At 61.1% G+C, this 41,984-nt stretch carries 45 protein-coding genes and 1 pseudogene (1 of these 46 running past the window's edge); 19 read left to right on the top strand and 27 right to left on the bottom strand.

What is annotated here, in order from left to right:
- Nucleotides 1–188: 188 nt before the first annotated feature.
- Complete coding sequence (locus ADU59_RS30240; RefSeq protein WP_139093159.1) at nucleotides 189–650, bottom strand: cupin domain-containing protein; 462 nt, start codon at nucleotides 648–650, stop codon at nucleotides 189–191.
- Here ADU59_RS30240 and ADU59_RS08865 point away from each other — a divergent pair.
- Nucleotides 568–1,062: pseudogene (locus tag ADU59_RS08865) on the top strand (EamA family transporter); the annotation flags it as partial. The gene ADU59_RS30240 and the pseudogene ADU59_RS08865 sit on opposite strands and share 83 nt — an antisense overlap.
- Before the next feature lie 262 nt (nucleotides 1,063–1,324).
- A complete protein-coding gene (locus ADU59_RS08860; protein ID WP_068953699.1) occupies nucleotides 1,325–2,095 on the top strand; it encodes a carbon-nitrogen hydrolase family protein in 771 nt (256 codons plus the stop codon).
- 104 nt (nucleotides 2,096–2,199) lie between these two features.
- Here the strand turns inward: ADU59_RS08860 and ADU59_RS08855 are convergent, their stop codons facing one another.
- From ADU59_RS08855 to tpiA, 5 genes are all read right to left on the bottom strand, one after another.
- On the bottom strand, nucleotides 2,200–2,877 hold the full coding sequence (locus ADU59_RS08855; RefSeq protein ID WP_068953697.1) for a class I SAM-dependent methyltransferase: 678 nt from the start codon (nucleotides 2,875–2,877) through the stop codon (nucleotides 2,200–2,202).
- 78 nt (nucleotides 2,878–2,955) lie between these two features.
- Nucleotides 2,956–4,170 (bottom strand): multidrug effflux MFS transporter, encoded by a 1,215-nt coding sequence (locus tag ADU59_RS08850; protein WP_068953695.1) that lies wholly within the window; start codon nucleotides 4,168–4,170, stop codon nucleotides 2,956–2,958.
- Between the two features lie 211 nt (nucleotides 4,171–4,381).
- Nucleotides 4,382–6,010, bottom strand: a complete 1,629-nt coding sequence (locus ADU59_RS08845; RefSeq protein WP_068953767.1) for a CTP synthase — start codon at nucleotides 6,008–6,010, stop codon at nucleotides 4,382–4,384.
- Between the two features lie 154 nt (nucleotides 6,011–6,164).
- A complete protein-coding gene (gene secG / locus ADU59_RS08840) occupies nucleotides 6,165–6,653 on the bottom strand; it encodes a preprotein translocase subunit SecG (protein WP_068953693.1) in 489 nt (162 codons plus the stop codon).
- Nucleotides 6,654–6,934: 281 nt separating this feature from the next.
- Nucleotides 6,935–7,705, bottom strand: a complete 771-nt coding sequence (tpiA, locus tag ADU59_RS08835; protein WP_068953691.1) for a triose-phosphate isomerase — start codon at nucleotides 7,703–7,705, stop codon at nucleotides 6,935–6,937.
- 168 nt (nucleotides 7,706–7,873) lie between these two features.
- On the opposite strand from tpiA, the gene ADU59_RS08830 reads away from it, so the two are divergent.
- The 3 genes from ADU59_RS08830 (at nucleotide 7,874) to ADU59_RS08820 (ending at nucleotide 9,867) form a co-directional block, all read left to right on the top strand.
- Nucleotides 7,874–8,440, top strand: a complete 567-nt coding sequence (locus tag ADU59_RS08830) for a cytochrome b (RefSeq protein ID WP_068953766.1) — start codon at nucleotides 7,874–7,876, stop codon at nucleotides 8,438–8,440.
- A 63-nt stretch (nucleotides 8,441–8,503) separates the two neighbouring features.
- Complete coding sequence (locus ADU59_RS08825) at nucleotides 8,504–9,097, top strand: YceI family protein (RefSeq protein WP_068953689.1); 594 nt, start codon at nucleotides 8,504–8,506, stop codon at nucleotides 9,095–9,097.
- 221 nt (nucleotides 9,098–9,318) lie between these two features.
- A complete protein-coding gene (locus tag ADU59_RS08820) occupies nucleotides 9,319–9,867 on the top strand; it encodes an OmpA family protein (RefSeq protein ID WP_158515707.1) in 549 nt (182 codons plus the stop codon).
- A gap of 87 nt (nucleotides 9,868–9,954) precedes the next feature.
- On the opposite strand, the gene ADU59_RS08815 is transcribed toward ADU59_RS08820, so the two are convergent.
- The 6 genes from ADU59_RS08815 to ADU59_RS08790 form a co-directional block, all read right to left on the bottom strand.
- The gene (locus ADU59_RS08815) at nucleotides 9,955–11,406 is read right to left on the bottom strand and encodes an aspartate aminotransferase family protein (RefSeq protein WP_193427071.1); all 1,452 of its coding nucleotides are present in this window, start codon (nucleotides 11,404–11,406) and stop codon (nucleotides 9,955–9,957) included.
- 17 nt (nucleotides 11,407–11,423) lie between these two features.
- A complete protein-coding gene (locus tag ADU59_RS08810) occupies nucleotides 11,424–12,434 on the bottom strand; it encodes an NAD-dependent epimerase/dehydratase family protein (protein WP_068953683.1) in 1,011 nt (336 codons plus the stop codon).
- Nucleotides 12,431–12,871, bottom strand: coding sequence for an EamA family transporter (locus ADU59_RS08805; RefSeq protein WP_068953681.1), 441 nt, complete (start codon nucleotides 12,869–12,871; stop codon nucleotides 12,431–12,433). The genes ADU59_RS08810 and ADU59_RS08805 overlap by 4 nt, the downstream gene beginning before the upstream one ends.
- Nucleotides 12,872–12,965: 94 nt before the next feature.
- Nucleotides 12,966–14,288 carry an FAD-binding oxidoreductase gene (locus ADU59_RS08800; RefSeq protein WP_068953678.1) on the bottom strand — a complete coding sequence of 441 codons (1,323 nt, stop codon included), beginning with the start codon at nucleotides 14,286–14,288 and terminating at the stop codon, nucleotides 12,966–12,968.
- The gene (locus ADU59_RS08795; protein ID WP_068953676.1) at nucleotides 14,288–15,727 is read right to left on the bottom strand and encodes a UbiA family prenyltransferase; all 1,440 of its coding nucleotides are present in this window, start codon (nucleotides 15,725–15,727) and stop codon (nucleotides 14,288–14,290) included. Before ADU59_RS08795 ends, ADU59_RS08800 begins: the two co-directional genes overlap by 1 nt.
- A 126-nt stretch (nucleotides 15,728–15,853) precedes the next feature.
- Nucleotides 15,854–16,738 (bottom strand): alpha/beta hydrolase, encoded by an 885-nt coding sequence (locus tag ADU59_RS08790; RefSeq protein WP_068953674.1) that lies wholly within the window; start codon nucleotides 16,736–16,738, stop codon nucleotides 15,854–15,856.
- Nucleotides 16,739–16,990: 252 nt separating this feature from the next.
- On the opposite strand from ADU59_RS08790, the gene parE reads away from it, so the two are divergent.
- On the top strand, nucleotides 16,991–19,066 hold the full coding sequence (parE, locus tag ADU59_RS08785) for a DNA topoisomerase IV subunit B (protein ID WP_068953672.1): 2,076 nt from the start codon (nucleotides 16,991–16,993) through the stop codon (nucleotides 19,064–19,066).
- Nucleotides 19,067–19,168: 102 nt separating this feature from the next.
- Here parE and ADU59_RS08780 read toward each other — a convergent pair whose 3' ends face one another.
- A complete protein-coding gene (locus tag ADU59_RS08780; RefSeq protein WP_068953670.1) occupies nucleotides 19,169–19,675 on the bottom strand; it encodes a GNAT family N-acetyltransferase in 507 nt (168 codons plus the stop codon).
- 207 nt (nucleotides 19,676–19,882) lie between these two features.
- On the opposite strand from ADU59_RS08780, the gene ADU59_RS08775 reads away from it, so the two are divergent.
- Nucleotides 19,883–20,329, top strand: a complete 447-nt coding sequence (locus ADU59_RS08775) for a hypothetical protein (RefSeq protein ID WP_068953667.1) — start codon at nucleotides 19,883–19,885, stop codon at nucleotides 20,327–20,329.
- Between the two features lie 4 nt (nucleotides 20,330–20,333).
- Here ADU59_RS08775 and ADU59_RS08770 read toward each other — a convergent pair whose 3' ends face one another.
- Entirely contained in the window at nucleotides 20,334–21,356 is a 1,023-nt protein-coding gene (locus ADU59_RS08770) for an SDR family oxidoreductase (protein WP_068953665.1), read from the bottom strand.
- An 86-nt stretch (nucleotides 21,357–21,442) separates the two neighbouring features.
- On the opposite strand from ADU59_RS08770, the gene ADU59_RS08765 reads away from it, so the two are divergent.
- Nucleotides 21,443–22,018, top strand: a complete 576-nt coding sequence (locus tag ADU59_RS08765) for a TetR/AcrR family transcriptional regulator (protein ID WP_068953663.1) — start codon at nucleotides 21,443–21,445, stop codon at nucleotides 22,016–22,018.
- 4 nt (nucleotides 22,019–22,022) lie between these two features.
- Here the strand turns inward: ADU59_RS08765 and ADU59_RS08760 are convergent, their stop codons facing one another.
- Nucleotides 22,023–23,162, bottom strand: coding sequence for a DUF2336 domain-containing protein (locus ADU59_RS08760; RefSeq protein ID WP_068953661.1), 1,140 nt, complete (start codon nucleotides 23,160–23,162; stop codon nucleotides 22,023–22,025).
- Nucleotides 23,163–23,300: 138 nt separating this feature from the next.
- Here ADU59_RS08760 and ADU59_RS08755 point away from each other — a divergent pair, with 138 nt between their 5' ends.
- Entirely contained in the window at nucleotides 23,301–23,954 is a 654-nt protein-coding gene (locus tag ADU59_RS08755; RefSeq protein ID WP_158515706.1) for an aldolase/citrate lyase family protein, read from the top strand.
- 13 nt (nucleotides 23,955–23,967) lie between these two features.
- On the opposite strand, the gene ADU59_RS08750 is transcribed toward ADU59_RS08755, so the two are convergent.
- Complete coding sequence (locus ADU59_RS08750) at nucleotides 23,968–24,570, bottom strand: flavin reductase family protein (RefSeq protein ID WP_068953657.1); 603 nt, start codon at nucleotides 24,568–24,570, stop codon at nucleotides 23,968–23,970.
- The gene (locus tag ADU59_RS08745; RefSeq protein WP_068953655.1) at nucleotides 24,570–25,154 is read right to left on the bottom strand and encodes a nitroreductase family protein; all 585 of its coding nucleotides are present in this window, start codon (nucleotides 25,152–25,154) and stop codon (nucleotides 24,570–24,572) included. Before ADU59_RS08745 ends, ADU59_RS08750 begins: the two co-directional genes overlap by 1 nt.
- Before the next feature lie 126 nt (nucleotides 25,155–25,280).
- Between ADU59_RS08745 and ADU59_RS08740 the strand changes: the two genes are divergently transcribed.
- Complete coding sequence (locus ADU59_RS08740) at nucleotides 25,281–26,288, top strand: hypothetical protein (protein WP_068953653.1); 1,008 nt, start codon at nucleotides 25,281–25,283, stop codon at nucleotides 26,286–26,288.
- 60 nt (nucleotides 26,289–26,348) lie between these two features.
- Here the strand turns inward: ADU59_RS08740 and thrS are convergent, their stop codons facing one another.
- The 4 genes from thrS to ADU59_RS08720 all read right to left on the bottom strand — a co-directional run bounded on the left by thrS (nucleotide 26,349) and on the right by ADU59_RS08720 (nucleotide 29,832).
- Nucleotides 26,349–28,337 (bottom strand): threonine--tRNA ligase, encoded by a 1,989-nt coding sequence (gene thrS / locus ADU59_RS08735; RefSeq protein WP_068953651.1) that lies wholly within the window; start codon nucleotides 28,335–28,337, stop codon nucleotides 26,349–26,351.
- A gap of 118 nt (nucleotides 28,338–28,455) precedes the next feature.
- The gene (locus tag ADU59_RS08730) at nucleotides 28,456–28,995 is read right to left on the bottom strand and encodes a DUF1697 domain-containing protein (RefSeq protein WP_068953649.1); all 540 of its coding nucleotides are present in this window, start codon (nucleotides 28,993–28,995) and stop codon (nucleotides 28,456–28,458) included.
- Nucleotides 28,992–29,381, bottom strand: a complete 390-nt coding sequence (yidD, locus tag ADU59_RS08725; protein WP_068953645.1) for a membrane protein insertion efficiency factor YidD — start codon at nucleotides 29,379–29,381, stop codon at nucleotides 28,992–28,994. Before yidD ends, ADU59_RS08730 begins: the two co-directional genes overlap by 4 nt.
- A gap of 1 nt (nucleotide 29,382) precedes the next feature.
- Nucleotides 29,383–29,832, bottom strand: a complete 450-nt coding sequence (locus tag ADU59_RS08720) for an iron-sulfur cluster assembly scaffold protein (RefSeq protein ID WP_068953643.1) — start codon at nucleotides 29,830–29,832, stop codon at nucleotides 29,383–29,385.
- 341 nt (nucleotides 29,833–30,173) lie between these two features.
- On the opposite strand from ADU59_RS08720, the gene folE reads away from it, so the two are divergent.
- The 3 genes from folE (at nucleotide 30,174) to ADU59_RS08705 (ending at nucleotide 32,453) form a co-directional block, all read left to right on the top strand.
- Nucleotides 30,174–30,791 carry a GTP cyclohydrolase I FolE gene (gene folE / locus ADU59_RS08715; RefSeq protein ID WP_068953641.1) on the top strand — a complete coding sequence of 206 codons (618 nt, stop codon included), beginning with the start codon at nucleotides 30,174–30,176 and terminating at the stop codon, nucleotides 30,789–30,791.
- A gap of 24 nt (nucleotides 30,792–30,815) precedes the next feature.
- Nucleotides 30,816–31,268 (top strand): phosphoribosyl-AMP cyclohydrolase, encoded by a 453-nt coding sequence (hisI, locus tag ADU59_RS08710; protein ID WP_068953639.1) that lies wholly within the window; start codon nucleotides 30,816–30,818, stop codon nucleotides 31,266–31,268.
- A gap of 210 nt (nucleotides 31,269–31,478) precedes the next feature.
- The gene (locus ADU59_RS08705) at nucleotides 31,479–32,453 is read left to right on the top strand and encodes a patatin-like phospholipase family protein (RefSeq protein ID WP_068953638.1); all 975 of its coding nucleotides are present in this window, start codon (nucleotides 31,479–31,481) and stop codon (nucleotides 32,451–32,453) included.
- Nucleotides 32,454–32,519: 66 nt separating this feature from the next.
- Here ADU59_RS08705 and ADU59_RS08700 read toward each other — a convergent pair whose 3' ends face one another.
- Both ADU59_RS08700 and ADU59_RS08695 read right to left on the bottom strand, forming a co-directional pair.
- Nucleotides 32,520–32,948 carry a CBS domain-containing protein gene (locus ADU59_RS08700; protein WP_068953636.1) on the bottom strand — a complete coding sequence of 143 codons (429 nt, stop codon included), beginning with the start codon at nucleotides 32,946–32,948 and terminating at the stop codon, nucleotides 32,520–32,522.
- Nucleotides 32,949–33,183: 235 nt separating this feature from the next.
- Nucleotides 33,184–33,918 (bottom strand): rhomboid family intramembrane serine protease, encoded by a 735-nt coding sequence (locus tag ADU59_RS08695; protein ID WP_068953634.1) that lies wholly within the window; start codon nucleotides 33,916–33,918, stop codon nucleotides 33,184–33,186.
- Nucleotides 33,919–34,334: 416 nt separating this feature from the next.
- Between ADU59_RS08695 and ADU59_RS08690 the strand changes: the two genes are divergently transcribed.
- Nucleotides 34,335–34,964 (top strand): PAS domain-containing protein, encoded by a 630-nt coding sequence (locus tag ADU59_RS08690; RefSeq protein WP_083198172.1) that lies wholly within the window; start codon nucleotides 34,335–34,337, stop codon nucleotides 34,962–34,964.
- 89 nt (nucleotides 34,965–35,053) lie between these two features.
- Entirely contained in the window at nucleotides 35,054–35,662 is a 609-nt protein-coding gene (locus ADU59_RS08685) for a PilZ domain-containing protein (protein ID WP_068953632.1), read from the top strand.
- A gap of 30 nt (nucleotides 35,663–35,692) precedes the next feature.
- Here ADU59_RS08685 and ADU59_RS08680 read toward each other — a convergent pair whose 3' ends face one another.
- Complete coding sequence (locus ADU59_RS08680; protein WP_068953630.1) at nucleotides 35,693–36,079, bottom strand: ester cyclase; 387 nt, start codon at nucleotides 36,077–36,079, stop codon at nucleotides 35,693–35,695.
- A gap of 630 nt (nucleotides 36,080–36,709) precedes the next feature.
- Here ADU59_RS08680 and ADU59_RS08675 point away from each other — a divergent pair.
- Nucleotides 36,710–37,321, top strand: coding sequence for a transglutaminase-like cysteine peptidase (locus tag ADU59_RS08675; RefSeq protein ID WP_068953628.1), 612 nt, complete (start codon nucleotides 36,710–36,712; stop codon nucleotides 37,319–37,321).
- A 164-nt stretch (nucleotides 37,322–37,485) separates the two neighbouring features.
- On the opposite strand, the gene ADU59_RS08670 is transcribed toward ADU59_RS08675, so the two are convergent.
- Nucleotides 37,486–37,809, bottom strand: a complete 324-nt coding sequence (locus tag ADU59_RS08670) for a DUF6949 family protein (protein WP_068953626.1) — start codon at nucleotides 37,807–37,809, stop codon at nucleotides 37,486–37,488.
- Between the two features lie 140 nt (nucleotides 37,810–37,949).
- On the opposite strand from ADU59_RS08670, the gene ADU59_RS08665 reads away from it, so the two are divergent.
- The 3 genes from ADU59_RS08665 (at nucleotide 37,950) to ADU59_RS08655 (ending at nucleotide 40,718) form a co-directional block, all read left to right on the top strand.
- The gene (locus ADU59_RS08665; protein ID WP_068953624.1) at nucleotides 37,950–38,684 is read left to right on the top strand and encodes a hypothetical protein; all 735 of its coding nucleotides are present in this window, start codon (nucleotides 37,950–37,952) and stop codon (nucleotides 38,682–38,684) included.
- A gap of 295 nt (nucleotides 38,685–38,979) precedes the next feature.
- Complete coding sequence (locus ADU59_RS08660) at nucleotides 38,980–40,368, top strand: D-alanyl-D-alanine carboxypeptidase (protein WP_244506374.1); 1,389 nt, start codon at nucleotides 38,980–38,982, stop codon at nucleotides 40,366–40,368.
- A gap of 83 nt (nucleotides 40,369–40,451) precedes the next feature.
- Nucleotides 40,452–40,718, top strand: a complete 267-nt coding sequence (locus ADU59_RS08655) for a hypothetical protein (protein WP_083198171.1) — start codon at nucleotides 40,452–40,454, stop codon at nucleotides 40,716–40,718.
- Nucleotides 40,719–40,786: 68 nt separating this feature from the next.
- On the opposite strand, the gene ADU59_RS08650 is transcribed toward ADU59_RS08655, so the two are convergent.
- Entirely contained in the window at nucleotides 40,787–41,224 is a 438-nt protein-coding gene (locus ADU59_RS08650; protein WP_068953616.1) for a DUF1489 family protein, read from the bottom strand.
- Between the two features lie 74 nt (nucleotides 41,225–41,298).
- A protein-coding gene (locus ADU59_RS08645) for an L-serine ammonia-lyase (protein ID WP_068953614.1) crosses the window boundary here: on the bottom strand, nucleotides 41,299–41,984 show its final stretch. The gene runs 715 nt beyond the window's last position; the window shows 686 of its 1,401 coding nt (coding positions 716–1,401); its start codon lies beyond the right edge, outside the window; the stop codon is at nucleotides 41,299–41,301.

Genomic DNA, 41,984 nt, shown 5'->3' with positions numbered 1-41,984 from the left:
GCTTAACGTGGAGCGCCAGCCCTGCCTCGCCGCAAACGTCTTGCGGTGTATCCGTGACAGAACGTTGCCATCATGACACAGGATGGAAACGCGGGGATCAGCGGGGATGATTTTTTGGGGGAGAAACATGACAACGCCTCTGCCGCGGCACAGATCGATCGGCCCTCTCCGGCTCGATAGCCCGGAGACTAACGAGCGCTTTCTATCGCAACCAGGATGACTGCGGTTGCAGAGAGCGCCTCATAGGAATGCGGGCCATCCGCCGGATAGCGATAATAGTCCCCGGGACTGATCTCCTCGGTCGCGCTTGCCGGCCCCAAGCGAACCGATCCGCTGATGACGACGACATGCTCGACGGTCCCCCTGGAATGGGGTTCCGCATCGCGTACCGATCCCCGCCGGAGGACAATACGATAAAGATCGCGCCGGCAGCCGGGAGGGCATTTGCTGAGAAGGACGGTGGAAAAGTCGGAGCTGTCGGAATTGAGCTTCACCCCCTCGTCAGCCCTGATCAACTGGCTATGAGACGACGCGCCTTCGAACAGAAAACTGAATGGAATTTCGAGTGCCGAAGCCAGCGCCCATAGGGTAAAGCTTTCGTCCGCAAAACTGGCCGGGGTGGCGCTGGGGGTGGCTGGCGCCGCGATCATGATCGGCCCGGGCCTGCTCTCCAACCTCGGCGGCCCTGCATGGGCCAAATTCGCGGTCATCGGAGCAGCCATCTCCTACGCTTTTGCCGTTGTATACGCGAAGCGATTCAAAGACATCAGCCCAACGGTTGTCGCCACCGGCCAACTGACCGGCGCAACGGTTCTCATGCTGCCGATCGTCCTTGCTCTCTACAATCCTGCGAATATTGTCACAGCCAGCGTCCCTGTCTGGATGGCCGTTCTTGCCCTTGCCGTCTTCACCACGGCTTTCGCTTTCATCTTGTATTTCAATCTGATCGCCTCGGCCGGCGCAACGAACGCATCGCTCGTCACATTGCTGGTCCCGGTCAGCGCCAGTCTGATCATCATCGACGGAAGGCTTTTCCTCCGCCGGTTTTCAAAAGCCCCCTGAGTTTTGCGGCAGGCTCCATCCGAAACGAATTGTCTGAACCGATATAATCCTCAACAGCTTCCGGCAGAAGCAGCATTTGGAAGCGATCAATTCCTGATGAATGTACCTTGGAAAATCCCATCACGGGCGTTCAATCCATGGACACCAACGGATATCCAAGCCTCGATTCCCTGGAAATACACCGAGAATACGTGTTGGTTTTTCACTGGCGACCGGCAGGCATCTCATGTAACCCGGAGTCTCGATTCAATGAGGATATGCCATGCGTGTGGGATTTGTTGAGTGGCCGGAAAACCTGATTGCCGACAGCGAACAGTGGGTTCAATTGGCCGACGATCTCTCCAAGGTCAAACTCGACATACTGGTCACGAATGAGCTGCCTTTCGGTCCCTGGATTGCATCGGTTCCGGATTTTGACCCTGAAGCGGCAGAGTTCAGTCTTGCGTGCCATCGGGCGGGGCTGGAGGCGCTCAAAGGGCTCAATATTCCGGCAATCATCTCTTCCCGGCCCGTTTGGGAGGGACAGCGGCTTGCAAATGAGGCTTTCAGCCTGGAAGGCGGAAGAGTCAAACATCTCCACACAAAACAGTATTTTCCCGCCGAGCCGGGCTGGCATGAGTCGAACTGGTACGCGACCCAATCGCGTGACTTCGAGCCGGCCGTGGTTGCCGGTGTATCCGTCGGGGTTCTGCTGTGCACGGAAGTGATGTTCAACGAACATGCACGCCATTACCGCAAACAAGGCGCCGAATTGATCGTTGTCCCCAGAGCCACGGGAATCCCAGTGCATGATTTCCTGACCGCCGGTGCGATGGCGGCGATTGTTTCGGGCTGCTATGTCGTCAGTCCCAACCGCGTGGGAGAAGGACCAAACGGGCCGACGTTTGGAGGGAAAGGGTTCGCGTGCGGACCCAATGGAGAATTGATCGGCATGACGTCTCCGGAAAACCCGCTTGTCGTGATCGATCTTGATATTGCTTCTGTCAAAGAGCATCAGAAAGGCTATCCCTGCTACGTCACGGAACGCATCTGATCATCAGCGGTTTCGATAGAGCTTCGGACGCTCCACGGGCGATTTTTGCGGCGGATTTTTCGCCTGCCCCATAGCCGACACATACATGCCCTCGCGGCACGGACCTATCCGGCATAAGCGACCCAGCCCTTGATGCTCAACCCTGCATAAAACAGGCTGGCATCGGAAAATCCTGCATCGGCGAGCATGGCCATCTCTTCCTCCGGCGACAGGATCGTAAGCCGGCTACCGATCGCCTGACGGGCGCTTTCCGCATGGGCAGGGTCCGTTCCATTCGAGAGGCCGTAGGCGACATGGCGGGCGATCCATATCGACCGCTCGGGCTCCGTCTGCGGGAAGCTGAGATGGACCAGGATGAGGGGCGCACCGGCCTTCAGGCGGCGCCGGATCTGCTTCAGGGTTTCGAGGCGGTGGTCATAAGGGATGAAATGGAAGGTCAGAATGGCCGTGGCCGCATCGAAAGGCCCTTCCGGGGCATCGCCGATATAACCCTCGTGGAACCGCATGCGCGCGGCGTGCGCACCCGCCACCTGTTTGGCCAGCCGAAGCATATCGGCCGATGGATCGACGCCATCGAACGACCATCCCGGATGCGCCTCTGCAAGCGCCTTGAGTTCCTGTCCGCCCCCTGCCCCCAGGATCAGCACCCGGCCATCCGGCGGGGTGCGCTCCGCCAGCAACAGCGACACCATGCGGTGAAGGCTGGCATATCCCGGAACCTGCCGTGGCGGCCCCTCCGCGTAAGAACCGGCGGCATCTGCGTCAAAGGCGGGTGGTTTCATGCGGCATGTCCTGCAAACGATGATTTCGACTCATGTAACATATAAAGTTACATGAGTCCAATATCAAGGCAGGCAGGCCTATCGCGCTGCTTCGACCGGCGAGGCGTCGGCCCGCACTGCCAGTTCCGCCAGAATGAGCGAACTGATGCCCGCGACACAGAAGCCCGCCGCCAAATTCATGGCCGTACCGTCATAGAAACTGCCGATTGCGATCGCAAACAGGGTGGCAACGAGGCTCGATCCCGACGCGATCAGCGATGCGCCCAGCCCCGCCACCTGGCCGAGAGAGCGCATCGCCATGGCATTGAGATTGCCGAACAGCACGCCGATGGCAAAGAAGGCCGAGAACATGAACACCATCAGAGCGGCAAGAGGCAGGCGGCCGCCCCAGAAGATGGAGGCGAGCAGCATCAGAAAACCGACCGATGCCAATCCGATGAAGCCGGCCCGTGCCATGGCATCCATCCCGAACCGCTGCACCAGCTTTGCATTGAGAAAGGAGGCAAGCCCTATCCCTGTGGCCAGGACGGCGAAATAGAAGGGGAAGGTTTCCCTGATCCCATAGGCGTCAAAGAACAGATCGGCGGCCGTGCTGAGATAGAGGAGCTGCGCGCCGAAGACGATCCCGGTCGCGATGATCAGCAATGTCACACGGCGTTTCGACAGGATGCGCCGGCCGTTCTGGAGCAGCAGTTTCGGCCGGAAGGAGATGCGTTTATCGGCCGGCAATGTTTCCGGTTGCCGCAGCATCAGCCAAAGGCCCAGCAGCACCGCCAGGACAAGATAGATGCCGAAGACGCTGCGCCAGCCGGCAACGGAAATCACGCCCTGCGCCAGGGCCGGAGCCAGCATCGGCACGAGAATGAAGAGCGTGAACATGAAGGACATGACACGCGCCATCGCATCACCCTCGAACTGGTCGCGAATCATGGCGCGCGTCGCGATCTTCGGACCGGAGACGCCGACGCCCTGAAGGAACCGGCCAAGGATGACCATTTCGAGCGATCCAGCCAGCATGGCAATGACGGTCCCTATCGCATAGACGCCAAGGCCGAGGACCAGCGCTTTCTTGCGCCCCATCGCATCGGACAACGGCCCGAGGAGCAGTTCGCCGAACGCCATGCCGAAAATGAACAGCGATATGATGTGCTGCGTGGAGAGCGGCGGTGCTGCGCCGACCTCCTCCCCGATCTGGCGCAATCCCGGCAGGAGCGCGTCGATGCTGACGGAGGTCAGCGAGGTCAGAAGGGCATAGAGGGCAATGCGTTCGCGAAAACTGATGGAAGATGTCATGGACTATGTGCACCGAAAAGGATTGGCCTCGACCTCTACCAGTTTTCCCGCAACGGTCTCGTCATTTTGACACGCAACTGCCAAAATTCGCGACAGGCGTCTCCATCATAAAAATCGCCCGCAAAAGCCTGGCTTCTGCGGGCGATTTCTTTTGTGATGATCAATGGTCGGCAGACAGGACGGGACCGGATGGCACCGGCCCTCCCATTCTTCAGACCAGCCGGCTCTGCTCGAGCGCCGCTTCGATGAAGCTGGCGAACAGCGGATGCGGGTCGAGCGGGCGGCTTTTCAGTTCGGGGTGATACTGGACGCCGATGAACCACGGGTGATCCGGGTATTCGACCGTTTCCGGCAGGACGCCATCCGGCGACATGCCGGAGAAATCCAGGCCGCAGGCTTCCAGGCGGTCCTTGTAGTCGACATTCACCTCGTAGCGATGGCGATGGCGCTCGGAAATCTCCGTCGAGCCGTAGATGTCGGCGATCTTGGTGCCCTTCTTGAGGCTTGCCTTGTAGGCGCCGAGACGCATGGTGCCGCCGAGGTCGCCGGAGGCTGCCCGTTTTTCCAGCGCATTGCCCTTGACCCATTCGGTCATCAGGCCGACGACCGGTTCCTCGGTCTTGCCGAATTCGGTGGACGACGCCTTCTCGATGCCGGCCAGATTGCGGGCCGCTTCGACCACCGCCATCTGCATGCCGAAGCAGATGCCGAAATAGGGCACCTTGCGCTCGCGGGCAAACCGGACCGCCTGAATCTTGCCTTCCGATCCGCGCTCGCCAAAGCCGCCGGGAACGAGAATGCCGTGGACCTTCTCAAGATAGGGTGCCGGATCTTCCTGTTCGAAGACTTCCGATTCGATCCACTCGAGCTTGACCTTGATGCGGTTGGCGATGCCGCCGTGGTACAGCGCCTCGATCAGCGACTTGTAGGCATCCTTGAGGCCGGTATACTTGCCGACGATGGCGATGGTCACCTCGCCTTCCGGCGTGCGGATGCGGTTGGCGACTTCTTCCCAGTTGCCGATGCGCGGCTTCGGGGCCGGCTCGATGCCGAAGGCGGCCAGAACCTCGTTGTCGAGGCCTTCCTTGTGATAGGCGATCGGCACGTCATAGATCGAGGCTACATCCAGCGCCTGGATGACGGCGGACGGACGGACGTTGCAGAACAGCGACAGCTTGCGGCGTTCGGCTTCCGGGATTTCCCGATCGGCGCGCACCAGCAGAATATCGGGGTGAATGCCGAGCGCCTGCAGTTCCTTGACCGAATGCTGGGTCGGCTTGGTCTTCAGTTCGCCGGCAGCTGCGATGTAAGGCATCAGCGTCAGGTGAAGATAAACAGCGGTGCCGCGCGGCAGATCGTTCTTCAGCTGGCGGATCGCCTCCATGAACGGCATGGCCTCGATATCGCCGACGGTGCCGCCGATCTCGCAGATGACGAAGTCGTAGTCGTCATTGCCTTCGGTGACGAAATTCTTGATCTCGTTGGTGACGTGCGGAATGACCTGAACGGTGGCGCCGAGATAATCGCCGCGGCGTTCCTTGTCGATGATGTTCTTGTAGATGCGGCCGGTGGTGATGTTGTCGGTCTTGGTCGCCGAGCGGCCGGTAAAGCGCTCGTAGTGGCCGAGATCGAGGTCCGTCTCCGCGCCGTCGTCGGTCACGAACACTTCGCCGTGCTGCGTCGGGCTCATGGTGCCCGGATCGACGTTCAGATAGGGGTCGAGTTTGCGAAGCCGCACCCGGTAGCCCCGGGCCTGCAGCAATGCTCCGAGAGCAGCCGCGGCGATCCCTTTTCCAAGGGAAGAAACCACGCCGCCAGTGATGAATACATATCGCGCCATGGGCTTCACCGGATACCGTTTCAAAAATGATTCCGCCACCGAAAAATTCATCTTCCAGAATTTTTTCGTTCAAAAGGTTCAGGCAGCCGGAATTCAAACAAAAGAAAACCGGCGGAAGACTGGCTTCCGCCGGCGATTATATCTGTACGTGACCTTACTGGCCGCTTGGAACGTCCGAGCCGGATGTGGCCGGCTTCGTCTCGGTCGTGGCCGGCGTCTGTGTCGCAGGGGTCTCGGTCTGCGTGGCAGGCGTCTGGGTGGCCGGAGCCGTTGCCGGCGTCTGTGTGTTGGCGCCGGACTGCGCCGGTGTCTGGGCAGGCGTTTCGCCAGCAGGCGGCGTCGTGCCGCCGCCGAGCGAATCAAGCACACCCTTGCCGTTGTTGGTCGTGCCGGGGATGCGGTCGAGAACGTCGGTCGCACTCGGCTGGTAGCGGGCCAGAATGCCCATGCCAAGCGCCAGAACGAAGAACAGGGCCGCAAGGATCGCCGTGGTGCGGGTCAGTGCATTGGCCGTGCCGCGCGCGGACATGAAGCCCGAACCGCCGCCAATGCCGAGGCCGCCGCCTTCGGAGCGCTGAATGAGCACGACGCCGATCAGCGCCAGCACAACCATGAGATAGATGACAAGCAATACGGTCTGCATTTTGTCCAGTCCTGCCTTAGACCACGCTTCGTCCGGCTTGTCAGAAAGCCAAGATCAGACACGCGATCGAGTGATCGTCCGGCATGGGAGACGCAGCGAAATTGCCAAGGCACGTTTCAGCGTCCGCTCCACGCGGCAAAGATTAGTGTTGCGGCTGCATATACCAAGCCACCGCGCATTAAAAGCCCCTACAGCGCCGCGCGTCGAACATGACACGCAAAAGGCGCTGTAGAACTTTGAAGATGCTGCATAAATTATGCAGCGGCCGCCGGTCGGCGAACCTAAGCCGTCAATTCTTCATACGCCCGGTAGATGGCGAGGAAGTCGTCGGCTTTCAAGCTTGCGCCGCCAATCAGTGCGCCATCGACATTGGCAACGCCCATCAGCTCCTTCGCATTGCCCGGCTTGACCGAGCCGCCATAGAGAATGCGCATCTTGGCGCCGGCTGCGCCGAAGCGCTCAATCAACTCCTTGCGCTGGAAGGCATGGGCCTCCTCGACATCGGCCGCCGTCGGCGTCAGGCCGGTACCGATCGCCCAGACAGGCTCATAGGCGATGACGGTGTTTTCAGCGGTAGCGCTGTCGGGAACCGAGCCGGCCAGCTGACGCTTCAGCACGTCCAGCGTCTGGCCTGCCTTGCGCTCATCGCCGGTCTCGCCGATGCAGATGATGGCGACCAGATCGGCCGCAAACGCGGCTTCAGCCTTTGCGCGCACCAGAGCGTCGGTTTCGGCATGGTCGGTGCGGCGCTCGGAATGGCCGACGATGACGTGGGTGCCGAAACAATCCGCGATCATTTCAGCCGAGACGTCGCCGGTATGGGCACCGGAGACCTTTTCGTGGCAGTCCTGCGCGCCGATCAGAAGCGGGCTGTCGTCGCAAAGCGCGGTTGCCACGTAAAGCAGCGTCGCTGGTGGGCAGATCAGCGTTTCGACCTTGTCCGACAGGCTCGTCTTGACACCCTCAGCCATTGCCTTGATCTGATCGAGCGAAGCCCGCAGACCGTTCATTTTCCAGTTTCCAGCAACAAGCGGCCTGACTTCGGGCGTCATATCGTCTCCTCAAGGGTGTTGTCCTTTTCCCAGGCTAGGCCCTAGCAAATAAGCCGGGCAAAGAAAAGCGCGTCCGGCAGCAGCCATCGCGAAACCGTGAGGGACTAAATGCTGGTTCAGGCGCGTCCAAGCGAGAATGACTTATCCGAACCGACCGGGGAGACCTTCATGCTGCGCAACAGGCGGGACGCTTTTGGATGGGGCACGATCGCCCTGCATTGGACCATTGCTCTTCTCATCATCGGACTGATCGTACTCGGCTATGTGATGACCCGGCCGAATATCGATCCGGCGCTGCAATTCGACCTCTACCAATGGCACAAGTCGTTCGGCTTCACGGCGCTGGCTCTTTCCGTCATCCGGGTCATCTGGTGGCTGGCGAACAAACATCCGGCGCCGGTTGCCGGTCTCTCCACGCTGGAGAAACGCGCAAGCGCCATCACTCATCGGCTGCTCATCGGCTTGACCATCGCCGTGCCGTTGGCCGGCTGGGCGCTGGCGTCGACCTCGACGCTGGGCATCCCGACCTTGTTCTTCAATCGTTTTGTCATTCCGCATCTGCCGATGGAAAAATCGGCTGGTGCCGAGGCGTTCTGGACAAACGCGCATGCAATCCTCGCCTATGGGCTGGCGGGTCTCGTCCTGCTGCATGCGGCAGCAGCCCTCTTCCATCACGTCCTGCGGCGAGACATGGTCCTCGCACGGATGCTGCGAAGCGAGCGGCGTCAGAGATAGGAATATTCCGGCAGCATTCTGCGTCACACGACAACAGGACCCAAGCAACCGGAAAGAAAGCCCATGCCCCTACGTTTCCCCTTCGTGTTCGCCGCCGCCGCGATACTGGCCGGTTTTTCGATCCAGCCGGCCATAGCGCTGGCAAAGGCACCGAGCCTCGACGATGCGGCGGGCCGCTATGACATCGACGGATCCTCGCAGATCAATTTCTCGGTCGGCCAGGTCGGCGGCGGCGGCATTTCCGGGAAGTTCGGCAAATTTTCCGGCACGTTCCAGCTGGATGGACAGGATATCGGCCGCTCCGTCGTCGAATTCGCGCTGTTCCCCGAAACGGTGCAGACGGGCGAGCCCCGCATCGAGAACTTCCTGCGCTCCAGCGCCGTCTTCGATACCGCGAACCACCCAAAGATCACCTTCCGCTCGACCAAGATCACCCAGACGGGCGACGACACGGCCGAGATCGAGGGCAACCTGACGGCAAAGGGCACCACCAGAACCGAACATTTCGAGGCCAAGCTGACGAAATGGAACCGGCGCGTCATCAGCTTTCACATCCAGGGCGGTGTCTACCGCACCCGCTACGACATGTCGGTCGGAATCCCGATCTATTCCAACATCGTGCAATTCGACATGACGGTGAACGGACAAAAGCATTAGGACAACGGGACGGCGCAAAGGCAGTCGACAGCCCTATCGTGCCGCCAGCCGCAATGCTGTTCCTGCGGGAACACGCCTGCATCCCCATCCACGACCATAATGCGCTGAAAGAAAAAGCTTTGCCCGCCCGGGAATTGACCGCGTATCCATGCGCTCCTAATCTTTGCGGGCATTGCATATTTTTCACTTCATTCATGGCCTGGGAGATCCGGGGCGAACAGATGCAGTATCATTTTCTCATATCCCTGATTTTATCTCTCAACACCCTTCCGATCGCCGCGCGCGCGCAGGAAGTCTTGACCACGGCAACGCCCGGTTTGCTGGTCCGCTCGCTCGATCCGGCGATCGTGCAGAAGGAAAAGACGCGCGGCCTGAAAATCATTGGCGCCAAGGACCTGGAGACGATCAACGCTTATGGCGACAAACTCGCTGCCACGGTCAATCTCGCCGTCAACTTTCACTTCGGTTCGGCCGAACTGACGCCGCAGGCACAGCGCCTGCTCGACAGCGTCGGCACAGCGCTGCAATCAAACGACCTTGCCCCCTACCGTTTCCTGATCGGCGGCCATACGGACGCTGCTGGCACCGACAGCGACAATCTCGAGCTCAGCCGGGCGCGGGCCGCCTCGACGACGCAGTATCTGCTGACCCATTACAAGATCGACCCGCGACGGCTGGTCTTGCGCGCTTTCGGCGAAACCGCCCTGCTCTTCCCGAATGATCCCGAGGATGGCCGCAACCGCCGGGTCGAAATCTCCACGCTGAAATAGCACCATCCGGACGGGCCGAATCAAAAGGGGCACGGCGTTTGCGACGCCATACCCCTTGTTTCGCAGATGCTTTTTCGCAGACGATTGTCAGCCGATCTGGCTGCCGACAAAATCCTTGACGATGCGGATGATGCCACGGCCGAGAAGCGCATCCAGCGCATCGACGAACTGGTCGACATGCTGGCGTTCGCAGATCAGCGGCGGTTCGAGGCGGATGACGTTGCGATTGTATTCCGTGAAGGCAACTAGCGTATCGTAGTCGCGCAGCAACAACGCGCCGATGAAACCGGACAGCGAGCCCTTCAGCTTGTCGTCGAGAACAGAGACGACCGGGCGAAGCACCATCGGCAGGGTCTGGCTGAAATCCTGGAATTCCAGACCGACCATCAGGCCCTGGCCGCGAACATCCTTGATGATCTTCGGATATTTCGCCTTCAGCGCATTCAGCCGTTCGAGCAGGTATTCGCCCTGCACGGCGGCGTTTTCGATCAGGTCCTCGTCATACATGATGTTGAGACCCTCGATCGCGGTGATGCAGGCCTCGCCGATGCCGCCGAAGGTGGCATGCGCGTGGATCATCGCCGTGTTCTTGGTGCCATAGGCCTTCATGTAGACGTCGCGCCGGGCGATCATCGCCGCCATGGCCGACTTGCCGCCGCCGAGCGACTTGGCGAGTGCCGTCACATCCGGAACGACGCCGGCATGTTCGAAGGCGAAGAAGCGGCCGGACCGGCCCATGCCGCACTGAACCTCGTCGGCAACCCAGATGACGCCGTGCTTGTCGCAGAGCGCACGAACCTCGCGCCAGAACTCCGGCGATGCCTGGACGATGCCGCCGCCGCCCTGGATGGTCTCGAGAACCAGCACGCCGATCGTCGGATCGCGCTCGAAGGCGTTGCGGATGGCATCGATATCGCCGAACGGCACCTTGACGTTGTTGTCGAGCAGCTTGAATTCGCCGCGATAGAGCGGGCCGTCGGTGATCGACAGGACACCCTTGGTCTTTCCGTGGAAGGAATTCTCGGCATAGACGATGCGCGGGCGCTTCGGACCGGCGGCGCGTTCGGCAACTTTCAGGGCCGCTTCCATGGCCTCCGAACCGGAGGAGCCGAGGAACACCATGTCGAGATCGCCGGGGGCAATCGTCGCAAGATTCTTGGCCAGCGCTGCCGCATATTGCGACAGAAAAGCGATGGCGATCTCGTGGCGGTTCTCGTCCTGGAATTTTTTACGCGCCGACAGGATGCGGGGATGGTTATGGCCGAAGGCGAGCGAGCCGAAGCCGCCGAAGAAATCGAGGATCTTGCGGCCGTTCTGGTCGGTGTAATACATGCCCTCGGCGCTTTCGACCTTCACCTTGTTGAAGCCGAGCAGCTTCATGAAGTGAAGCTGGCCGGGGTTGAGGTGATCCTTGAACAGCGTCGTCATGTCGGCAAGGCTCATGGCCTTGGCCTGTTCTACGGTAATCAGGTCAGGCTTGGCGATGCCGCCGGCAAGGGCGGGTGCGTCAATGGCGACGCGAGCTGGCTGATCGAGCATTGTCGTTGTCCCCTGGTTCATTCGGCCGGTACGGCGGATGTGTGTGCATAGACCTTGCCGGCCTTCTTGGCGCGGTACTCGTCATAGGCCGCGATCAGCATGGCGCCGTCATTGTACTCAGCCTTCCAGCCGAGCTCGCTCTTCAGCTTGCCGGTTTCGCGGATACACATCTCGTCGGCGATCAGGTACTGTTCCGGATCCATGATCGGCATGTTGATGAAGTCGAAGGCCGCCAGCGTCGCCTTGACCGCAAAGGCCGGCGTCGGCAGCAGGAACGACTTGGAGCCGGCATGGACGATCAGGTCGCCGAGCAGCTTCTTCACCGAGGGCGGATTGTCGGAGCCGAGATTGTAGGCTTCGTTCGGCACGCCGCCCTTCCAGGCGAGACGGGCAGCCTCGGCGCAATCGAACACCGAGATGAACTGGTACGGGTTCTTGCCCGAACCGATCATCGGTACCGGCAGGTTGGCGTCGATCAGCTTGAACAGCTTTTCCAGAATGCCGAGACGGCCGGGCCCGATGATCAGGCGTGGGCGGAAGATCGAGATGTTCATGCCCTGCTTGCGCCATTCGGCGGCGAGCTGCTCGGTCGCCCATTTCGACTTGCCATATTCGCCGAGCGGCTTGGCCGGATGCGCCTCGGTCTGCGGCGACATGACCGTGTGGCCGTAGATCATGTCGGTGGTGAACTGCACCAGCCGGTTGGCGCCGGACTTTGCCGTCGCCTTCATGATGTTCTCGGCGCCGTAATAATTCACCGGCCAGAAGAACTCCCAGCGCTTGGCGCGCACCTGCAGCGGCGACAGCATCTTGGCCGCCATGTTGTAGACCATGTCGTCCGGGCCGATCTCGACCTTCATCACGTCGTCCGGATTGGTCACGTCGCAATGGACGAAACGGGCACGGGCATAGTGCGGCAGGTCGGATTTGGCGATGTCGGCGACAAGGACCTCCTCGCCATCATTGACGAGACGTTCTGCCAGATGACGGCCGACGAAACCGTCGCCGCCGAAAATGATATGTTTCATGATGCGCTCCCGATTTTTGCTGTTTTTGCGCCCGAGGCTTCAATCGAAGGCTGGTCGTCATGTGAAGACATGCCGGATTGGGCGATGAGAATGGTGCCGACGCAGATGAAGCCGATGCCGGCGATGCGCCAGGCATTCAGATCCTCTTTGAAGACGAAATAGGCAAAGACGGCCACAGCCACATAGGCGAGGCTGAGGAATGGATAGGCAAAGGAGAGTTCCACCTTCGACAGGACGTAGAGATGCGAAACCATCGAAATGACGAAGGTCGCAAGTCCGGCGAAGACCCAGGGGTTGAAAACCACCTGGAAGATGCGGGCAATGACAGTATCAGCCGTGAAGCTCAACGGTCCGAGCGACAGCATGCCCTGTTTCAGCATGACCTGTGCCGCCGCGTTGGTCAGTACGGTGAAGAGAATGAATAGAATATACTTCATGTCGATGTTCCCTGTTCCCATCCAGACACCTACACGCAAGAGCGGTATATTTCGTGAAATTCCCGTGTTTATTTAATTCAATTTGTAACGAGTCTCATTTCGGCAAAGCCAGGGCGGTTCTCTTCCAGAAGTTGGAAACCATCGCCGGATCGCGCAGTTCTTCCAGTTTCCGCCACTGCGGGAACGAAGAAGCAAAGGTTTGCGGGCTCATCCGGGCATCCTTGTAGGGATTGATGGCGCCGCCGGCCTCGATCACCATCGCATCGAGCACATTCAGAAGTTTAAGGGTCCGTTCACCCTGATTGGCGAAATCCAGCGTCAGCGTGAAGCCGGGCCGCGGGAAGGACAAAAGCCCGGCCGATTTCTGCCCGCCGAACTTCTTCAGCACGGTGAGAAAGGACGCATGGCCTGCCTTGCGGGCCGTCTCCAGCAGCCGTGCCGTCAGCTCAGGCGCGGTATCCGCCGGATAGACGCTCTGGTGCTGGTAGAGGCCCTTGGGGCCATACAGCCTGTTCCAGTGGCCGATCGCATCCAGCGGATGGAAATAGCCCGGCCACTTGACCGTCGTCACCGTCTCGCCGCGCTTTTCCTTGCGGAAGTAGACTTCGTTGAAGGCTTTCAGCGTTACCGTGTTGAGCAGGTTGAACGGCGGCGACAGCGGTACCGACAGCTTCAGGGAGCGCGGCATGTCCGGAAATTCGCAGGACGCATCGGCATGGTCGCCGGCCAGCAGAACGCCCCTGCCCGCCCGCCTGCCGGTCGCCAGCTGGTCGATCCAGGCGACCGAATATTCATGTTCGCCGTCGACCGCCTCGACCATGCCGAAATAGTCTTCCAGCCGGTCGAAACGGATGGCGTGCTGCTGGATATGCGCCGATGGAACCTTCATCAGCTGCACATCGACCGACAGGATCAGTCCCGTCAGCCCCATGCCGCTGATGGTGGCGTGGAACAGGTCGTGGTTTTCCGTCGCCGAGCAGGTCAGCAGCTCGCCGGTGGAGCGCAGCAGCGTCAGGCTGAGGACATGCTTGCCGAAGGTGCCGCGTGCATGATGGTTCTTGCCGTGGACGTCGTTGGCGACCGCACCCGCCACCGTGACCGCGGCGGTTCCCGGTGTGACCGGCAGGAAGAAGCGATGCGGGATTGCTTGCTCAAGGATGGAACGGAGCGTCACGCCCGCATCGCAGGAGACAATTCCGGTGCCCGGATCGAAGCCGAGGATACGCGAGCGCAGCCGGCCGTCGATCAGCCTGCCCTGGTCGTTGTGGCAGCTGTCGCCATAGGAGCGGCCATTGCCGAACGGCAGGAATGCGCCTGATGTTGCCGTTTCGCGCAGGTTCTCATAGGCATCCGGAGACACGGCCTGCCGCGTTTGACGGTCGATCCGGCCCCAGCTATCAAAGTCAGCAGCAGTCATCATCGTCCCAATGTACCGGCCAGCACCAGCGCCGCGCCGATCGCCATGGTCACAAGGCTGCGCCAGTCGCGCATGATGAACACGACCGGATCCTCATGCAGCATGCGGCGGCGGGCGAGCATCCAGATTCTCAAAAGCATGTACAGTACCAGCGGGCAGAGCGGCCACAATGCCCAGGGCAGCGTGTACATTTCCTGCATTTCCTTGCTGTGGATATAGAGCGCCAGAACCAGCGCCGAGGCAAAAGCGGAGGATATGCCCGCCTGCCCCACCATTTCGAAATCGACGGCCAGATAGCCGCGCCCCGGCACCTGATTGCCGTCGCGCCCGTCATAATCGTCGAGCTCGACATAACGCTTGACCAGCGCCAAGCTGAGGAAAAAGAACACCGAGAACGACAACAGCCAGAAGGACAGCGCCGTATCGGTGGCGGCGGCACCGGCGATGATGCGCACCGTATAGAGCCCCGCCAGCGTAAAGACGTCCACCAGCAGCTTGCGCTTGAGCACGAAGGTATAGGCCGTTGTCGCCACGGCATAAAAGCCGAGCACGAGGGCAAAATCCGAGGGCAGCACGGCGGTCAGCGACAGCGAGGCGACCAGCAGGCAGAGCGCGATCACCAGTCCCATCGGCACGGACATCTGGCCGCTGGCCAGAGGCCTGTTGCGCTTGGTCGGATGGCGCCGGTCATTGGTGAGATCAGACAGATCGTTGATGACGTAGACGGCCGAGGCGAGGAAGCTGAAAGCGAAGAAGGCGATGATCACGTTGACCACCGCATCCAGCTGCAGGATGTCGTGATTGAGCACCATCGGCACGCCGATCAGCACGTTCTTTGCCCATTGATGCACGCGGATCGATTTGAGCGCGGCGAAACGGCTGGTCCTGCCGGTATCGAGCCGCTCGGCATCATGGGCACGCCGCCATTTTTCAGCGGCCGCATCCGGCGCCACGACGATCGCCTTGCGGGCGGCGTCGAAGACCGGCACGTCGTCGCGGCTGTTGCCCATATAGTCGAAAGCACCCTCGCCGAACTGCTCGATCAGTTTTTCGCGCTTGCGGCGGCTGGTGAGATTGATTTCTGTCGAGCTGTGAAGAACGGAGGAAAAAAGACCGGTATGGGCCGCAACCCCAAGCGCCACGCTTTCGGCGGCACCGGTGACGAGAATGACCTGCCGGCCGGTTTCGCGCTCACGCGCCAGGCGCTTCAGCACTGCATCGCGATAGGGCCAGTCGGCCGCCTGGCGTCCGGAGCGCGCCGCCACCTCATGTTTCAGCCGGGCCTTGCCCTTGGACATCCAGAACAGGATGGCAAACAGCATCAGGGGATTGCGCAAGAGAATGATCGCCACGCCCTCCCAGAGCGTGTCGGCGGCAAGCAACGTGCCGTCGAGATCGACGCACAGCGGAATATGCCGCGTTTCAGTTCGAGCATCCATAAGATCAAACCCCGATATACCGTAGCCGGTACAGTCCCACGATCAGCTTTCGAAAAAGAAAACAATGGCGGCTTTACAGCTCAAAATTGCCGCGGTGGTTAATGAATACCGGATGGAGTAGAGGTTTCAATCCACTCCGATCCAGTTCAGCGCATCGCGCCAGTCCGTCATGCGAACCGGGGTCCCGTGTGACCCGGTCTGGAACAGCACGAAGCGGCTCGGATAATGCGCCGCCTTCAACGCGCGGTAGAGCGCGATCTGGTCGGCGGCGGCATAAACGCTGTCGGCGCTGCCATGGCTGAAGAACACCGGCAGTTTCCGTTTATAGGCGGCACTTTTGCTGAAAGTGGGATCGGCCGGACCGCCCATGATCATCATGCCCTTGAGGGCCGCCACCGCCTGCGGATTGCGGGTGATGCCCCAGCAGATGAAGCTGCCCATCGAGGCGCAGGCGAGTACCACAGGGCGACCCGGAGACTGCTGCTGCGCATAGGCGATCAGCCCGGCGATATCGGCGACACCGGCATCGTCGAAGGAACGCACGCTGGGGGCATAATAGACACCGCCGTTTTCCACCGCGAGGTTCTTCAGCCGGTTGAAATTGCCGCCGAAGGACCAATCGTTGGCGCCGAGCCGCCGGTCGCCTCCCCGGCCATGAATGAAGATCACCGAGAATGCCGCGCCGCGCGCCGCGCCAACGCGGGTGACATCGAGCGGCCGGCCTGCGGCATCGATCGTCTCGTTGGCCTGCTGGCTCTTTGCGCCCAGCGACACATAGGCCCGCTTTGCCCGGCGCTCCGGAACCTGGTCGCGGCCATTGATATCGCGCATCTCCTGGTAATCGACAACGCGGTAGTCGCCGCCATCGGCCGTCTCCAGAACCGTTCCGTAGGAAAAGAGCTCATCCTTGAACGGCTTCAATGGCGCCGCCTGCGCCGAAAACGCCAGGGCAACGGTGACGGCACAGGCAAAAAGACCGCGAAAAATCAAATGAGCTGTGGACATGTGCATTCGGAATGTTCCTCTTTTGGTCCAAGCCTTGCCATCGGACCTTCCGCAACGCAACAGTTGAGGCTATTGAAGGCGCGGCGTATGTGCGGGCGTTCGGCAGAGCCACATGGCGCATGGTCGCTCTCACGCCAAGAGTCTGGCAGAATTGAGTCTGGCAGAAATCTGGCGATTCGCGCAGACATTCAGGATGGTTCCGTCCGCAAGGCCGGCCGGGCCGAGAAGAGCCACTACGGAAAGACATCAAAACAGACTATGACCGACAGCAACGATCTCTTTTCTGCATTGCCCCTGGCCCCCAAGCCTGCGGCGGCCCCCGTGACGCCCAAGCCGGTTGCCGCGCCCGCCGCCGCCCCGGTGGCGGAACAGCGCAACGGCGCGTCAACAACGCTGAAGGCCGACACCGGCGATTACGATGCATCCGCGATCGAGGTGCTCGAAGGGCTGGAGCCGGTGCGCCGCCGTCCGGGCATGTATATCGGCGGCACCGACGAAAAGGCGCTGCATCACCTGTTTGCCGAAGTCATCGACAACTCGATGGACGAAGCGGTCGCAGGCCACGCCAATTTCATCGACGTTCATCTCGATGCCGAAGGCTGCCTCTCCGTCACCGACAACGGCCGCGGCATCCCGGTCGAGAACCATCCGAAATTTCCGGGCAAATCGACGCTCGAAGTGATCATGACCATCCTGCATGCGGGCGGCAAGTTCGACAGCAAGGTCTATGAAACATCCGGCGGTCTGCACGGCGTCGGCGTTTCCGTCGTCAATGCGCTGTCGGACATCCTCGAAGTCGAGGTCGCGCGCAACCGCAAGCTCTACCGCCAGCGCTTTTCGCGCGGCATTCCGCAGGGCGGGCTGGAGGAACTGGGCGATGTCCAGAACCGGCGCGGCACCAAGGTCAAATTCCATCCGGACCCGGAGATTTTCGGTTCGCACGCGAAATTCGAGCCGGCCCGGCTGTTCCGCATGGCGCGCTCGAAGGCCTATCTGTTCGGCGGCGTCGAAATCCGCTGGTCCTGCGATCCCTCGCTGATCGAAGGCACCGACACGCCGGACAAGGCCGTGTTCCATTTCCCCGGCGGCCTGAAGGACTATCTGCAGGCGACGATGGGCAAGGAATTCACCGTCACCCGCGAGATCTTCGCCGGCAAGACGGAAAAGACCGGCGGCCACGGCGCGATGGAATGGGCGGTGACCTGGTATGGCGGCGACAGCGTCGTGCATTCCTATTGCAACACCATTCCGACGCCCGAAGGCGGCACGCATGAGGCGGGCTTCCGCATCGCCCTGACCAAGGGCCTGAAAGCCTATGCCGAACTGACGCAGAACAAGCGGGCGGCCATCGTCACCACCGAAGACGTGATGATCTCGGCGGCCGGCATGCTGTCGGTGTTCATCCGCGAGCCGGAATTCGTCGGCCAGACCAAGGACAAGCTGGCGACCGTCGAGGCGCAGCGCCTCGTCGAGAACGCGCTGCGCGATCCCTTCGATCACTTCCTCGCCGACAACCCGCAGGAAGCGCACAAGCTGCTCGAATGGGTGATCGAGCGTGCCGACGAGCGCGTGCGCCGCCGCAAGGAAAAGGAAGTCAGCCGCAAGACCGCCGTGCGCAAGCTGCGTCTGCCCGGCAAACTGTCCGACTGCTCGCAGAATTCGGCCGAGGGCGCGGAACTGTTCATCGTCGAAGGCGATTCGGCCGGTGGCTCGGCCAAGCAGGCGCGCAACCGTTCCAACCAGGCGATCCTGCCGCTGCGCGGCAAGATCCTCAACGTTGCCAGCGCCGGCCGCGAAAAACTCGGGGCCAACCAGCAGATCGGCGATCTCGTGCAGGCGCTCGGCTGCGGCACGCGCAGCAAGTACCGCGAGGAAGACCTGCGCTATGAGCGCGTCATCGTCATGACCGATGCCGACGTCGACGGCGCCCATATCGCCTCGCTGCTGATCACCTTCTTCTACCAGGAAATGCCGGAACTCGTCCGGGGCGGCCATCTCTATCTGGCCGTGCCGCCGCTCTACCGCATCACCCAAGGGGCAAAGACGCTCTATGCGCGCGACGACGCCCATCGGGTGGAACTGATGGAAACCGAGTTCAACGGCCGCGGCAAGATCGAGATCGGCCGCTTCAAGGGCCTTGGCGAAATGATGCCGGCGCAGCTGAAGGAAACCACGATGGATCCGGCCAAGCGCACGCTGCTGAAGGTCGCCATCGATGAGATCGATTTCGAAGGCACGCGCGAGGCCGTCGACAATCTGATGGGCACCAAGGCCGATGCCCGCTTCCGCTTCATCCAGGAACGCGCGGTGTTTGCGGAAAACCTGGATATCTAGCCAGTCCGTTCGCACGCCGATTCAACACGTTGTTGAATTGATTCACGTTTCCGCTCCAACACACGGAGCGGAAACGATTTTCCGGCATTGACCGAAGCTGTGTCAGCCGATCTTCTTTTCCATGAACAGGCTGAGCGGATCCGCCAGATAGGCGCCGAACGGGCCGATCTCGGCATAGCCCGCGCTCTTGTAGAGACCGATGGCCTCGGGCTGATAGATGCCGGTTTCCAGCCGGATAGCCGACAGCCCGGCATCATGGCCATGGCTCTCGACATGTTCCAGCAGCCTGCGGCCGATCTTCAGGCCGCGCGCCTTGGGATCGACGAACATGCGCTTGATCTCGGCAGTACCGTCACCCGCATCCACCAAAGCACAGCAGCCGACGATCGCGCCCTCATGGCGGGCAACGAAGAAGGCCACGGACGGCTTTTCAAGCGTCGAAACATCGACCAGATGGTTGCTTTCGGCTGGATAGAGCGACTGCGCATAGGCGTCGGACTGTTCGAGAAGGCGCAGGACACCCGGCTGGCGGGGCGATTCTTTTTCAATGGTGACTGACACTTGACGCTCTTCCTTCACAGATCGATTCCGGCGGTTTGCAGCCGACATTAGAAGCAGTTTGCCGCAAACGACAGACTGCAATTCCTGACGGGGAGCGGCAATCACCAGCTTCCTTGAAAAACAGCCGGAAACAATTTGTTTCGTACCCGTTGCCGCTTCGCCTTACTTTCGGAGCAAACAAACAGTTAGTTCGGCACACTTTGCAACCGAGCCCCGCGCGGCCGATTCCGAAATCCGACTGGAGACACATTCCCGATGGTTCCTGCCCTGATCGTCATGACAATCCTCGGCTGCGACGACAGCGTCACCCAGTGCCACTACGTCTCGACCGTAAGTGGCACCTGGCAGTCCATTGCCACGTGCGACGCGGAATCGCAGAAGCAGCTACCGAAATTCTCCAACAGCAACTACCCGGTGATCGTCGCGGTCTGCGAGAAATCCGGCGAGCAGATGGCGAACGCAAAGGACCCGGCGCCCATGTCGTTGGCCCAGCCTGCGCTCGATGAGACACATCCCGTCACCCCGGATCCGGTCCCGACGCCGCCTACCGCCGAACAGCAAAAACCGAGCCTGCCGCGCAGGACACTGGCGATGATCACCGGCGCCCTGCCCGACAGGTCGGCCTTGCGTAACGTCGTGACCAAGCCCGTTCACTATATCGAAGACGGCTATTCCTGGGTGGCGCGAAAATTCACCAAGTAACCGGTCAGACCAGCCCGGCGGCAATCAGGCTTTCGGCGCTGGCGCGGATCGCGTCCTCCTCGGAGCGCGGCTTCCAGCCCAGCACACGCCGCGCCTTGTCGTTGGATATGCGCGCATCGCGGCCAAGCTCGCCGACGATCAGCTTCAGGCCGGGATCGAACCGCGAGGCCAGTCCCGCCAGCCAGTTGGGCAGCACGAATTTCGGCATTTTTTTCGCGTAAGCCGGAAAATCGCGTTTCAGAATATCGGCGATATCCTTGACCGACAGTGCCGCGCCGCCAATGATGAAACGCTGGCCGGCAGCCTCCGGGACCGTCATGGCCAGAACATGCGCCTCGGCGACATCGCGCACATCGACCACCGGCACGCTGAAATCCGGCGTGGCGGGATAGCGGCCTTTCAGCAGGCTTTGCACGACCCCGACCGAAGTTCCCGTATCGGCACCAAGGATGGGACCAAGGATCATGCCGGGGTTGATCACGGCCAACTCAAGCCCGTTTTCCTGCGCAAAGCTCCAGGCGGCGCGCTCGGCCAGCGTCTTCGACTTGTAATAGGGTGTGGCAAGCGGCCCGTTGACGTCGGTCCAGTTATCCTCGGTAAAGGGCGCCCTGCCCGGTCCATAGCTGACGGCGGCGATGGAGGAGGTCAGAACCACGCGGCGGACACCGGCGTTTCTGGCAGCCTGCAGCACCCGCAACGTTCCCTCGCGTGCCGGCAGGATCAGCTCGTTTTCATCCTTGGGAACGCTGGAGGGAAACGGAGATGCCGTGTGCATCACGTCCGTCACCCCGGAAAATGCAGCCGCCCACCCGTCGTCCGAGAGCAGATCCGCCACAACGAAGGAGAGCTTTCCCTCGGACGTGCCGTCCACCGAGCGGATTGCCGTCTCGATGGCCTTGGCCTTCTTCATCGACCGCAGGGTTCCGCGAACCTCGTATCCGGCTCGCAGCAACTGCGCCGCGACATGGCGGCCGAGAAAACCGCCGATCCCGGTCACGGCAACCAGCCGGTTTGCATCCTTGTCCATCGTCACACCTCTTGCCCTGTCATTCTGACATTTTCAGTCTATTTTGTCAGTTTGACATTTTTAGTCCAAAGTGTCAATTCACAGGAATGGACGAAAAGAAGCAGCATATCATGACGGCAGCGGCGGATGTCTTCAGCCGCTACGGCTTCAAGAAGGCATCGATGCAGGACATTGCCGATGCCGCCATGATGTCGCGCGCAGCCCTTTACCTGCATTTCAAAAACAAGGACGATCTCTTCCGGTCGCTGATGGTCTGGCATCACCACGAAGCGCTGAAGGCGGCGGAGGCGGCCTTTACATCCGGCCGGCCTTTCATTCTGCGGATGGAAGCCGCGCTGACGGATTTCACCATGACGATCATGGCCCCCGTCAAGGCAAGCCCCCACGGCCTGGAACTGTTCGAGGCGAACATGATGCTGGCCGAGGACATCACCGCGGCGACCTCACTTCGGCTGCGCGCATGCATGCAAGACGCGGTGACAACGGCAGTCTCGCAAGGCGAGATTTCACTGTCGGCAACCGGTCTTTCGGCGGAGACGTTGACCGATCTGCTCTATGTCTGTCTGGACGGGATCAAGAAAGCCCCGAACGGACTTGAGACACTGGACCAGCGGCTGGCGGCCCTGATGCGCCTGCTCGACGTTTCGACGCGGCCCGCCTGAAACGTCAGGCGGCTTCCCTCGCGGCCAGCAGTGCATAATCGCGGGCCGTCTGCCGCTGCTCGGCAATCGACAGTTTCTCGATGAGATCGGCAAGCCCGCCGGATGCGTCCGAGGTCTGGCGTCTGCCGCGCAGTTTCGACAACAGAATGGCGGAAATCGTGGCGGTCATGCCCGCGGAACCCGAACGGTTTTCCTTGCGCCAGATCAGCACCGCCTCGGCAAACAGCGCGCTGACGTCGCGGCCAAGGCCGGCACTTTCGAACAGGGCGCGAATGGCATGGATGCGGCCATCGGACAGGATCGAGCGCACCCGCTTGTCGGCCACCGCGGACAGGTTGACGATGGCGGCGGCGAAGAAATCGACTTTGCCGGAGCAGAGCGCATGCAGCAGGAAGGCAGGCGTCAGGCGGCCCGTGACGCGAAGATGCTCGACAAGGTCCGGGATCTGATCGGCTTGCGCCGCGCCGGCCATGCCGACCGCTGCCCTGTCGCAGGCTTCGCGGGTGATCCGCTCGACGCGCCGTTCGCCGATCGCCGCCTGTACCAGACCGAATCCGGAAAGGGCTGCGCCGACCTTCTCGACCAACGCATGACGGGCGTCGGCGGGCAGATCGTCCCGGTCGAGCAAACAGTTGCGGACCGACCAGAGATGGCCGAGCCGGTCGCTCAGACGCTTCAATGTCCGGCAGGAAAATCTGGCCTGTTCGTTTTCGAGCAGGATCAGCACTTCTTCCTCGCCACCGATTTCGGCGATGGCGGCGGCAACGGGGCGTGACATGGCCTGGCGGGCGGCAATCACCGCGCGGGTTTCCGGCGTGCCCTTGGCAGCGAGATCGACAAGATCCATATCGTTGAGCACAGGCGAACGCGAAATGACGGCATAGGCGGTTTCTGGCTGGTCTTCGGCAAGCGACAGGACGATCGAGCGCGGAATGCGCGCGCAATCGGCGATCGCCTCGGCCAGCGCCAGCCGGACCTTCGGTGACGGATCGTCGAGCAGAAAGGTCATCGCCATTTCGGCGGCATGATAATCGAGCGTGTTCATCTCCGCCGCCACATAGGCACGGCCCAGCGCTTCCGCCGCCCGGACCCGGTCGCCAGTTTTCGCGGTTTCGACCCAACGAAGAAATGCTTGAATGATCACGGACGCCTCACTACACACCAACCAGCCCAATCACGGTGTTTCCCACGTTAGCAATCAAAAGTTTAAGATTGGTTCACCATGTCCGTTAACCGCTTCGAACGCACAACCCTGATGCTCTGCGCGCCGCCGGATGCACTTATGGCGGAAAATACAGCTCTGAACGGTGCTTTGACCGTGATTGCCGATATCCGCACAGACTGGGCAACGGAGCGCGCGACCGACGAGGTGCAATCGGTACTTGCCCGCCGGCAGGCAACCGCAGGTTATACACTGCTTCGCGTCGGCAGGCCGGACGGCGAGACCGGCCAGCATGCGCTCGAACGGCTGGCGGCACTGCGGCCGGACGGGTTTGTGCTTTCCGGCTGTGGCGGTGTCGCAGATATCCAGGCATTCGACGTCATGCTGCGGGTGACTGAGGCCGAACACGGGATCGAGGCCGGATCGATTGCCCTTGTCGCCGAGGTCGGCGAGAATGCGGCATTTGTTCTATCGGCTTTACCGTTGAAAGACGTATCCCGCCGGCTGGCAGCCATCGTTTTCGACGGCGCGAGCCTGACGCAGGCAACAGCAAGCCAGACCTTCAACACGGCTGCCTCAAGAGCCGGCGCCCCCCTGCTACTTGCGCGTGCAACAGCCGTCATCACGGCAAGACAGGCGGGCCTGCCCTGCTATGAACTGCTGCAAGAGAACACTCACGGCGATCCGCAAACGGCGCGCGACATCGCCCTGGCCGATGGTTTTTCCGGGGTGATTGCGCGCAACGCCGCACAGCTGGCGGCGCTGCGCGCGTGACAACGCTTCTGCCTTACCGCTTCGGCCGGAGCATCTCGAAAACGTCGCCGGCGTCGCAATAATCCATATATCCGAGCCGCCCGACCGGCCGGACCTTGGCCATGTCGAAGCGTCCGTCACGGATCGCCTCCTCGCGGATGTGGATGCCGACGACCTGGCCGATGACCACGTGGCTGTCGGAGATGGTGCCATCGAGCGTCTTTGGCCGGAACATCTCCGTCACCTTGCATTCCAGCGCCGCATAGGCTTCGGCCACGAAAGGCGCACGCACGAACTGCCCTTCGACGGCGGTCAATCCGGCAAGCGCGAACTCGCTTTTGCCATGCGGCACCGGGGCGGATGTCCTATTCATCGCATCCCTGATGTCGAAGCTGACGAAATTGGCAGTGAATTCGCCGGTTTCCTCGATATTGCGGACGGAATCCTTGCGGCCGGACGAGGAAAACATCACCAGCTTCGGCGCATCGCTGATGGCGTTGAAAAAGGAATAGGGCGCCAGATTGAGGCTGCCGTCACCTGCCCTCGAGCCGATCCAGCCGATCGGCCGGGGCGAAACGATCGCCTTGAACGGATCGTGAGCAAGGCCATGGGCGTTGTCGGCGGTGGCGTAGAACATCAGGCGTCCTCGCCAACCCAGGTCACGATATCCGCAAGCTCCGGCCGCGGGCGCTCGGTCGGCGGAACCTGCGGCGTGCCGATATGGATGAAACCGGCGATCTTTTCGCCGGGCTGCACGCCCAGCAGCGGATAGGCCTTTTCGTCGAAGGCGTACCATTCCGTCAGCCAGTTGGAGGCATAGCCATGGGCGTTGGCGGCCATCAGCAGGTTGAGGCAGACGGCACCGGCCGACATGACCTGCTCCCACTCCGGCACCTTGAAATGCGGGGCCGCCTTGCTGACGACGGCGACGACGACGGGTGCGCGGGTCAGCCGGGTGTTTTCCACCTTGATCATCTCTTCCGACAGGTCTGGCCTGGCAATAAGCGCCATCTTCGCCAGCTCCGTGCTGAGCCGCACCCGCTCGCTCCCGCGATAGACGATGAAACGCCACGGGGCGAGCTTGCCGTGATCCGGCACGCGGGATGCCAGTTTCAGCATCTCCTCGATCTCCGCCGTCCCCGGGCCGGGGCCGCCCATCTGAAAGGCCGGAATCGACCGGCGGGTTGCCAGATAATCACGCAGACTGATTTCAGTTTTCATCGCCGTCCATTTCCACTAGTTTGCCACCGCAGTTCGCCATCGCGCTTCACCGCCAAAAAGGCCAGCCACGAAATCGCCATATCGGCGCTTCAAGTGGAGCCACACACTCAGGATGTCAACCGTCTCATGCGCATCACAGCCGGTCCCTTTCGCGCAGTCATCACAGCGCTCGTTCTCGTCGCGACCGGCGGCTGCGGGCTGCATGCGCAGGAGCTCGCCGACCCGTTCAAGAGCTTCCCGGCGATATCCACGCCGCAGAAGAAGATGCCGAAGCTCAACAGCTTCAATCCGCAGATCCCCGATATCACGACGCAAGGACCGACGGCGAAGGATATCGAGCTGGAAGCGCACCTGACCGAAAAGGGCAAGCCTGTCGAACAGGGCCTGACCTGGCGTGTCTTCAGCCCCATTCCCGGCGCAGACGGCAAGCTGCCGCTTCTGGCGACATCGGAAGGCGGATCGGCGGCGTTCCAGCTCGTTCCCGGCGAGTATTTCGTCAACGTCGCCTTCGGACGCGCCGGGGCGACACGGAAGATCAGGGTGGCGGAAACCGGACCGGTCGAAAAACAGGTTCTCGTGCTTGATGCCGGCGGTGTCATGCTGAATGCCATATCGGGCAGCGACGTGCGCATTCCGCCCGGCGAACTCAGCTTTTCGATTTTTTCGTCGGATGCAAAGGAAGACGGCGAGCGCGCGCTCGTGGTCGCCGATGTCAAGCCGAACACGGTGATCAGGCTGAACAGCGGCACCTACCATGTCGTCTCCAACTATGGCTCGGTCAATGCCGTGATTCGCGCCGATATCCAGGTGGAAGCCGGCAAGCTGACGGAAGCGACGATCCAGCACCGCGCCGCCAAACTGACGCTGAAGCTGGTGTCCGAGCCGGGGGGCGAAGCCATCGCCGACACCGCCTGGTCGATCCTGACATCCTCCGGCGACGTCGTCAGCGAAAGCGTCGGCGCCTTTCCGACACTGGTTCTGGCCGAAGGCAGCTATACCGCGATCGCCCGCAACAACGAGAAGATTTTCCAGCGGGACTTTACCGTCACAGCCGGTGTCAACACCGATGTCGAGGTTCTCTTGAACGACAAGGCCGCGCAGCCCGCTTCCGGCGCGACCGACGCACAGGACTGAAACGAGGCCGGGGGGCGCTCGACACGCCCCCCCGCCATCATCTCATGCTCTGTCCGTTGTTCAGGCGACAGTCTTTTTCCGCAGTTCCGCCTTGCGCTTCACGTCCGGCGGCGTCGCTTCCGACACCAGCGACGCGATTGCCTCGTCCAGCGTCATCGGCGTCTGCGCCTGCGAGCCGAGCCTGCGAATATTGACCGTCCGCTCTTCCGCTTCGCGCATACCGCAGACGATGATCACCGGTACCTTGGTCACGGAATGTTCGCGGACCTTGTAGTTGATCTTCTCGTTGCGGAAGTCGGTTTCGACCTCAAGACCTGCATCGCGCAGAAGCTCGGCCACTTCACGGCCGTAGTCGTCGGCTTCCGATGTGATCGTGGCGACGACGACCTGCAGCGGCGAAATCCACAGCGGCATATGGCCGGCGAAGTTTTCGATCAGGATGCCAAGGAAGCGCTCCATCGAACCACAGATGGCGCGGTGGATCATCACCGGCTGGGTCTTTTCCGAATTGCTATCGATATAGAAGGCGCCAAAGCGTTCCGGCAGGTTGAAATCGACCTGCGTCGTGCCGCACTGCCATTCGCGGCCGATGGCGTCCTTCAGGGTGTATTCGAATTTTGGTCCGTAGAACGCGCCCTCGCCCGGCAGGATACCGGTCTTGATGCGGCCTTCCGACTGCGCCTCGATCGTCTTCAAGACATCCATCATGACGCTTTCGGCGCGATCCCACAGGGCATCGTCGCCGACGCGCTTTTCCGGACGGGTTGAGAGCTTGACCACGACTTCCTTGAAGCCGAAGTCCTGATAGACCGACAGAATCAGGTCGTTGATGCGCAGGCATTCCGCCGCCATCTGCTCGTCCGTACAGAAGACGTGCGCGTCGTCCTGCGTGAAGCCGCGCACACGCATCAGGCCGTGAAGCGCGCCGGAAGGCTCGTAGCGGTGGACGTTGCCGAACTCGGCAAGCCGGATCGGCAGTTCGCGATAGGACTTCAGGCCGTGCTTGAAGATCTGGATATGGCCCGGGCAGTTCATCGGCTTCAGCGCGAAGACGCGCTCGTCGTCGGTTTCGTCACCGGCAACCGTCACCTTGAACATGTTGTCGCGGTACCAGCCCCAGTGGCCGGAGGTCTCCCAGAGCGACTTGTCGAGCACCTGCGGCGCATTGACTTCCTGATAGGTGCCGGCCAGACGGCGGCGCATATAAGCGACCAGCGTCTGGAAGATGCGCCAGCCCTTGCCATGCCAGAAGACAACGCCCGGGCCTTCTTCCTGGAAATGGAACAGGTCCATTTCGCGGCCGAGGCGGCGATGGTCGCGCTTTTCGGCTTCGGCCAGAATGTGCAGATACTGGTCGAGTTCTTCCTGCGTGCGCCAGGCCGTGCCGTAGATGCGCGTCAGCATCGGATTGTTCGAGTCACCGCGCCAATAGGCGCCGGCCACCCGCATCAGCTTGAACGCGTTGCCGATCTGGCCGGTGGAGGCCATATGCGGCCCACGGCAAAGATCGAACCAGTCGCCCTGATAGTAGATCTTCAGGTCCTGATCGTCAGAGATCGCGTCGACCAGCTCGACCTTGTAAGCCTCGCCCTTGTCGGCAAAAACCTGACGCGCCTTGTCGCGCGGCCAGATTTCCTTGGTGAATGGTTTGTTGCGCTGGATGATTTCCTTCATCCGCTTTTCGATCTTCGGCAGATCGTCGGGCGTAAAAGGCTCGGTCTTGGCAAAATCGTAGTAGAACCCGTTCTCGATCACCGGGCCGATGGTCACCTGCGTGCCGGGCCACAATTCCTGCACGGCCTCGGCCATCACATGGGCCGTGTCGTGGCGGATCAGTTCGAGTGCGCGGGCGTCTTCGCGCGTGACGATCTCAAGCTTGCCGGTGACGACCGGGTCGGACAGGTCGCGCAGCTCGCCATCCAGCGCAATCGCGATGGCCTTCTTTGCAAGCGACTTGGAGATCGATTCGGCGACTTCGCGGCCCGTCGTGCCAGCGGCATAACCACGGACGGAGCCATCGGGAAATGTAAGGGAAACAGCGTCAGACATGATTTCTTCCTTGTCCAGTCCCGCCAACGAATGCGGGTGGTTTTTAATGGCCGGCAACCCGGCAAATTGACGCGCGGGTGATAGAGCGTTTTTGCGGCGGAGTAAAGAACAGGCTTGATCAGGCCTCGATCATAGCGGTGAGACCGCGCACCGTGTTCCAGTTGCGCAATGTGCCGGGGCCGAGCCGTCTGGAGGTCAGCGCCGACAATAGTTTCGATGTGCTGGGCTTGCCCGGAAAATGGATCCAGAGGTCGCCGTTGACGATATGGATTTTTTCGCCGTCGCGACACCGCCGTTGCAAGTCCGGCAGAACATCCATGCTCAATGGCGTCCGCATCACCCGCACGACGATGTTTGCCGCCTCCACCACGCCGGCATCCGGAAACGGATTGCCCGCGGCAAGCCTGCGCCATTCGCCGGCGTTTCGCGCAATGATATCGACATGCTTGCCGAAATCGGCGGCGAAGGCCTGCTCGAGTGCCTTTTCCACGTCGGCGACATTTTCGGTGTCGGCTTCAAAGACCAGGTTTCCGGTCGCCACCAGCGTGCGCGGCGATCGAAACCCGATCCGCTCCGCAGTCGCGCGCAGATCGGCCATGACGACGCGGCGGCCGGCACCGAGAACGATGCTGTGCAGCAAGGCAATATAGATCGTCATTTGACGGCGGCACCCGGCCGCCAGTAACGCCACGGCGTGTACCAGTGCTTCGACGGCGCAAGACGTTCCGGCACCGGATCGAGCCCACCGGTGCCGCCCGGGCCACAGCGCATGAAGCGGAACAGCACCATCCAGCCGCCCGGCCAGAAGCCATGGCGGGCAATCGCCTCGTAGCCATATTCGGAACAGGTGGGGATATGACGGCAGGAATTGCCGATAAAACCGGAGAGCGTCAGTTGATAGAGCCGGATGAAGGCCATGCCGAACAGCCGTCCGGGTGTCTTGCGGAAGGGTCCCGCATAGTTGCGGCCTGAATAGGGCCGTACGGTACTGGCGGCTTCATGCCCCAGTCTCTCATGCCCCTGACATCCCGACTCGCCGCACATCTCAGCCGACAGCCTTGACTGGACGCGAAGCCTCGATCTGGCCGATCGCGTCAACCACCGCATCGAAGGTCAGCATGGTCGAGGCGTGGCGGGCCTTGTAATCCTTCACGGGTTTGAGGAAGCGCATATCCTCGAAGCGGCCGGATGGGCCCTCGCCGTCCGCCTTCAGCATCGCCAGCATGTCTTCCCGCGCCTGGCGGATTTCGGCCGCTGTGGCACCGACCACGTGGCGGGCCATGATGGACGAGGATGCCTGACCGAGAGCGCAGGCTTTCACCTCATGGGCGAAGTCGGTCACCGTGTCTCCATCCATCTTCAGATAGACGCGGACCTTCGAGCCACAGAGCTTGGAATGCGCGCCGGCCTCAGCGTCGGCGTCTTCGAGCCGGCCGCTTTTCGGGATATTCCCGGCGAATTCCAGAATTCGGCTGTTGTAGATTTCATCCATCATTCGACGCGATCCGATGCATTTTTGCGCGCTTTCAGACAAACGGCGCATGATTTTCTATCGTATCTGAGAAAAAAACACACTGTCTCCACCTGCGCCCCTTTCACATGTATCCCCGCCTATTATATGGTATGTCGTGTGGGGGCGACAGGTTCGCAAGAGCGAACAGTCGCCTGTTGTTTGGGAAACCGTGCCGGATGATCCAGAGCCCTTAACCTCTGCAAATCTGAAAGCCCCGGAGCCCGCCGACGGAAACCAGGCCTGAAAACGTCAGGTCAATGGCCAGTGGCGAGTTGTCCGAAAAGATAAACGTCAAGTAACGCACGTTACGCCAAGAGGCCATTATGGATGCCATAGTCAAGAATTTTCCCGCCCTGCCTGCCACCGATGGCCGGCCGAGCCAGAAAGAGGCTGAGGACGCCGTTCGCGTTCTCCTGCGCTGGGCCGGTGACGACCCGCAGCGCGAAGGCCTGCTCGATACGCCGGCGCGCGTCGCCAAAGCCTACAAGGAACTGTTTTCCGGCTACGATCTCGCAGCCGAAGACGTCCTTGGCCGCACCTTCGAGGAAGTCGGCGGCTATGACGATATCGTCCTGGTGAAGGACATTCCGTTCTTCTCGCATTGCGAACATCACATGGTGCCGATCATCGGCAAGGCCCATATCGCCTATCTGCCCAACGGCAAGGTTCTCGGCCTGTCGAAGATCGCCCGCGTCGTCGATATCTACGGCCGCCGCCTGCAGACGCAGGAAACCATGACGGCCCAGATCGCCAAGGCGATCGACGACACGCTGCAACCGCGCGGCGTCGCCGTGATGATCGAAGCCGAACATATGTGCATGGCGATGCGTGGCGTCCAGAAGCAGGGCTCGACGACGCTGACCACCACCTTCACCGGTGCCTTCAAGACCGAGCCCGCCGAACAGGCCCGCTTCATGACCATGCTGCGGGGCTTCAAGTAAGCTCCGTCAGCCGGAGCCTTTCCGATGACAATTGAATTCGCCCACCCGCCCGCCGACAAGGCGGAACTGGAATCCGGTTCCGCCTTCACCCCGCGTTTCGACAGCAACGGACTGATCACCGCCGTCGTCACCGACGCCGGAGACGGAACGCTGCTGATGGTGGCGCATATGAACGCCGAGGCACTGGCGCTGACCGTCGAGACCGGCATCGCCCACTATTACAGCCGTTCACGCAAGAGCCTTTGGAAAAAGGGCGAGACATCCGGCAATCTCCAGAGCGTCGAAGAGATCCGCACCGACTGCGATCAGGATGCCCTGTGGCTGAAGGTCCGCGTTGCCGGCCATGATGCGACCTGCCACACCGGCCGTCGCTCCTGTTTCTATCGCGTCGTCGATGCCAAGGACGGCGTCACGTCTCTTAACATCGTTGACACCGAAATTCATTTCCATCCGGACGACGTCTACGGCAAAAATTAAGCATCTGAAGCTTTTTGGCTCAGCTTTTCGGTGGATTCATGATTTAACAACCAAACTGGGAGCGTAATCTCGGCAACCAGGATGCGTTCCGCCGGGAACAGCCGCACGGAATGGTTTGATGTAGATTGTGTCTTACGCCATGCCCTTGCACAGCAGTAATGCGAGACATGACGATCTGTAACAGCGTGTTCTGCGGCATGGAGGTGCCGGATGTTGAACTGGACATTCAATCGTAGCGGCATGACCGCAGATGCATCGGCGCCCGGCGGCCCGTCCCACGCGCTGAACGCCCCTCCTCCCATAGAGATCAAACCGGCGAAATCGAAGATCGCCCTTGCCCTTGGCGGCGGTGCTGCGCGCGGCTGGGCCCATATCGGCGTGCTCAAGGCGCTGGACGAGGAAGGCATCGAAGTCGGCATGATCGCCGGCACCTCGATCGGCGCGCTCGTCGGCGGCTGCTATCTGGCTGGAAAGCTGGACGAGCTGGAGGCCTTTGCCCGCTCGCTGACCATGCGGCGCATCGCCGGCCTGCTGGATTTCGCCATCGGCGGCGGCGGCCTGTTCGGCGGCCTGCGGCTGACCAAGCGCATGCAGGAACACCTGCAGGACATGGTGATCGAAAATCTCGACCGGCCGTTCGTCGCGGTGGCGACCGAGGTCAATTCCGGCCACGAAGTCTGGATCGGCCAGGGATCGCTGATTACCGCGATCCGCGCCTCCTATGCGCTGCCTGGCATTTTCGAGCCGGTCAAATGCAACAATCGCACCCTGATCGACGGCGCGCTGGTCAATCCGGTTCCCGTCTCGGTCTGCCGCGCCCACGAGCAGCAGCTGGTCGTCGCCGTCAACCTCAACTACGACCTCTATGGCCGCTCCGCCGTCATCAAGCACAATGCGGGAAGCAATACGACGGCCGTACAGCCGCCGATGCCGAAACATCCCGAAGGCCAGGCCGGGCGGCTGGGCATGACCAGCGTGATGGTGCAGGCCTTCAACATCATCCAGGACCGCATTTCCCGCGCTCGCCTTGCCGGCGATCCGCCGGATCTGGCGCTGCATCCCAAGCTCAACGATATCGGCCTGTCGGAGTTTCATCGCGCCGGCGAAGCAATCGACCGCGGCTATCACGAAACCAAGGCCAAGCTCAGCGAACTGCAGCGGCTCCAGGACGTCATGCTGCGTTAACGCCGCCTGACGCCGATCGTCCTGCCGCGCGGCCTTCACGGCAGCGCGGCATGTGCATGTCAGGCTTTAGCCGGCGATATAGGCCTTGATCTGCTCGGCCTCGTGTTCGATGGCCCGGATATGATGGCGCACCGCATCGCCGATCGAGACGATGCCGACAAGGCGCCCGTTCTTTTCCACCGGAAGATGGCGCGAGCGCATGTTGTTCATGATTTCCATGATGTCATCGATGGTCATGTCTTCCGTGCAGCAGTGAACTTTCGACCACATGACGGAGGAAACCGGCTTGTCGAGACAGTCGGCGCCGAACTTGGCCATGGCGGCCACCACGTCGCGCTCCGTCAATATGCCGGCGATCCTGTCGCCCGGCTTGACGATGATGACAGCGCCGATATGATTTTCATGCAGCAGGACGACCACCTGCCGGACTTTCGCCTGCGGATCGACCGTCACCACCTGACGGCCTTTTTCGTTCAGTATTGCCTTAACAGACATTCGAACCCTCCCGTTTCAGCGACCTGCGTCTGACCGGGAAACTGGCGAACCGCAAAGCGCATACGACACTTTCCGGTTGTGGACCAATCCGCAAGACAGACATCATTCCTGTCGCGTTCCTTGTCCATCGGCAGCAAACCGAACTCCTCACGGTTTCCTGCCTTCGGACGGGAATGGTGCGCTACAGCCTTGCGAAAATCAAGCACTCTCGCAAAGATCGCCCATGTTTCGAGGCTCAGTTACGGGGATCGAAAAGACCGAACAGCAGGAAGCCGAACAGAAAGCCGCCGATATGCGCTTCCCAGGCAATGCCGCCGGCGCCGCCGAAGGCGAACATGCCGAGGCCGATCAGGAAATTCGTCAGAAACCAGATGCCGGCGAAGACCACGACCGACCGGTTCGACAGCGCTTCGGCAATCGTCAGGCGGCGGTTGAGATGGGCGAACTGCCGGCTGATACGGCCGCTCGGAGAGAACACAAACCGTGCGGCGGCCCCCATCAAACCGGAGACGACGCCCGAGGCTCCCACCACGAACGAGGTATCACCCCAGTGAAACGCCACGTGCAACGCGACGGCGGCCACTGCCGAAAGGCACCAGAACAGGGCAAGCCGCGCCGCGCCGATACGGCGAATAACCGGCGCGCCGAAGGCCACCATCCAGAATCCGTTGAAAATGACGTGTTCCCAGGACCCGTGCAGCAACGAATAGGTGACGGGGCTCCACAGCCAGGCAAAATTCTGGTCCGCCAGCGGATGATCGTAGCGCGCCGGCCAGAACGCGAAGTTCAGGATCAGTTCATTGTCCACGGCGAACGGCAGCAGATAGGTGCGCACGGCATGAATGGCCACCAGCACGGCCAGGATACCGACAAGACCCGCAGGCAGATTGAACGCCGGCTCGCTGACCCGCACCGCGTTGTCCGCATCATCGCCCTGCGGCGGTGTCGCACCGTCCGGTTGGTCTGTCATGCTCTTCACAATTCCTTCCGCGGTGTCATCCGCTGCCGCCTCTATTATCTCTTCGCTCTATACGATTCATGCCCGCCTCAAAAGCGGCGAGATGCGCGGCACTTGTTCGCATGGAGACCGGGCAACCGGATATGGGAAGGACACCGCACCTTGCCGGCAAAAAAGAGGCCGTCCAGTCAAAAACTGAACGGCCGGTGAGACCCCAAAAACCCCGAGCCCTCAAGTCAGTGTGCCGAAGGCAACCCTTCGTGAAGTGATGTTCTTCCATGCCACCGCCGCCGTCCGGGTTCAATCTAAACCAAACATTAACCTTAATATCCGGCTGGCACGGAAATCGCTGTGCAATCGGTACGGGACCATTTTTCCCGGCCGAATGTGCCAAAGCGGCACAGAAGCGTTTCAAATGGAATGAGAGCATGCGCAGCAAGACCGCTATCGAGATTTACGCCTATTGGGATGAGCTTCGGGGGCACCGTGACGTGCCGGCCCGCAGCCAGATCGAACCTGCCCATATTCGGAACATTCTGGCGGACCTTTTCATCCTGGAGAAAACACCGCGTGGCGACATCCGCTTCCGGCTTGCCGGCACACGCGTCTGCGCGCTGTTTGCACGGGAGCTGCGCGGCTCGACATTCGATGCGCTCTGGCTTGCCGAACAGACCGGCCGTCTTGCGCGGATCGCTGCCGACGTCATGACACAGAAAGCACCGGTCGTTCTCTCGGCCTCGGCCCTCGCCGGCACGGCCGATCGCCTGCCGACGGAGATCATTCTTCTGCCGCTGAGATCACCCGACGGCAGCGTCGACCGGATCATCGGTGCTTTGGCGCCGCTCTCGCGGCCGCACTGGCTTGACGCAACGCCCGTCAATTTTCTCGACCTTGGTGGAATTCGCGTGCTCGACATCGAAAAGACCAATCTGTTTCTGCAGAACCGGCCCGAAATCCCCCTGCCCGCCCGCGCGCCGCATCCGAGCGAGCAAGGCATTGCCGGAGCCATCCGCCGCGTTCTGCATCTGCGGGTGTTCGAAGGCGGCCGCCAAGATTAGCCTCAGTCCTTCACAAATGAACAACAAACCTTCTGTTAACCGGAAGAGGGTAAAGCTGTGATTTGGATGGACATCGCACAAGTGTGGTCATGTATTCGTTTCAACAAGCACAGTCTGCCGGCCCCAAACAGCACAACGAAGGTGCGTTTCAACGCGTTTCGGTGAATCTGACCGGCCGGTTGATGCTTGCGAACCATGACGAATTCGAATGCACCGCGATCGATATGTCGCCGGGTGACGTTCTTTTCACCTGCGATGCGCGGCCCCGCGCCGGCGAACGCATCATCGCCTATGTCGATCATGTCGGCCGTCTGGAAGGTACCGTTTCGCGCCTTGCCGAAAACGCCTTCGTCATCCAGATCAATGCGACCGACCGCAAGCGCGAAAAGCTCGCGGCACAGCTGACCTGGATCGCCAACAAGCACGAGCTTGGCCTGCCGGAAGACCGGCGTCACGACCGCCTTGCACCGCGCAAGACCCGCACGGACATCACACTGGAAGACGGCAGCAAATATGTCTGCCGCATCATCGACCTGTCGTTGTCCGGCGCCGCCGTCGACATGGAGACCCGCCTGCCGCTTGGAACAGCGCTCCTGCTCGGCAGCATGAAGGGCCGCGTCGTCCGCCATTTTCAGGAAGGCGTGGCCATCGAATTCCTCGGAATTCAATCGCGCGAGGCGCTCAGAGAGTTTCTCTAGGCACGCTGGCCATCGGAAACATTTCCGCGTTTAGAGCTGTGCCTCGACGGCAGCCTTGTCTATGACCGACCAGACACTGACGATCTTCCCGTCCCGAAACTCATAGAAAACGTTCTCGGTGAACGAAATTCTCCTCCCGTTGACGTCAAGGCCGAGGAATTTCCCGCGCGGCGTACAGTCGAAGGCCAGCCGGGCGGCGATATGGGGCGGATCGGATATCAACAACTGAATGTTGAACTGCAGATCCGGAATGTCACGAAAGTCTCTTTCCAGCATTTCGCGGTAACCCGATAATCCGATCCGCTTGCCGTTATAGAAGGCGTCATCATCCACGAACTGCGCCAGCTTCGTCCAATCCTGCTCATTCAGGCAGGCAATATAGCCGCGATAGGCTTCGCAGAGGTCGGTTTTCAGCACGGCAATCGCCTTTGTCTTTCTGGTCCCGGCTTACAGCCCAGGACTGGATGCGTTTCATCTCAAGGCACGACATTCTCCGAGGCCGAGCCGGCTGCCTCTCGTCATTCGGGACAGGCACCGAAAGCCAGTATCGACACATGAGGCGACGGCCCGGGTGCGCCAATTCGATACAGATTCGGACGACGATGAATCCTGTTCAAGGAAAACACAATCCGGCCTCTTATTTTTGTGCCAGAGAAAAAATAATTTCCGTCGCTCTTTCAATGATTTTCGGCTGAAATCCGTCCTTCTACTGGTAAACCAAGTCTAAACGGACCGACAGATCAACGCTCCCTCGCGTGCGGGAGCCTTGGGGCGGCATCGCAATGGCGCAGCGAAAACCACGCTCCGATACGAAAAACGAATGACTTTCCCATGGGATAGATGGTTTCCCGCTGCTTAACGACGATGTGCCGGAATGGGAATGCATAAAAATTGAGATGCATTTGAATCAAATCTGCCTCAAATTTTATTCAAGTTTATTTTTAATTTTATACTTATTCAAATTTCTTTTGTACTTTATTTTACTTCCAATTTTCGCGAGCGATAAAAAACTCGGTGTCATTGTCAAACCAGAACGGGGAGACAGACATGACAACGATAACATTCCTGAAGACCGGCCTGCTCGGTATCATCTTTTCCGCGATAACGGCCTATTCCGCGCTTGCCCTTCCTGCCAACATGACCACGGATGGCGCGACCAATCCGCCTGTCGGGCATTATGAATTCTGCCGCAGGCTGCCACAGGAATGCCGCGCCAATCCTCTCGGCGGCTCTGCGCCGGTGACGCTGACCCGCGAAGGGTGGAAGAAGATTCTCGAGGTCAACTACGACGTCAACGAGACGATCACGCCGATGACAGACATGGAGATCTACGGCGTCGAAGAATACTGGGCCTATCCCGACAAGGCCGGCGATTGCGAGGACTTCGTGCTTTTGAAGCGCAAGCGCCTGATGGAAGCCGGTTTTTCGCCCTCCGACCTGCTGATCACCGTTGTCCTGCAGCCCAATGGCGAAGGCCATGCGGTGCTGACGGTCAGGACGGATCGCGGCGATTTCATCCTCGACAACATGCGCAACAAGGTGCTGCTGTGGTCGGAAACCGAATACACCTATCTCAAGCGTCAATCGATCGAGAATGCCGGCCGCTGGGTCAAGCTGCAGGATGGCCGCACGGTGGCTGTCGGTAGCGTCTCCCAGTAACGCTCAGAGACAAGAGACATACGCGGTCCGGCTCAGGATGCCCGGGCCGCGCATGAAAGGGCTTCGGTCAGTCCCCAATCCCCGTCCCCGACCAAGGCCCTGCTGGCCGGTTCCGCTGTCCCCGGAGCCGGCCTTTTTCATGCGCGACGCAATCCTGCCGCAGCTCAAGAGACCCGCAGCCCCAGCATTCCTGCGCATTGCATGACGACCTGACCGTAGCAAAGAGCCCACCCGCCGGCGATCACGGCAGCAAGCATAGTGTCGATCAAAGACAGCCCGGCCGACGCCCGTATGCGCCACAGAGCCTGAACGAACAGGGCCGGCCCGGCAAACAGCGCCAGAAAGATTGCAAAGGGCCGGAAATTGTCGGCCATCACAACACGGGCCGACGGCCAGCGTCGCGGCGCGGCGATGCGGCTGACATCGAGCACGACGAATGAGACGCCGAAGCCGGCGAGGAGCAGCATGAAGAGTGCGGCAATATTCATCGAAAATTAACCATGTTGACGCAGCGTTGCAGTTGTTGTTTCGGCCAGCAAGTTCCGTGCCGCCCAGGCTGCTTCATTTCGGGACGCGCGCATCCGAAGATTATACCTCCCGTTAACGACGGCAACACTGCGATCCACCCATGACAGCCGATTCCACAGCTGAAACCAACGAAGACCATGGCCCGCTGATCTCGGCCCGTTTCGTCTACGGCTTGACGGCGGTGATTGTCGGACTGGCGGCTTTGACCGCAGCGATCAGCCTTGCCGGGCGCTGGTACGGCGACAGGCTGGCGCTGGCCGGGCATACGACCAGCACCGAGGCCAACGACATCTTCATCGGGCAGGATCATCTGCGGCTGCCGTCCAACGTCATCCGCTTCGAGCAGCAGCGCATAACCGGCATCGCCGAGCGTGCCGATCTCTATCTCACCTGGCCGGGACTGCAGGGATATACCGACGAGACGCGCGCGCGCTTCAACGATGTCAACCATCCGGAATCGCTGATCTTCCTCGATATTTCCCAGAGCACGATGTCACGCGACATGTCCGGGCGGATCGAGCCGATCTACCAGCATCTTTTCGAGGGTGCCCCCCTGCCCGGCCCGGCCGGACTGGTGCGTCACGACATGAAGGCAAACTCCGGCTACGGCCAGGAAGTGTTCTTCACGGCGAACCGCGACAGCGACACGCCCTATGCCGTGCGCTGCATTCTGCCCGCCACGCCCGACCTGTCGACCAGCGCCGATTGCCAGCGCGATATTCATGCGGGCCGCGATCTTGTTGTGCTTTACCGCTTTTCCAGCCAATTGCTGCCACAATGGCAAGCCATCGACAGCGCCGTCGTGACATTCATGAACGACCGGCTGGTCCCCTGACATCGCCCGAACCGTGAGCCACACGCCACTTTTTTTGACGTTGGCACCAGCCGGTCGGCTGTATCGAAATGCGAAAGAAGACGACGGATTATAGAAACCAATCATTCATCATAAACCGATTGGTAACGCTATGCCGATAGAGTTTTCGGAACGGTCGGTTCTGGAGGCCACGCCCGGACGACATCTGTGAAAAAGAATGAAGAGTAGTGTAGTGTCCAAATCCATAATTCTCGGCTCCGCTCCATACGCCCCTGTCCTATTCTTCAAGAAGGCCTGCCGGGTGCTGCTGGTATCGATGGCAGCCTCGCTTGCCGCCATCCCTGCCGCCTTTGCCGCGCAATATGCCGGCATCGTCGTTGACGCCAAGACTGGCAAGGTACTGTACAGCGAAGATGCCGACAGCCTGCGCTATCCTGCTTCGCTCACCAAGATGATGACGCTCTACCTGACCTTCGAGGCGCTGGAAGCCGGCAAGATCAGCAAGAACACCCCGGTTCCGTTCTCCAAGAACGCATCGGCCGAGCCGCCGTCGAAACTCGGCGTGCGCCCCGGCAATTCGATCACCGTCGAACAGGCGATCATGGCTCTGGTTACCCGCTCGGCCAACGATGCGGCAACCGCACTGGGCGAGATGCTTGGCGGTTCGGAAGAACGCTTCGCCCGGATCATGACCAACAAGGCGCGTGCCCTGGGCATGACCCGCACCACCTACCGCAACGCCAACGGCCTGCCGAACGACGCACAGATGACGACGGCACGCGACCAGGCGCGGCTCGGCATGGCGCTTCGCCAGCATTTTCCGCAGTATTACTCCTATTTTTCCACGCGCAGCTTCCAGTTCGGCAAGCAGACGATCGGCAACCATAACCGGCTGCTCGGCAATGTCCGCGGCGTCGACGGCATCAAGACCGGCTATACGCGCGCAGCCGGCTTCAATCTGGTGACCTCGGCCCAGGCCGATGGCCGCAGCATCGTCGGCGTCGTCATGGGCGGCAAGTCCGGCGGTGCCCGCGACGCACAGATGCGCGCCCTCGTTGCCAAATACATGCCGGCCGCCTCGTCGCGCCGCGGTGGCGGCAATATCGTGGCTGAGACCGCCGATGCGCCGACCATGCAGGTCAAGGCTGCAGAACAGCCGGTGGCGGCAATGGCCGTTGCCGCGACAGGCGGAAGCTTCAACCTGCCGAGCAACGGCCCCGTTCCGGACTTCCGCTACAGCGGCGAAACCACCCAGAGCATCGAAGTCGCCTATGCCGAGCCGGTCAAGGCCAGCGCCAACCCGGTCCTGAACGACAAAGTCATGCCGAACACGCTTCAGGCGCAGAGCCGCAAGCTCGCCAAGGCGGCACCGGTCCCGGCTGCCGACGTCGACAACCAGATCACCAATTCCGTTGCCAAGGCAGCAGCCGAAACGGAACCGGCGGCCGAATCCGCGCCTGCCGGCTGGGTCATCCAGATCGGTGCGACGCCGGACAAGGGCCAGGCCATGAAGATGCTTGAAAACGCCAAGGACAAGGGCGGCAAGGCGCTTAACGGCGCAACCCCCTTCACCGTGGCCTTTGCCAGCGGCGACGGTCATCTCTACCGGGCGCGCTTCGGCGGCTTCTCCAACCAGGACAAGGCGGTTTCCGCCTGCAAGACCCTGAAGAGCAAGGGCTTCGCCTGCTGGGCAAGCCTGCAGTAACAGGCACATACTCAAGTTTCGATCAGCGGCGCGTATTTGCCGGTGGTCCTCCTCGGATTTGGTTTTGCGTAACGAGGTCAGTTATGGGAATGAATGAGAATGGTCCGGGCATGACGCCCGCCCCGGACAAGAAGCGGAAGTCGCCACGGTCTGCCCTGCATCCTTTGCATGAAGCAGCCATGCGCATCGCCGAACTCGGCAGCCGCCCGCGATCGAAGACCAAGGATCTGGTGACGCTGCTCCTGACGCACGGGGCACGCGCCTGGCGCTCGACCCAGCCGGATGCACAGATCCATGTGCATGTCACATCGCCATCCGGGCGCTATCCGATCCGGATCCGGATCCGGTAAGAGCCGCACCATCGCCAAGAACGATCAAGAGCCCGGTCATGCCGGGCTTTTTTCATGGGCTGTCTTTTTTAGAGAAGGCCGAGTTCGGCAAGTTCGCGGCGCAGCTCCAGCGGCATTTCGGCCGTTCCGGCTCCGAGCGCCGACAGGTCGCGCGGCGCTTCATTCGGCTGGAGATAGCGCCAGCCCTGAAATGCGCGGCGCGGCTGATAGGCCGTTTCGATCACTTCCGGTCCCAGAATGAGATTGCAGCGGCCGATGCCTTCGCCGTCGGTAAAGGTCTCGATGCCGGTCAGGCGCTGGCGGGCCTGAACCTGCCCCTTGATCACCCAATAGAGCGATCCGCCATCCAGCAGTTCCTCGGTACGCTTCGGCACCATCCGGGTCGTGTGATACGAATGCGGCTCGAGACCGGCGGCAATCGCCGTCATCGCCTTGCGCGACACCCAGTCGCGAAGATCGTCAATCGAATCCGCTCCGACGCAGAGCTTGATGAGATGCAGGGCCATGGCCGGAGTTGAACACCCGTGAGGCGGTCGCGGTCAAGCCTGTTCCTTGACCGCTCCACAGGTCGATGCAGCCGTCAGCACTCGACGACGTTGACGGCAAGGCCGCCTGTCGAGGTTTCCTTGTATTTGTCGTGCATGTCGACACCGGTCTGGCGCATCGTCTCGATGCAGGCGTCGAGCGGCACGAAATGCTGGCCGTCGCCCTTGATCGCCAGCGAGGCCGCCGTGACGGCCTTGACCGCGCCCAGCGCGTTGCGCTCGATGCACGGCACCTGGACGAGGCCGGCGATCGGGTCGCAGGTCATGCCGAGGTGATGTTCCAGCGCGATTTCGGCGGCGTTCTCGATCTGCTCCGGGGTCCCGCCCATCACGGCGGCAAGGCCGGCGGCGGCCATGGCGGAGGCCGAACCGACCTCGCCCTGACAGCCGACCTCGGCACCGGAGATCGAGGCATTGAACTTGATGATACCGCCGATCGCAGCCGCGGTCAGCAGATAGTCGCGAATGCCGTGATGATCGGCGTCCTCGTGAAAATGCAGATAATAGCGGATGGTGGCCGGCACCACGCCGGCAGCGCCATTGGTCGGCGAGGTGACGACACGGCCGCCGGCGGCATTCTCCTCGTTCACCGCCATCGCATAGACGCTCAGCCAGTCGTTGGCGAGCAGGGGGTTGACCTTGTTGGAGCGCCATTCGTCCTGCAGCTTGTCGTGGATCATGCCGGCGCGGCGGCGAACCTTCAAGCCGCCGGGCAGGATGC

Source organism: Pararhizobium polonicum, assembly GCF_001687365.1.
Lineage (GTDB): Bacteria > Pseudomonadota > Alphaproteobacteria > Rhizobiales > Rhizobiaceae > Pararhizobium > Pararhizobium polonicum.
This window is presented reverse-complemented; position numbering and strand designations above follow the sequence as displayed.

Coding starts and splice junctions, on each gene's coding strand:
- ADU59_RS08860 (WP_068953699.1), top strand. CDS start 1,325: ATGCGTGTGGGATTTGTTGAGTGGCCGGAAAACCTGATTGCCGACAGC.
- ADU59_RS08820 (WP_158515707.1), top strand. CDS start 9,319: ATGCAGTATCATTTTCTCATATCCCTGATTTTATCTCTCAACACCCTT.
- ADU59_RS08790 (WP_068953674.1), bottom strand. CDS start 16,738: ATGCACATGTCCACAGCTCATTTGATTTTTCGCGGTCTTTTTGCCTGT.
- ADU59_RS08850 (WP_068953695.1), bottom strand. CDS start 4,170: ATGACATCTTCCATCAGTTTTCGCGAACGCATTGCCCTCTATGCCCTT.
- ADU59_RS08700 (WP_068953636.1), bottom strand. CDS start 32,948: ATGTCTGTTAAGGCAATACTGAACGAAAAAGGCCGTCAGGTGGTGACG.
- ADU59_RS08650 (WP_068953616.1), bottom strand. CDS start 41,224: ATGGCCCTGCATCTCATCAAGCTCTGCGTCGGAGCGGATTCGATTGAC.
- ADU59_RS08665 (WP_068953624.1), top strand. CDS start 37,950: ATGACAGCCGATTCCACAGCTGAAACCAACGAAGACCATGGCCCGCTG.
- ADU59_RS08740 (WP_068953653.1), top strand. CDS start 25,281: ATGCGCATCACAGCCGGTCCCTTTCGCGCAGTCATCACAGCGCTCGTT.
- ADU59_RS08675 (WP_068953628.1), top strand. CDS start 36,710: ATGACAACGATAACATTCCTGAAGACCGGCCTGCTCGGTATCATCTTT.
- folE (WP_068953641.1), top strand. CDS start 30,174: ATGGATGCCATAGTCAAGAATTTTCCCGCCCTGCCTGCCACCGATGGC.
- ADU59_RS08745 (WP_068953655.1), bottom strand. CDS start 25,154: ATGAAAACTGAAATCAGTCTGCGTGATTATCTGGCAACCCGCCGGTCG.
- ADU59_RS08795 (WP_068953676.1), bottom strand. CDS start 15,727: ATGGATGCTCGAACTGAAACGCGGCATATTCCGCTGTGCGTCGATCTC.
- ADU59_RS08755 (WP_158515706.1), top strand. CDS start 23,301: ATGGCGGAAAATACAGCTCTGAACGGTGCTTTGACCGTGATTGCCGAT.
- ADU59_RS08845 (WP_068953767.1), bottom strand. CDS start 6,010: ATGGCGCGATATGTATTCATCACTGGCGGCGTGGTTTCTTCCCTTGGA.
- ADU59_RS08705 (WP_068953638.1), top strand. CDS start 31,479: ATGTTGAACTGGACATTCAATCGTAGCGGCATGACCGCAGATGCATCG.
- parE (WP_068953672.1), top strand. CDS start 16,991: ATGACCGACAGCAACGATCTCTTTTCTGCATTGCCCCTGGCCCCCAAG.
- hisI (WP_068953639.1), top strand. CDS start 30,816: ATGACAATTGAATTCGCCCACCCGCCCGCCGACAAGGCGGAACTGGAA.
- ADU59_RS08655 (WP_083198171.1), top strand. CDS start 40,452: ATGGGAATGAATGAGAATGGTCCGGGCATGACGCCCGCCCCGGACAAG.
- ADU59_RS30240 (WP_139093159.1), bottom strand. CDS start 650: ATGATCGCGGCGCCAGCCACCCCCAGCGCCACCCCGGCCAGTTTTGCG.
- ADU59_RS08800 (WP_068953678.1), bottom strand. CDS start 14,288: ATGACTGCTGCTGACTTTGATAGCTGGGGCCGGATCGACCGTCAAACG.
- ADU59_RS08830 (WP_068953766.1), top strand. CDS start 7,874: ATGCTGCGCAACAGGCGGGACGCTTTTGGATGGGGCACGATCGCCCTG.
- ADU59_RS08750 (WP_068953657.1), bottom strand. CDS start 24,570: ATGTTCTACGCCACCGCCGACAACGCCCATGGCCTTGCTCACGATCCG.
- ADU59_RS08805 (WP_068953681.1), bottom strand. CDS start 12,871: ATGAAGTATATTCTATTCATTCTCTTCACCGTACTGACCAACGCGGCG.
- ADU59_RS08695 (WP_068953634.1), bottom strand. CDS start 33,918: ATGACAGACCAACCGGACGGTGCGACACCGCCGCAGGGCGATGATGCG.
- ADU59_RS08685 (WP_068953632.1), top strand. CDS start 35,054: ATGTATTCGTTTCAACAAGCACAGTCTGCCGGCCCCAAACAGCACAAC.
- secG (WP_068953693.1), bottom strand. CDS start 6,653: ATGCAGACCGTATTGCTTGTCATCTATCTCATGGTTGTGCTGGCGCTG.
- ADU59_RS08815 (WP_193427071.1), bottom strand. CDS start 11,406: ATGCTCGATCAGCCAGCTCGCGTCGCCATTGACGCACCCGCCCTTGCC.
- ADU59_RS08810 (WP_068953683.1), bottom strand. CDS start 12,434: ATGAAACATATCATTTTCGGCGGCGACGGTTTCGTCGGCCGTCATCTG.
- ADU59_RS08660 (WP_244506374.1), top strand. CDS start 38,980: ATGGCAGCCTCGCTTGCCGCCATCCCTGCCGCCTTTGCCGCGCAATAT.
- ADU59_RS08720 (WP_068953643.1), bottom strand. CDS start 29,832: ATGATGGATGAAATCTACAACAGCCGAATTCTGGAATTCGCCGGGAAT.
- ADU59_RS08855 (WP_068953697.1), bottom strand. CDS start 2,877: ATGAAACCACCCGCCTTTGACGCAGATGCCGCCGGTTCTTACGCGGAG.
- ADU59_RS08780 (WP_068953670.1), bottom strand. CDS start 19,675: ATGTCGGCTGCAAACCGCCGGAATCGATCTGTGAAGGAAGAGCGTCAA.
- ADU59_RS08690 (WP_083198172.1), top strand. CDS start 34,335: ATGCGCAGCAAGACCGCTATCGAGATTTACGCCTATTGGGATGAGCTT.
- tpiA (WP_068953691.1), bottom strand. CDS start 7,705: ATGACGCCCGAAGTCAGGCCGCTTGTTGCTGGAAACTGGAAAATGAAC.
- yidD (WP_068953645.1), bottom strand. CDS start 29,381: ATGTGCGGCGAGTCGGGATGTCAGGGGCATGAGAGACTGGGGCATGAA.
- ADU59_RS08730 (WP_068953649.1), bottom strand. CDS start 28,995: ATGACGATCTATATTGCCTTGCTGCACAGCATCGTTCTCGGTGCCGGC.
- ADU59_RS08770 (WP_068953665.1), bottom strand. CDS start 21,356: ATGGACAAGGATGCAAACCGGCTGGTTGCCGTGACCGGGATCGGCGGT.
- ADU59_RS08765 (WP_068953663.1), top strand. CDS start 21,443: ATGGACGAAAAGAAGCAGCATATCATGACGGCAGCGGCGGATGTCTTC.
- ADU59_RS08825 (WP_068953689.1), top strand. CDS start 8,504: ATGCCCCTACGTTTCCCCTTCGTGTTCGCCGCCGCCGCGATACTGGCC.
- ADU59_RS08670 (WP_068953626.1), bottom strand. CDS start 37,809: ATGAATATTGCCGCACTCTTCATGCTGCTCCTCGCCGGCTTCGGCGTC.
- thrS (WP_068953651.1), bottom strand. CDS start 28,337: ATGTCTGACGCTGTTTCCCTTACATTTCCCGATGGCTCCGTCCGTGGT.
- ADU59_RS08775 (WP_068953667.1), top strand. CDS start 19,883: ATGGTTCCTGCCCTGATCGTCATGACAATCCTCGGCTGCGACGACAGC.